Below are 46727 nucleotides of genomic sequence, written 5' to 3' on the forward strand. Positions count from 1 at the left end.
TTCAAGAATACAGGAACGATTTAACTTATTTCACAAATGGGCAGGGAGTCTGCTTGACAGAGTTAAAAGGATACCAGCCAGCTATTGGTAAATTTATTTGCCAACCCCGCCGCCCGAATAGCCGTATAGATAAGGTTCGGCATATGTTCCACAAGTTAGCTTAACAGCTTGCAAAAGTCATATAAAATGAGATTTGAAAGGAGAATGTAACTTCATGTTTGCTAAAAATTCAAAGGCATATTCTGTCTACCTGCTGTTCCGATTTGTCTGTTCCCTGGCGGTTTCTATGTCCACAGTGCTTTCCATCGTGTACCACATGGAGGTGGTGTAGCTGGATGCTTTCCAGCTTGTCCTGGTAGGGACGGTTCAGGAGACCTCCTGCTTTCTGTTCGAGATGCCCACCGGTGTGGTGGCGGATTTGTATAGCCGTCGGCGCTCGGTGCTGATTGGAATGTTCCTCTACGGCCTGGGCTTTCTGATGGAGGGTGCGCTACCGTGGTTCGCGCCGGTTCTGCTGGCCCAGGTTGTCTGGGGTTGCGGTGATACCTTCATCACCGGCGCTCTGGAGGCGTGGATTGCCTCGGAGGAAGAGGACAAACCCATAGACAAGGTGTTCCTGCGGGGCAGTCAAATGGGGCAAATCGGCGGCGTTCTGGGCGTGGTGCTGGGCACACTGCTGGGAAACATAAACCTGCAAATGCCTATCATCTTGGGGGGCAGTTTGTGCTTGTTGTTGGGGCTGGTGATGGTTCGCATCATGCCAGAAACCAACTTCTCCCCTGCTATTGAGGAACGGCAGGGCTTGCTTAAAGACTTTGTCTGCCTGTTCAAGCTCAACCTGGGCTTTGTGAAAGGCGCACCTGTGTTGCTGGCGCTCTTAGCAATCACACTATGCGGGGGACTTGCCAGTGAAGGCTTTGACCGGCTCTCCACCGCTCATTTTCTGGATGACACGGTAATACCCGTTATCGGGCCGCTGAACAGCGTCACTTGGTTCGGTGTTATCAGTCTTATCGGCAGAGGCTTAGGTATTCTGGCTTCTCAGTTGCTCATCGCCCGCATGGAGAAAAAAGGGACTGTCAGCCGAACCAGTGTGGTCATGTCCACCAGCGCCGGGTATATCCTGTGCCTGGTTCTCTTCGCGGTGGGGCGGAGCTTTTGGTTCATGTTGTTGGTGTTCCTGCTGGCGGGGCTTATGCGCACCATCAAGGAGCCTGTGCTGGCCGCCTGGATGAACGACCAAGTGGATGAGAAAATGCGCGCCACAGTCTTTTCCACCAGCGGACAGCTGGACTCTTTCGGGCAGATCATCGGCGGGCCTATTGTGGGGCTGGTAGCCCAGCAGGTGTCCATACCCTGGGGGCTGGTCTGTACCGCTTTCCTGCTGTTGCCCGCGCTGTTCTTAGTGCCGGTGGCGGGAAAGAAGCGGGATTGATATGGCATAGTTAAGTTTACTGACGAGCGGGAGATTACTTCCGCTCGTCTTCATTTAGTAGCGCAAAATTTGAGGACTCTTTATTTCCTTATTCGGTATAGCGGAGGCGGCTGTCAATTCGACATAATTTTCTTGTGATACTTTACCGTACATGAGCATTAGGAATAGGAATGTATCTTTGTGTGGTAGTTGTTACTTGCACAGGTATTATTGTTTCAAAAATCAGTTCCAAGCCAAATGAAGATACTCCTGAAGAAAAAGAAGAATGACCAATTCCAGTTTGTAGACCTAAAACAGAATACCGTTCCTTACATAGCAGTCATGCGCTTCGGTGCCTGGCTGCTAATTTTTTTGCGAAAGGAGCAGTATCGAATGAAGCTTGTATTAGCGGAAAAGCCCTCGGTTGCCATGAGTCTCTCGAAAGTGATCGGGGCAGATCAGCGCGGGGACGGTTATATGGAGGGCAATGGCTACCTTGTCAGTTGGTGTGTGGGGCATCTGGTGGAACTTTCCCAGCCGGAAGCCTATGATGAAAAGTATGCAAAGTGGAAGTATGATGATCTTCCGATTTTGCCGGGACATTGGCAGTATCAGGTGTCCGCCAGCACGAAAAAGCAGTTCGGAATCCTGAAAAAGCTCATGCAGCGGAAAGATGTGGAGAGTCTGATCTGTGCAACCGATGCAGGGCGTGAGGGCGAACTGATTTTCCGACTGGTTTACCATCAGTGCGGCTGCAAAAAACCGGTGGAACGGCTTTGGATTTCATCAATGGAGGACAGTGCTATCCGGGAAGGCTTTCAGAAGCTCAGACCGGGAACAGAATATGATGCCTTATATGAGGCGGCTTTATGCCGGGAGCGAGCCGACTGGACTGTCGGAATCAACGCCACCCGGCTTTTTTCATGTCTGTATGGGCAGACCCTGAATGTGGGGCGCGTGATGACACCAACGCTTGCGATGGTGGTTATGCGAGATGCAGCAATCCGGGCGTTCAAGCCGGAGCCGTTCTACTCGGCAGAATTAAAATTTCGGGATTTTCAAGCGGGCGGTGAGCGAATGAAAGAAAAAGCAGAAGCAGAAAAACTGGTGGCAGAGTGTTGCCAGGCAGGAAGTGCCATCATTACCAAGGTAGAGCAGAAAGAAAAATCAGAGAAGCCCCCGGCCTTGTTTGATCTGACATCGCTTCAGAGAGAAGCAAATCGGCAGCTGGGATTCACTGCCCAGCAGACCCTGGATTACACACAGGCTCTGTACGAGAAGAAACTCGTGACATATCCCCGTACCGACAGCCGGTATCTGACGGATGATATGGCACCGCTGGTGCCGGAACTTGTTTCTGTGATCCAGCAGAGCTTTCAGATTCAGGCGGATGTACCGGCACCGGTGAATGCAGCGCAGGTCATCAATTCTAAGAAAGTCACCGATCACCATGCCATTATCCCTACAAAAACAGCGGCGGGTTATGACATTTCCTCGCTTCCCAGTGGAGAACAAGCGATTCTTACTCTGCTGGCGGTGCGGCTGATTTGTGCGGTCGGAACACCCTGCCACTATGCAGAAACCATAGTAGAAGCGGAGTGCGCCGGTCAGAAGTTCCGCACGAAAGGCAAAACAGTCACGGATATGGGCTGGAGGCAATATGCAGGAAAGCCGGTTGAAGATGCTGAGAAGAATGCGGAGGCAGGTGATCTTCCGGAGCTTTCGGAAGGCATGACATTGGAACTTGCCGGTGTCGATCTGAAAGAAGGCAAGACCAGCCCACCCAAGAGGTTTACCGAAGATCTTCTGCTTTCAGCGATGGAAAGTGCCAGCTCGGATGAATTTCCAGATGGCGTAGAGCGAAAAGGCATCGGCACACCAGCTACACGCGCTGCCATCATCGAAAAACTGGTACAGAAAGGCTTTATCGAGCGCAGGGGCGATAAGAAAACGAAATACCTTTGTTCTACGGACAAGGGAAATGCGCTGGTGACGGTGGTGCCGGAACAGATTCAGTCTCCATCCATGACGGCAGACTGGGAGGAAAAACTGCTGAAAATAGAACACGGCGAGTATGACAGCGATGCCTTTATGGGAGAAATCAGCAGCATGGTCAGCGGACTTGTAAAAACCTACGAGGCTGTGAAAGGTGCCAATGTCCTGATGCAGCCGGAATGCAAAGTCATTGGTTCCTGCCCCGCCTGCGGCAGCGATGTTTGTGAAACGGCAAATGGATGGTTTTGCAGGGATAAGAGCTGTAAATTTGCGCTCTGGAAGGAAAACAGGTTCTTTCAGACACTGGGAAAGCAGATGACAGAGGAACTGGCAAAGCAACTGGTAAATCAGGGAAAAGCACGGCTTACCCACTGCTATTCCAAGAAGTCTGGACGTTACTATGACACAACCGTTCATGTAGAGACTGGCGAGGACGGTGCAGCAGCATTTAAGCTGGAGTTTGGAGGTAAAAAATGAGCATGAAAATGATGAATGCAGCTTATTTGGTGGATAATGCTGCGCTGCTTTCCTTGCAGGAAAAGCAGGACGGCGTGGAATTCCATTGCTTTGATATGGACAGCAAGGTGCAGACCACCGAGGGACACATTGGCTGGGATGTGTTGGATAAACAGCCGTCTTCTACGCTGGAAGAAAGCGCAAGGGTGGTAGCACTTCAGAAGATTCCCCAGCTTGACGGTCTTGCCGTTGCGCCGGTAGCTCCGGAGATGCTGGAGCAGGTACGCGGCGGCAGAAAGGTTCTCTGGCAGATGAAAAAGGCTGATCCTGAGCTGGAGAATGCAAAAAATATCCGGTTTATCACCAGCAACTACGAGGATCGGTTCAAAATTCCGGATGGCAGTGCAGTGGAGATCGAGTATCCGAACCGGAAGTTCTCAGCTCGCTGCGAATATATGGACGAATATCATTTGCGCCTGGGGTATGATGTTTTGCACATCTGTCAGCTGGCAGAAATGCTGGAACGCGGCGGTGGTACATGCCGCCCGGAGCCGCTGATTACGGAAGAACGCAGTGCATGGGATTTGGGAAGCAAGGGCTTTCTTGCCATTCAGACCTGTGAGGACGGTTACGACTATACCTTATATCATAAGGACTTTACGGAAATTGACGGTGGACAGATCGACAACCCGGAAATCAGCATGAATGCAGCCAGAGACCAGATTCTTTCGGATTATGGGTTCGGTGGCCGCACCATGACGCGGATTGACTATGATGAACTTTGTGATCGTGCAGAGGAAGCGGAAATCAGCAGACGGGAATCTGTGCTGGGTAAACTCTCGGATTTGTCTTCCAGAACGGATACGCCGGTGAAAGCTGCCAAGGCGAAGGAGGCAGAGCGATGAAATACAAGCTTACGAAGGCAGAGCAGGAAACCGTCATCAATTTTGATAATGAACTGGATACCGCCAGCATTTATACCCATGACAGCCGCCTGATTAAGAAGCTTCGGGAACTGCGAAAACAGTATCCGGAGCAGTTTATTTTGGAGCACCGGGAGCATGGGTCGGTCACTTATACGATTCCGAAACGCTGCGTCGGTATCCGACCGCCTTATAGTGAAAAGCGGCGGGAACAGCAGCGGCAGGAAGCAAAGGAAAACGGCCTGCCGTTTATGGAGAAGGGAGAAATGAACGATGGCAAGAATTGAAAAATGGGATGAAGTGCATGGAACGCAGGCACCGGACGAAAGAATGATGGCATTTCTCGACAGTACTACCGACCAGTATGCGATTTTGCAGCTTCGCCGCAGCGAGGATACGGTATATGAACGCTTTTCGTCTATGCGCGAACTGGAACGGATGGGGCTGGAACCGGATATTGACCATTATGAGGTGGTTTATATGGCTCCGCTTCTTCCCTACAAGGATCAGAATACGATGTTGGAGGAACTGTATGCGAAATTCAATGTTTCCCGCCCTGATGATTTTACTGGTCATAGTCTTTCTGTGTCTGACATCGTGGCTTTACGGCAGAATGGTGTTGTAAGCTGTCACTATGTGGATTCCATCGGCTTCCAGGAACTGCCCGGATTTTTGAAACCGGAGAACTACCTGAAAGCCGCAGAAATGGCGATGGAGGACGATTACGGCATGATTGACGGCGTAATCAATAACGGAAAGAAGGAAGAACCGGTGGAGAAAGCATCGGTTCTGGACCAGCTGAAGGAAAAGCAGGAGGCTGTGCCGCCTGCGCCGCCTCGCAGGTGCTGCGAAGAAAAGGAGTTATAAATGCGTTTTACGGATGACGAATGGATGCTCATGATGCTTTACAGCCCTGGCACACGGACAGGGCTGATCGAAGAGCTTCAAAAGATGCAAAAAAGTCTGACGGGCAGAGACAGAAACCTGCGCAGGTGGACGGCCTCGCTGCTTGCAAAACTGGCAGAGATGACGGATGCAGAATATGAGGCACTGGATTTGTATCCGGACGAATAAAGGAGAGGAGGAAAAAGACAGATGATGACGAAAACGGCTTATTATATGCAGATGGCGCAGGAAGCTGCGGCACAGATCACTGGCAGCAAAGAACAGTGGACAGCGTTTCTGACCACATCCGCGCGGCTTTATAAGTATCCCTTTGCGGAGCAGCTGATGATCTATAAGCAGAGGCCAGAAGCGACGGCCTGTGCAGAGTACGATCTCTGGAATGATCGGATGAACCGCTATGTGAAGCGTGGCTCCAAGGGCATTGCTCTTTTGGACATGCGCGGCGAGCAGCCGAAACTGCGGTATGTATTTGATGTGGCAGATACCGGAGAACGGAAGAATTCCCGACCGGTACAGCTCTGGAAAATGAATGCGGAGCATGAGCAGCCAATCATTCGCGCACTGGATGTAGCATTTGATGTTCCTGCCGGTGCTGGGTCTCTGGAAAATCATATCATGGAAGCGGCAGAACGCCTTGCAAGGGATTACTGGGAGGAAAATCGCAGGCAGATCAGTGACATCGTTGCAGATTCCTATCTGGAAGGATATGATGAACTCAACATCGGAGCTTCCTTTAAGAGAGCTGCCGCTGTCAGCATCGCATATTCCGTCTTTACCCGGACGGTGGGCAATGCAGATGACTATTTTGAGCACGAGGATTTTCTGGACATTTTTGATTTTAATACGCAGGCTGCCGCCAATGTGCTGGGAACTGCGGTCAGCGAAATGTCCAGCCAGATCTTCCGGGAAATTGAACGCACGATCCGAACCTATGAAAAAGACAAGCAGGCAGAAAGGAGCCAAAACTATGATGGAGCTGAATTACACGAAGAACGGCGATTACCTGATTCCGGATATCCAGTTGTCGGTGCAGGAACAGAAGCCCCTGGGCAAGTACGGGAGGATGCGCAGAGCGTTCCTGCAGGAGAACAACACGCTGCTGTACAATCACCTGATCCTGACCGAGAAGCTGTATCCGCACCTGTGGGAGATTCAGGAGACCGCGACCGCACGGATGGAGCAGATGATGGCGGAGCTTCTGAAAGCGAATCCGGCACCGGACAAGAAATCGAACCAAATGGCCTGGGTGCAGCACATGAACATGCTGAAAGCGCAGGCAGAGGAAGTCATTCTGACGGAACTTATCAACAGCTAAACTTTATGAGCCTGTTTCAGTCCGAGGCAGAGCAGATTCAGAAAATTGATGCGGCGGCAGAAAATGCAGCCAGAGAAGCGGAGAGCGAAAAGCCCTCCGCTTTTGTCATTTCTGAGAATGAAATCGACCGGATGTTGCGAGCAGGTTCTAATTTTGAGGGCGGAAAAATCCGTATTTATGCGCTGTATCAGCAGCAAGGGGACGCGAAAGAACGAGCTGCATTTCTGAAAGCGGAATACGGTCTTGGCGGTCACAGCTATACCTTTATGGATGGCAGTCGTGGTTTTGCAGATTATGACGGAAAAGGTATTCTGCTTCGCAATTATGGCCATGATCGGGAAGTGCGACTTACATGGTCGGCGGTGGATAAGCGATTAGACCGGCTTGTGGTAAATGGTCAATATCTTACCGCACTGGAAATGGAAGAGTATCGGAAGCTGGAGCAGGAATATGGTGCACCGCTTCCTATGCCGACTGCCGCCCATGTATTTCCGCCAACACCACCGGAACACTACGATACCGGAAATGAGCATGTGGACAACTTGCTGAATACGGCTGCGGATGTATATGCCCGGAGTGAACTGGCAGCACCCCAGCGGTTTACCGTGATGGAGACAGACGCTGGCTATGCGGTCTGGGATGATATTCAGGACGGCATTCATGTAGAGCCGGATGGTGTCAGCGAGGAGTTTACCAGCGAATGGGAGGCAGAGACCTACCGCCAGCAGCTGATTGAAAAAGTTCAGGAACGGGAAGCAAAAGACTGGCTCTATGTTGAACAGAGCAAGCAGAATTTGCAGCAGGACATTCCATTCCCAGATGTGGAATCCGAAGAAATACAGGAATCGGCTCACGCAGAGACAGATCCTCTGGTACTGGAAATGCAGGAACACGCCAGAGAACTTGCCAAAGAGTCTGGCTATGCGCCGGATGAACGGTTTGTAGTCACGATGACCGGCGAGAACTTCCCGGATTCTAAGGATGCGTTTGCCATCTGGGATTATGTCAAAGAAGAGTATTACGGATATTCAGACGGAAAAGTACAGACATTTGCCGATTATGTGAGTGCGTCAGAGGCGTTGCAGGAGATTCGTGGCAGGAATATGGAGGCTGAAAAAGAGCCTGCAACTGTGCAGCCAGAACCCGCAGCTCCGGTGCAGCCAGATTATCGTGTCGGCGATACGCTGTATCTGGACGGAAAGGCATTTACGATTGAAAAAGTCGGACTTTTTGATGTGGAGCTTCGGGACCCGGATTCCGTGTATCCGATCTTCCGCTCGGAAAGCAAGGAGAATCTGGCAAGACTTTTGGGGCATGAGGAAAATGTTCACCTGCACAATCTGGTGGTTGATCTGAATTCTGGAAAAGAAGAAGCGTTCCGGGCAGGGCATGAAGCAAAACATGCGGAGAACTACCGCATCAACAGCTTTCACCTCGGCGAAGGCAGTCCTAAGCAGAAATTCCGTGCCAACATGGATGCCATCTACACGCTGAAAGCCTTAGAAAATCAGCATAGGGATGCGACACCGGAAGAACAGGAAACGCTGGCCAATTATGTCGGCTGGGGTGGGCTGGCAGATGCCTTTGACGCAGAGAAAACTGCCTGGACAGGCGAATATAAGGAGCTGAAAGCAGCTCTTACGGAAGAAGAATATGCCGCAGCCAGGGCTTCGACTCTGAATGCGCATTACACCAGCCCTACCGTGATCCGTGCAATCTATGAGGCATTGGACGGTATGGGATTTGAGAAAGGCAATATTCTGGAACCGTCGATGGGTGTCGGCAACTTCTTCGGTATGCTGCCGGATTCCATGCTGGGAAGCAGACTGTATGGTGTGGAACTGGATTCCATCACCGGGCGCATTGCGCAGAAATTGTATCCGCAGGCAGAAATCAAGGTGGCAGGCTTTGAAACCACCGACCGGCGCGACTTCTATGATCTGGCCGTGGGCAATGTGCCCTTTGGCAACTACCGTGTCAGCGATAAGCCCTATGATAAACTCGGATTTTCTATCCACAACTATTTCTTTGCCAAGGCATTGGATCAGGTTCGCCCCGGTGGCATCGTGGCCTTTGTTACCAGCCGCTACACGATGGATTCCAAGAATCCGGACGCGCGAAAGTATCTGGCGCAACGGGCAGAACTGCTGGGAGCCATTCGACTTCCTAACAACGCATTCCGTGCCAATGCCGGTACAGATGTAGTGTCGGATATCATTTTTCTGCAAAAGAGAGACCATCCCATTGATATCGAACCGGATTGGGTGCATCTGGGGCTGACATCGGAGGGTATTACCCTCAACAGCTATTTTGTTGACCACCCGGAAATGGTGCTGGGTGAGATTACAACGGAAAGTACCCAGTACGGCAAGGAAGAATGTACGGTCATTCCGATTCCGGATGAGGATCTGGGAGACCAGCTGCATGAGGCTGTGCAGCATATCGGCGGTCACTATGAAGCGCAGGAGCTGGCACCGGAGGAAGAACTGTCCTTGCAGGGCGAAACCATTCCGGCAGACCCTAATGTAAAGAACTTCTCCTATGCGGTGGTGGATGGGGATGTCTACTTCCGTGAGAACAGCATCATGCGAAAGGCTGACCTTTCTGCGACAGCCACTGGCAGGATCAAGGGCATGGTGGAGCTTCGTACCATTGTGCAGGAACTGATCGACTATCAGCTGAACGATTATCCGGAGGACGCGATTGCCCAGAAACAGCGGGAACTGAATGTAGCCTATGACCGATTCGCCGATCAATACGGGCTTATCAACTCCCGTGCAAATGCGCAGGCTTTTTCGGAAGATTCGTCTTATTATCTGCTCTGCTCTCTGGAAAATGTAGATGAAAACGGCAGGCTGGAATCCAAGGCGGATATGTTCACCAAACGGACGATTCGACCGGAACGGGCTGTTACCAGCGTAGATACTCCGGCAGAGGCTCTGGCAATCTCCATCGGAGAGCGCGGCAAAGTGGATTTGCCCTATATGTCGGAGCTTTTAGGTACACCGGGAGAATTTGAAAAAATCCAGCAGGAACTGCATGGTGTCATTTTCAAAGACCCGATGACGCAGGGCGGCGAGGAAACCGGCTGGGTGACGGCTGATGAATATCTGTCCGGCAATGTCCGGGAAAAACTCCGCGTGGCAGAACTGGCTGCGGCTTCTGACCCTGCCTTTGCGGTAAACACGGAATATTTGAAGAAAGCACAGCCGAAAGACCTGGATGCGTCGGAGATTGATGTGCGCCTTGGTGCCACATGGGTCAATCGGGATTATATCCAGCAGTTTATGGAAGAAACCTTTGAACCGCCGTTCTATCTGCGCAGAAATATTGAAGTGAAATTCTCTCCCATGACGGCAGAGTGGCAGATTACCGGCAAGAGTACACCGAGCCGGAATGATGTTCATGCCTATATGACCTACGGCACCAGCCGTGCCAATGCCTACCGAATTCTGGAGGATACGCTGAATCTGCGGGATATTCGTATTTACGATACCGTGGAGGATGCAGACGGCAAGCAGAAGCGGGTTCTGAATAAAAAGGAGACCACCCTCGCCCAGCAGAAACAGCAGGCCATTAAGGATGCATTCCAGAACTGGGTGTGGAAAGACCCTTATCGCCGCGCGGAACTTGTGGAAAAGTATAACGAGCTGTTCAACAGTACCCGTCCTCGTGAGTATGATGGTTCTCATATCCGCTTTGGCGGCATGAATCCGGAAATCCGGCTGCGGGAACACCAGCAGAATGCCATTGCTCATGTGCTGTACGGCGGCAATACGCTGCTGGCCCACGAAGTGGGTGCCGGTAAGACTTTCGAGATGGCCGCTTCTGCTATGGAGGCAAAACGGCTGGGACTGTGCCAGAAATCCATGTTTGTCGTTCCGAATCATTTGACCCTTCAGTGGGCAAACGAGTTTCTGCGTCTGTATCCGAGTGCAAAATTGCTGGTGGCAAGCAAAAAGGACTTTGAAACTGCCCGCAGAAAGAAGTTCTGCGCACGAATTGCTACTGGTGATTACGATGCAGTCATCATCGGGCATTCCCAGTTTGAGAAAATTCCGGTGTCCGCAGAACGGCAGGAGCGGATTTTGACTGCCCAGATTGATGAAATCGAAAACGCCATTGCTGAGATGAAATCCCAGAATGGCGAACGTTTCTCCATCAAACAGATGGAAAAGACCCGGAAAGGATTGGAGGCGAGATTGGAGAAACTCCGGGCAACTGAGCGAAAGGACGATGTGATTACCTTTGAGCAGCTGGGCGTAGACCGGCTGTTCGTAGACGAGGCGCACGCATTCAAGAACCTGTTCCTCTACACAAAAATGCGCAATGTCGCAGGCTTATCCACATCGGAAGCGCAGAAATCTTCGGATATGTTTATGAAGTGCCAGTATATGGACGAGTTGACAGGCGGGCGCGGCATCATCTTTGCGACCGGGACCCCGGTCAGCAACAGTATGACGGAGCTTTACACCATGATGCGGTATCTCCAGTATGGCACGTTGCAGCAGAAAGGGCTGACCCATTTCGACAGCTGGGCTTCTACCTTTGGTGAGACCACCACGGCCATTGAGCTGGCACCGGAAGGAACCGGATACCGGGCAAGAACAAGATTTGCAAAGTTCTTCAACCTGCCGGAGCTGATGAATATGTTCAAGGAAGTGGCAGATATCAAGACTTCCGATCAGCTGCATCTGCCGGTGCCGGAGGCAAAATTTGAAACCGTGGTGGTGCAGCCCTCGGAGCATCAGCAGGCGATGGTGGCGGAGCTTTCGGAACGGGCGGCGGCTGTGCATTCCGGCGTGGTAGACCCGTCGGTCGATAACATGCTGAAAATCACATCGGATGGCAGAAAGCTGGGGCTGGATCAGCGGCTGATGAATCCGCTCCTGCCGGATGCCCCCAACAGTAAGCTCAACGCCTGTGTGCGGAATGTGCTTCGTATTTATGAGGAAGGACAGTCGGATAAGCTGACCCAGCTGCTGTTCTGCGACCTCAGCACACCGAAAAACGATGGAACCTTCAATGTCTATGAGGATATCCGCACTAAACTCATCCAGTCCGGCGTACCGGAAGAAGAAATCACATTTATCCATGATGCTGATACCGAGGCAAAAAAGAAAGATTTGTTTGCCAAAGTTCGTACCGGACAGGTTCGGGTGTTGTTAGGTTCGACGCAGAAGATGGGCGCAGGCACGAACGTGCAGGACAGGCTGGTGGCCGTGCATCATCTGGATGTGGGCTGGCGGCCTGCTGATATGACCCAGCGAAATGGTCGTATCATCCGTCAGGGAAATCGAAACAAAGAAGTGCAGGTTTATCAGTATGTGACGGAAGGAACTTTTGATGCCTACCTCTATCAGACACTGGAGAATAAGCAGAAGTTTATCAGTCAGATCATGACCAGCAAATCTCCGGTACGTTCCTGTGATGATGTGGATGAGCAGGCACTTTCCTATGCGGAGATCAAGGCACTTTGTGCAGGAGACCCGCAGATCAAGGAGAAAATGGATTTGGATGTAGATGTTGCAAGGCTGAAAGTGCTGAAAGCGGATCATCAGAGTCAGCAGTACCGATTGGAGGATAAGCTGATGAAATATTTTCCTGCAGAGATTGAGAAGACGCAGGGTTTCATCAAGGGCTTTCAGTCGGATATCCGGACAGTGGCGGCACATCCGTTGCCGGAAGAAGGGTTCTGCGGTATGGATGTGAAGGACACGCGATTTACTGAAAAAGCCGAGGCCGGTGAAGCAATCCTCGCAATCTGTAAAGCCAATCAGAGTCTGGAGCCGGTGCCGCTTGGCAGCTATCGAGGTTTCAAAATGGATCTGGCATTTGACAGCTTTCAGAAAGAGTATCAGGTGCTGCTGAAAGGCGAGATGACCCACCGGGTACCCATCGGCACCAGTGCTGCGGGCAATATCCAGCGTCTGGACAATGCTCTTGCCGGGATTCCTGCAAGGCTGGAAAAGGCAGAACAGCAGTTGGACAGTCTTAGAAGCCAACAGGAAGCGGCGCAGGCCGAGCTTGGCAAGCCGTTCCCGCAAGAGACGGAACTGGCAGAAAAGAGTGTAAGACTGGCAGAACTGGACGCACTTTTGAATATGGATGACCGTGGAAAGGATGACCCTGACCGTGAGAAAACAACGGAAAAGCCGTCTGTCCTGGCAGAGCTGCGTGACCGTGCAGGGCGCATTCCGCCGATGACACATCGAAATGATGAGGAGGTGGCACTATGAGTGTTCGGGAACACTGGATCAATGTCCGGGTAAATCCGGAAGAGCTGGCGAGGATTCGTGAAAAGCAGAAAGAATTGGGGATTCGGAATACCGGTGCCTATATGAGAAAAATGGCGATGGACGGGTACTGCGTAAATCTTGATTTGTCGGATGTGGCGCAGGTATCCACACTTCTTCGCCGATGCAGCAACAACCTGAACCAGTACGCAAAACGCGCCAATGAATCTGGAAGCATCTATGCGGAGGATATCCGGGATTTGCAGAAGCGACTGGATGAACTCTGGGAGATGCAAAAGCTGATCTTAAAGAGGCTTTCTGGTATTCGATGACGGCGCAAACGTGCGGAATTTCTATTGCACATGGCACAGATGAAACAGTCTGTGTCATTACATATTTTTTGCAGGTCTTCCTGTTGACATCGTGGTGTTTGACAAGCGGGTACGATAAAATGAAGATGAAAAGAAAAACGAAGGGGTGAAATCCATGAAGATCGTATGTTTTTTGTTGAAGCTGGTGCTGAAAATCCTGTTGCTGCCGGTTGCGTTTCTGCTGCGATTTCTGTGCTTTATCTGGAATCTGCTGATGCAGCTATCCCTGTGGGCACTTTCGCCGGTTATGCTTTTCGTTCTTGGCTGCGGCATTTATTCTGTGGTTCGGGCGAGCTGGACGGATGTGTTCTTGCTGACCCTGATTGAGATGGGACTGTTCGCAGCTGCGGTTGGAGCGGGCGGCATCATGGAACTAATGGAACGGCTGTGCGAGTGTGTGGAGGATGTTTTGACAATTTGAGTTCAGGAGGGATTAGATGGATATTCAGTTTATGAAAGATTATTATGATTTACGGTACGAGGAAACAGATGGAGAGAATCATTTTGTGGATGAGGCAGCTTATCAGGAAAAACAGTCTGAGCAATCGAAGATAGAAGACCAGCTGATGGAAATGGTGGGCGGCAGCGAATCTAAAGTGTGGAAGCTGTACGAAAGCATCATGTGTGTCTATTTCGATATGGAAGAAATCATCAAGCAGGCCGTTTATTTGCAGGGAGCTTATGACCGGGAACTGATGTTAAAATGAGAATAGTAGATTGGTAAGAGCTGCCTTCGGGTAGCTCTTTTTAGATGGAGGAATATGAAAATGGCGGCTACAAGACTAATTGCGCTGCATATCAATAAAGGAAAGACGGTAGCGCAGTGTCTGGCTGACCGTACTGATTATTCTGAGAATGCAGCAAAGACGGAAGATGGAAAATATATCAGCGCGTATGCCTGTGATGCAAAGACCTGTGATGAAGAATTTCTGCTTTCCAAACGGCAGTATGAGCATATTACCGGTAGAACCCAGGCGCATGATGTGATTGCATATCAGATTCGGCAATCCTTTAAGCCCGGAGAAATCACGCCGGAGGAGGCGAACAAGGTTGGGTATGAGACAGCCATGCGATTCACCAAGGGAAAACACGCATTTATCGTGGCTACCCATGTTGATCGCGCGCATATTCATAACCACATTATTTTTAATTCGACAACATTAGACTGCACCAGAAAATTCCGAGATTTTCGCTTATCCGGTCTTGCGCTGGCAAGGCTCAGTGATATCGTCTGCCTGGAACATCGGTTGTCGGTCATTATCCGGAAACCCTATGGAGAGCGGCAGAAGAGAACGGAATACCCGGAGAAAAAATCGCAGCGGGATGAAATCTGCGAGGCCATTGATGCGGCATTGGAAAGAAAACCGAGAAGTTATCGGGAACTGATTGGAATTTTGCAGGATGTAGGGTATGAGTATAAAGATGGAAAACAGCCTGCACTGCGGGGAAAAGGCCACGCCAGATTTGCTCGTTTCTGCTCTCTTGGCAAAGGATATTCGGTTGAAGAACTCTGCGAAGTGATTGCCGGAAATGCGGTTCATAAAAGCAAATTTGCAGAGAAAAACCGCACAAGCGCACGGTCTGCGCAGGTGCATCAGAAGGCGGAGCTGTCGTTCCTTGTTGATGTCCGTGCAAAAATGCAGGCGGGCAAAGGTGCGGGATATGCGCGCTGGGCGAAAGTCTTTAACCTGAAGCAGATGGCAAAAGCTATGATGTTCATGGAAGAGCATGGAATCAAGAGCTATGCAGAGCTGAAAGAAAAGGCAGATGGAATTTCTGAAAAAAGTGATGCGCTGCTGGAATCTGTAAAGGCAGATGAGGCACGGATGTCGGAAGTATCGGTGCTGCGGAAGCATCTAATCAATTATGCTAAGACAAAAGATGTTTTTGCTGCGTATAAGGCATCCGGCTACAATCGGGAGTTCTATGAAGCCCATCGGGATATGCTGGCCTTGCGCAGCGCAGCAAAAAAGGCGTTTGATGCCTATAAGAAAGAGAACGGTTCTGACAAAAAGCTTCCACGCATCAGCGAGCTGAACGCAGAGTATGCGATGCTCCTGGAACGAAAGAAAAGCTCCTATGCAGAGTACCGCAAGACCAAATCGGAAATGCAGGATTGGCTCGTGGCGCAGAAGATTGTGCAGGAAATCCTTAAAGAGGACGAACAGAAGAAAGAGCAGCTGCATGAGCAGGAAGTGCGGCAGGAAGAAGAAAATAGACAGAATAGCAGATGATGGAAAGCCCGGTGCAGTGTGAGTGTTATGCTCATGCTGCACCGGGCTTTTTTTCTTTGGCAGGAACTGCCGTTAAAGCATCCGGAACGGATGCGCAGCTCGATGCCGCAGGCAGCGTTCTATGGGGATTGGGGAGTTTCCCCAACAAGCAGAAAATCGCTTTCGTGTCACGAAAGCCCTGCTTGCAGAAGAGTGGATTCTAAAAAATCGTTCAAAATTTGGAAGAACTTTCGATTGATTTTGTTCGTTTCTTGGAGTAGAATATAAATGAGAAATTTTAACTTGCTGCGAGTGACTTTAGACATCGAAAAAGAGGTTCCGTATGGATTTCATGACGATTAAGCAGGCTTCTGAAAAATGGGGCATCTGCACAAGGAGAGTACAGACATTATGCACAGAAGGGCGAATTGATGGTGCCGAGCGTTTAGGCCATCAGTGGGTCATTCCTATTAACGCCGAAAAGCCGAAGGATGCCAGAATCAAAAGCGGCAGATACATTAAAACAAAATCCGGAAATGGAGAGAACGAAGATGGAAAGAAAACCGTATAGTGCTGGAGCCGTGAAATTTTCGTTCTGGTTCATGGAATTTCGGAAAACCGTGCAGCTTTTGAGCGAGGGTAAGAGCTTTGCAGATATTAAAAAGTTGAATGAAGAGACAAACATCTATGGTGCACCGACAAAACTACGAGCGCAGCAGATTTATTCTACCGTAACAGCCCGTATCAAGACATTAGATGAAAGCTTTTATCCAATCTTTCTGAGCAGTGATCTTGCTACACAAAAATTATTTGTGCTGACTGCGGCTCTTTTGCATGACACGCTGTTCTTTGATTTTGTGTATGAAGTAGTGCGGGAAAAAATGATTCTTGGTTCCGATGAGCTGACGGATGCAGATATCCGGATATTTTTCAAAAATAAGCAGGAACAGAGTGAGAAAGTGGCTTCTCTTCAAGACTATACGCTGCACCGTCTCGGTTCCTGCTATAAGACACAGCTTTATGAAGCAGGACTTTTAGAAAGCAACCAGGCAAACAGCACAAGAAAAATACTGAAGCCAATTCTTGATATTGCATTTGAGCATTGGCTTTATGACCATGATCTTGGCATCATGGTAAAAACACTGACGGGGGTAAGATGAAATGGATTTAAGCCAAAGACTGGATGAGATGGAGCTTGCAATCCATAAGCCATCTTTCCGAAAAGGAACAGGCCGCGCAAATGAGGTCAACTATTGGGTGTTTGATTATCCACCGGAAAAGGAACTGGAAGTTCGGGAGCGCGTAGAGTATCTGAAAAATAAGAACGACCGGGGCGATGATGATTTTGAGCTTGTGGTCTTTGACCTGTATGATATCATCATTGACTTTTTGGAAAAGAAGAACTTCATGGAGAAGTGCTATGACTTTGAAAAAAAGCGAGGAATCGAGCGTATCGTCAAGGCAGTGACCAACTCCATGAAGGTAAATGACGATGACAGCCTGATCGTGCAATATATCAAAGAACATACGCCGGAGAATGCAGTCGTGTTCCTGACCGGCATCGGCAAGTGCTATCCGATTTTGCGCTCCCACAAGGTGCTTAACAACTTGCATCAGGCATTTGTGCGCTGCCCGGTCGTGATGTTCTTTCCGGGAACCTATAATGAACAGGAGCTGATTCTGTTCAATGAGATTAAAGACGATAACTATTACCGGGCATTCCGACTGGTAAAGTAATGGATGGAGGAAACAGTTATGCAGATCAAGGACATGTTCCGAAAGAAAATTGACCGTGAGATACAGGGCGTTATCATTGTCGGTCAGGGTGAAGAAACAAATGTAGCGCAGGAGCTGGAAGAGTACGTTGTGACCCGTGAGCTTCAGCGTCATTTTGCGGATTTCTTTGCAGCATATAAAAAAGGTATTCAGGGAACTACACCGAAAATGGGTGTCTGGATTTCCGGCTTCTTTGGAAGTGGTAAATCTCATTTCCTGAAAATCTTGTCCTATCTGCTTCAGAATAAACAGGTCGGAGACAAACATGCCATCGACTACTTCATTGAGGATCAGAAGATTACCAATCAGATGGTGCTGGCAGATATGCAGCTGGCGGCAAACACCCCATCGGACGTAATTCTTTTCAACATTGATTCCAAAAGCGATTCTAATGGCAAAGAAAATAAAGATGCCATTGTGAACGTATTCCTGAAGGTCTTCAATGAGATGCAGGGCTTTTGCGGCTCCATGCCTCACCTTGCTGACCTGGAGCGCAGGCTTTCCGAGGAAGGTCGTTTTGAAGAGTTTAAGGAAAAGTTTGAAGAAGAGTATGCTGATTTAACAGTGGAGCAAAAGCAGAAAATCGTGAATAATTGGTATGATTCAATTATGGCTTCTTTGAAGGATGATGAAAGAGTATATATCGAAACCACAGATATACATGAGTGGTTCCTGAAAAATGCCGAGAGATACGATAATATTCGTATTTTGAAATCAAAAATGGAAAATGCAATTTTTGAAAAATTAACGGATCATTTTATTATTATGACAGGAAGTATGGCGGAAGGCACACAGGATCGTGTGTGAAGAGACAAGAGTACATTTCTGTTGCGCGAAAGTATGTGGATTGTTAAATGATTTTTTGGTTATATTCAGTGGCTAATTGAGTCGTGAAAGTAGTTTGGACAAGTATACGAGGGGGAATCGTCATGACCAAGAAGAAAGCCTCTATGTCACAGGTGCTGGCAGATATAAAGCCTTATATAACGAAAAAGTTCATGGCGGCACCGTGTATTAAGGAGCAAGACATTCAGGCTATCTGTCAAATCCTCCTGCCCAGATACAAGAATGTGCAGCTCATGCAAGGACTGACCAACAACAAGCCGGATTTTAGAATTCAGGTGAAAGGTCTGTTCGGGACGGAAGAAAAACGGTTTGAAGTGGTTGGTGGTGATAAGAAAAGGTCAGCAGCAAAGAAGAAATCTGACTTGGGCTGGATTGATAGGCTGGAAGAGATTGATGCTGCGCTGGATGATTTCTGACATCAATGCAGCGTGGAGAGTTATCTGAGGCAAGAATTTGTGCAACAGGTTGTTGCACAAAACCACACATAAAACAGCGGGGAAGCGATGGAGTGACACGACAAGAATTATTTACATGGATACGTCAGCAGTACGGCACAGAACCGGAATATCCCTGGCATGACTGGAATGCAGTGCTGCGGCACAACGACAATAATAAATGGTATGGTGTGGTTCTGGAAGTATCTGCTGATAAGTTGGGATTGCCGGAGGTAGGCATCATTGATGTACTTAATGTGAAAAGCGATCCGCTGCTGATCGGCTCTCTTCGCGGGCAGGACGGCTATTTTCCGGCCTATCATATGAACAAAGAAAAATGGCTCAGTATTCAGCTCGGCAAACCAGAACTGGATGATGCCATCAAAGACCTGCTTTCTTTGAGCCATGAGCTGATAGCACCGAAAAAGCGAAACAGAAAGTTACCAGCAAATAATCCGGGAGATTCCGCAAATGGCAAAGAAAAAGAAACTGACAAAGGCTGAGCGAAAGGAAGCACGCCTCCGAAAAGGCAAGCAGTGGCTGCTCACCTATACCGGCTCACCGAAAAAGATGAACAAGCATTATCGGGAACGCTTTCATGTGGATGTTGTGACTGCCGCTAAAGATTTGCAGGAGCTGGGGGTCAACTATACACAGGAGCAGCTCGACCAGATTAAACAGGCTGAAGAACAGCGGCTCCGGCAGCGGAAAATGGAGCGGGAAGCGAAAGAACGGGAACAGCTGGCAGAACGGTATGAGGACTGCGATGGTCGTTTTGCTTTTATCGCCGGATATACAGATGGCGGCGCACCGTATGGTGTGATGTGGGAAGAAGTAGGCATTGATCCGGGACTGCCTTTCGAGGAAAAAGTGAAGCTCTATCACATGCAGGTGTTAGACTGATAATTGTGCAAGCACCGCCTGCACAATTCGCAACAAAAAAAGAGGAGCCAGTCCAGGCTCCTCAAATGTACATTATTTCAAAAAGTTGCTCTTATGTTCCAGTGCGTGCAGATTATAGCCAAGTGTTGCCAGGTGCGCTACCTTCAGTGCAACCAGATTGATGTCAGTGGACATCGCACTGGCGATCTGCTCGGCTGTGTATCCATACTCATAGATGTAACGAAGGACTTCGTTGCTGTCCATCAGGATCTCCGCTGCTACGATGTTCGCTTCATATTCCGGTTTGGATTTCATGTCGTAGAGCATGAACTCATGAATCGGGGTGGTTTTCGCCATATTCCGGTGAAGCTGGTCATGCCCTAATTCATGTGCGCACACGATGCGCAGCATATTTTCATCCAGACTGTTATTCAGGAAAATAAAACGATTTCGCTTAATCACCCGGTACATTCCTTTCAGGGAACCAAAATTTTCGCAAAGCATGACATTGATACCAAGCTGCCTTGCAATTTCAAAAGGGTCTCTGGAACCGCAGCGTTTTACCAGTTTCTCACCGACCCGTGAAAGCTGTTCCGCATTCATCATACCACCTCCAGTTTACAGTATAGCGAAAAGTGTGTACGATAAATATCACTGATCGGATTTTTTACGCCTCGTTTTCGGGGCGTATTTTTTATTGTTCTCCTTGGCAATCCAGTAGGCATCGGTCAGAGCTTTATAAGCTCCTTCGATGGCATCTTCGCTTAATTCGCCGCCAGCGAACATACCGGTCACTTCGCTGACCAGTTCTTCAATATCTTTCGCTGCTTTTGCGCCGCCTTTTTCATGAGCTTCTACGACATAGGTGCCGCTGCTTCCCAGCAGGTACTCAGTAGTAGTATTCAGCGCATCCGCAATCTTCTGGATCGTGACCATATTGGATGGTTTACGGCTGCCAAGCTCATAATTCTGAATTGTGCGGGCGGTTACACCGGCCTTCTCTGCAAGTTCTACCTGAGTTAAATTGGCTTCTGTTCTTTTCTCTTTCAACCTTTCTTTGAAGACCATAGGAATACCTCTTTCTATTTTAATAATAAACACGAACACTTTTTCATAAAATCCTATTGACACGAAAAACTGTACTTGCTATAATGACGATGAAAACACGAAATACAATTCGTGTAATTATAGTATCACAAGAAATGCTGTGTGTCAATGCGTTCGTGAAAAGTTGTTCGTGCTTTCACGAACGGAGAGGAGGAATACGAGATGCAAAGAGTGATTCTTCATTGTGATATGAATAATTTCTATGCCTCTGTTGAGTGTATGCTGAACCCGGAACTGAAGAACAAGCCGGTGGCAGTGTGCGGTTCTGTGGAGGAACGGCATGGCATCGTACTTGCGAAGAACTATGCAGCAAAGGCGTTTGGCGTTTCCACGGGAGAGGCAATCTGGCAAGCAAAGCAGAAGTGCCAGGATCTTGTGATCGTGGAGCCGCACTATGAGCAATATATAAAGTTTTCAAAGCTGGCTCGTGAAATATACGGTCGCTATACCGATCAGATCGAGCCGTATGGGATGGACGAATGCTGGCTGGATGTGACCGGAAGCGGCTGCATGGGAACCGGATTTGAAATTGCAGATGAGATTCGCAGAACCGTTAAGTTTGAACTGGGTCTTACGATTTCCGCAGGAGTGAGCTTCAATAAGATTTTTGCCAAGCTTGGGTCGGATATGAAAAAGCCGGATGCGATTACCTGTATTGAAGCAGATTCGTTCCGGGAGAAGATTTGGTGTCTTCCTGCCGCTGACTTGCTTGGAGTCGGCAGAGCGACCGAGAAGGTTCTGTCCGGTTATGGGATTCATACCATTGGAGAGCTTGCTGCAACATCGGATGATTTCTTGAAGTGCCGCCTTGGAAAGAATGGACTGGCGATTAAGAAATATGCCAATGGACTGGATGATTCGCCGGTTATGCGTTCCGATTATGTCTCCCCAGTAAAGAGCATTGGGCACGGGATAACGACCATGCAGGATTTGGAAAATAACGCCGAAGTCTGGTGTGTCATGCTGGAACTGGTGCAGGAAATCGGAACTAAGCTGCGAACGCATAAAAAGAAAGCAGGCGGAATTGCGATTTCCATCCGCAACAATGAGCTTTTCACGAAGGAGTGGCAGTGCCGGATTAGCATTCCGACACAAAGCCCTACCTATCTGGCGAAAACCGCATTTTCTTTGTTTGCAAAGAATTATCAGTGGGAACACCCGATTCGTTCGGTGACGGTTCGGGCAATCAATCTGTTTGAAGAGGATTGTCCGATACAATACGACCTATTCACAGATGTGAAATCACTGGATCGCCAGGAACGGCTGGACGCAGCGATTGAGCAGATTCGATTCCGATTCGGGAAAGATGCGATAAAAAATGGGGTACTTTTTCAGAAAAGCAAGATGCCGACAGAGCGAAAAGTGGATTTGGTCATGCCGACAGGAATGATCGGTTAATACAGCACCGGCAGAATCTGGTGAGTTCTTTGCTAAAAGAAGTCAACACATTCGCCGGTTTACAGAGGAGGAGCGTAGAATATGTCGGAACAGAAATGTAGAAAAGTATATGTACCTGTGAATTTGGATGTGGATGCGGAGGGAAATATCCGTCCGCGTCTGATTCGGTGGATTGACGGACGGGTGTATGAGATCGACCGATTGAAGCATAAGTGCCGGGCTGCTTCCACGAAGGTAGGTGGCTGCGGAATCCGCTATACGGTCATGATCGGTGGGCATGAGAGTTTCCTGTACAACGAAGATGAAAAATGGTTCGTTGAAGCAAAGGAGCCGTGCCTATGATCCTTTCGCAGAAAAACATAGAAGAAATCGCTGTTGCAGTGATAAGAGATTTTCAAAAGTCCTTTTTCGGCAGCGAAGCAGATGATCCGGCAAGGTTCGCACTTCCGACACCCATTGACCAGTTTGCATCCGATTATCTGAACCTGAAGGTGTCATTTCAAAAGTTGTCCTCGGACGGAAGCATCTATGGTCTGACCGCGTATGTGGATACAGAATATCAGATAGAGGTTGATGGAAGTCAGAGGAGCATCTTCCTGAAAACCAATGATGTGGTTCTGGACAAGAGTTTCATTGAACCAGCGAATATTCGGAAACTCTGCGGAAAACGCAGATTTACGCTGGCACATGAGTGCGCTCACCAGATACTGTTTCAGCTGGATTCCGATGACCGAAAGATAGCCTGCCATAAGAGACCGGAAGTGCGAGGAAATGGCTCGCGCGTCTTGAGAACGCAGGAAGATTGGAACGAATGGCAGGCCAATACGCTGGGAGCTGCCATTCTGATGCCTCAGTCAGAAGTGGATCGGGCGATGTGGTTCATCAACAGCAGAAAGCCTCTGGCCTGTTATGGATGGCGTTTTTACGACAGTGACCAAGTGAAGATAGATACCTTCTGTGGTGTCTTTGGTGTTTCGAGATCAGCAGCAGCTATTCGATTGGAACAACTGGGCTATCTGAACCGGAAAAAGGATTATGAATATCGTGATCCATTGGAGGTGTGGCCATGAGCAGGAATATCAGAGTATCGGAACCATCTGCGGAAATGCAGATTAAAATCATCCAGGCAAAGGATGCGATTGCTTCGCAAAAGCCCAGGATTGTCAGGTGCCCTTATTGCCGACACAATTCAATCATCGTCTTTGAGGATACCAGAGGACATGTGCAGACCAAATGTAAGGCCTGCGGACGCGAGACCGTCTTCAATGTTTTGGAGATGAGAAGATTACGGAGATTGCAGCTCTACTATTCGTCTTTGAATGGTTGAGATGACAATAAATAACCCTATTAACACAATTTTATAAGTCATAGCTGTGCTGTGGAGCCGCTGACAGGCGAAGTCTTCCGAATGCCGCATGAGACAGAATTATGGGATACCCATGTTCTGTTTTATCGGCACAGGATTTTTCTTCACCGTCATGCGGCTCTTTTTTTGACCTTCCGTTGATCCGGTTCTGTACCGGCTGTGCGGAAGGAGAAACGTATGTATTTTGACGCAAAAGAGTTTGGTAAGAGACTTCACGATGTTCGCACTTCCCGTGGCATTACGCAGGAGGAACTGGCGGTTCGCCTGGGCCTGGCAAGCAAGCAGCATGTCAGCCGCATGGAGAACGGTGAACGCAGCTGCTCTATTGACTTGCTGATTGAACTGTCCTGCATCCTCCATGTCAGCACGGATTATCTTCTGATGGGCAGCGAGCCAAGCAAAGAGGAAGTCAAAAATGATCTTCTTAGTATTATTTCGGAGCTGTCTACGATTGCGAAAAAAATCTAAAAAGCATTAGGTGCAATATAACTGCTGACGGCGTAGAATCATGGTGGCTATCTTGGTGGATACCTTGATGGGTGTCATCCTCTAAGTTATCATGGGTTGCGTCATAGGACTTATCATTGGCTGTACCCATGATAGAGTGAGCATGAGTGATTTGAGCACCCTCACTGCCGTGGGCAATAAGGTGGATACAAAGATTCAAAACTGTGTGTGGGATGTCCGGCGATTTATCTTGCTCACTAACTTGGTCATTGACTAAGTTTTTCTGACTAAGTTGGTAATTTACATTTTTCAAGATGACTCTGAAATCTGTTGCCGTTGAGAAAATTTTCGGATTATATGCCGCTGTATATCCAGGCGGCTTTTCGGTTTCCCTGACGATTTTGCGTAGGCCGCTTCCATGACGCTCCATGTATTTCATGCGGTGGAACGGGTCAGCAATCACAGGGCTTGCCATATTGAACGGATACTTTTTAGTGTAAAAAACAAATCAGAAAATAAAAACGGAAAATCCGTTGATATTTTCTGATTTGCGGCGTATAATAAGATTATAAGAAAATAAAAACGAAAAAACTGTTTTTAGAGGAGGACTACCTATGAAAATACTCCGCATCACCGCACAAGGACTCCCATTATTCAAAAAAGACTTGGATATTTGCTTTTATACGCAGCAACGTGTTTGCGAAGAGGACAAAGATAGTCTTTACCGTTTGACGGATAACTACTATCTCCACTCTGCCTGTGCTTTCATTGGAATTAACGCATCTGGCAAGACCTCGGTATTAAAGGTCATTAGCTTGGCCTTAAATATTGTGAAAAATGAGCCCATCAATCATGTGGAGGCAAAAAGCATTCTTGGCGGAGCGAAGAATGTTACAATCCGCACATATTTTTATGATAAGCGTAGCTACGTCTGTTGCTTGGAAACTGTAATTGCGGCAAAGAAGTCGAAAACAGGGGAATATGTGTATTCGATTCTGTCTGAAAGCCTTTGGGAAAAACCGATTGCAACCGTTAAGTCGAAAAAGTATCTGACAGATTTTACAGGAATGAAGCCTGTAGAGCAGCGCAATAGCGATGAAGCATACCTTTCTGATGATGTCAGCTTTGTCATTGCACATAATAAAAAAGCGAATGATACAGTGGAAATATTCAGCCTGCTTTCCTATACGAATGTGAATGTGCTTCCATTTACCGAAGATATTCCATTGGAGGTAATTGCATTTCTCGATCCGACCATTGAGAAATTGTGTTTTGAGCAGACAGAGGGAAAAACATTTATCCACTTGAAGTTTAAGGATGAAGAAGAGATTATCCTGAATAATCCGGCAGACCTTGAGCAGTATCTGTCCTCTGGTACGATTAAGGGTATTATTACATTCTCGATGGTAAAGGAAGTTCTTCATTCAGGTGGTTATCTTCTGGTAGATGAAATAGAGAATCATTTCAACAAGGAAATTGTAACGACCTTAATGCGCTTCTTTATGGACAGCCGACTGAACAAAAATGGCGGAACGCTTATTTTCACTACGCATTATCCGGAACTGCTGGACGAATATGACCGAAATGACGGAATTTGTATCGTTAGAAACCGTAATGGCATTACAGCAGAAAATTTGAGCTATATATTGAAACGTAATGATATTAAAAAGAGTGATGCTTACCAGAGCGGCTTCCTTGAGGGAACAACGCCAGCATATGAAGCGTATATGCGCTTGAAGAAAAGCCTGGCTGCTTCAATCAATTAAGGAGGCGGCAGAATGGAATTAGCAAAATACAAGGCGTGTATATGTGAAGGCTCTGCCGAAGAAGCTATTATCGACATACTGGTTGATAATGATCTTCTGATTTTCAACAGAGAAGAAATGTTGGAAGAACGTGTTATCCGTTGCAGAAGTGCTAAACGATTCGAGGAGCGATACTTACGGAAAGGATTCGATGAGCAGATTTCGGTGATACGGATTTTGGATTCTCGTAGAGAGGAATTTCGATTGAGTAAAGCATATGAGCAGAAAATTGACGTGGTAAATGTCATTACTGCTCCAGAAATTGAAATGCTGATTATTCATGCGGAAGGAGCATATGATCAGTTTAAGCGTTCTGGAAAAAAACCAAGCGAATTTTGTAAAACAAATCTTCGGATGCATGATGTGAAGTCGTATGATTTTGTGAAGCAGTATTTCAGTAATCCTCAGCTCTTGGTGAAAGCCATAAAAGAGTATCGCAGAACAGCCAATATCCCCAAAGGAGAATACAGCTTGTCTGATTTGCTGAGATGAGCGTTGCTTTTTTGATACATTAGCCGTGACTCAAATGGTCACCAGGAGATAAACGGGTACCAGTTTACAGAAAACAGAATAGAATCGTCTTTGATGCCTCGTTGGGAAACCAACGGGGTATTTTTTTGCCTCAATCTGGCTGTATAGAACACTGAAAAAGTCAAAACGAACCGTATGTAGTCCTGCAAGGACAACCAAAGTGCGCCTACGAGGCCAACGCGAAACCGGAGGATTCTTGTTAAACTTACTTTGTAAGGACGAAAGTCCGGATGTCCCTTGAAAACTGAATACTCATTCTTCAGGTACATTCCTGTTTGGTCGAGCCTTCGACTGCACGCCATGAAGCCCATCGGGGCGATAGCGGTTTCGCAGAAGCAAATGCCGGATTGCAACCGGCGGCGGTGTTAAAGCCGGACAGGGACAATGATACTTCCGTAATTCGCGGTCCGGCCATAAGGAAGGCGGGATGGTTAAATTCCAATGGAGCAGTGAAGCACACTGCCGCCTGTGAGAAATCCTACATCTCTGGGGTGATAAGAAAAAGTACAGAGAAACCATATTTTCAGAAAGCGCTGCCGGGTGCTGTATCAGCATGATACCTGGCAGGCTTTATCCATATCAGTGTATGGAGATTGGAGACAACAGCATATGAAAGAAAACTGGGTTTATCGGCGAGGTGATTTATATCTCGCCAATCTCGGTGTTCCGGTCGGATCAAAGCAGGGCGGTGTTCGTCCTGTTGTGGTTCTTCAGAATGATGTCGGCAATTATTATGCGCCGACGATCACGATTGCTCCGCTGACATCGAAAATTGAGAAGAAGCGAAAACAGCCAACGCATTTCTTTCTCCGTAAAGCAAAGGGACTGGCAAAACCGTCTATGGTATTGGCAGAACAGCTCGACACCTGCGACAAGATATGCGTGATTCGCTATCTTGGGCGGGTAAGTAAGGGGCAGATGCGTGGGATTGATGAAGCTGTAAGGATTCAACTTGGATATTACATTCCGGAACAAGCAGAGAAAAAAAGACAGGGCAAATGCCGAAAGGATGGCGAAGAAGGCGATGGATAAACTGATTACAAGGAAAGAAGCAGCCAGTATACTGGGAATCAGCGTAAAAACACTGGATGCTGCAAGAACAGACGGTTTGATCTCCTATGTTCAGTATGTGGAAAACGGCTGCGTTTATTTCACGGAAGTGGGGATTCAGGAGTACATTGCAAAATGTACGCACCGTGCAAAACCGATGGAACGTGCTGCGACATATCGCAAACCTCGAAGCTTTCGGCGGTGAAAATCGACATCGTTGAGTATGGACGATGAATCCGCAATAATGAAAGCATCAACAGGATTGGAGGTAATGATATGGCGGCAAGAAGAATGATGCTTCCCGATTATGGTACGGTGAGTATGAAGGGAACGCAATATTATCGAACCCGTGTAACAGATCAGCAGGGACGGCGGGTTTCCTTATATGCAAGAACGAGAGAGGAACTGTACCAGAAGGAACAGGAAGCGATCCAGCAGATTGAGAACAAGACGTATTGCCGCAGTACACCTACAGTGGAGGAGTATTGCGAGAAATGGCTGCTGATGCAGTCGGCACAGATCAGGATGACAACGCTGATTGACTATACATCGAAAGTGAAGAACTACATCATCAAGCCATTGGGCGATATGCATATGGGAGATGTAACAGCAGATGACATTCGCCTGGCACTGTTGGCGGCATCGAAAAAGTCGGCATCCGTGTACAAATCAGTGAATGTTCTATATAAGTGTATTTTCACGGCAGCAATGGAGAGTAAGATCATTGATGAGAATCCGACCATCTATCTGAAGAAGAATGTGGGCGGGATTCCCCAGAAGGACCGCCTCCCGCTTACGGATGAGCAGGTGGATAAGCTGCTGGATGCCATTTACGGCTTACCGCCGTATGTGTTCGTGATGCTGGGGCTGTACGCAGGATTGCGGAGAGAAGAAATCCTCGGACTTCAATGGGATTCGGTGTATCTTGATTGCGAGGCTCCGTACCTTACCGTTCGGAGAGCCTGGCATACGGAGCATAATCGTCCGGTGATTCTGACAGAGCTGAAAACAAAGGCAGCGCATCGGAATGTCCCTCTGCCGGACAATCTTCTGGAATGTCTGAAAGAGGCGAAGAAGACATCGACATCGGATTTTGTGGTTGCAAACCGGGATGGAGACCCGTTGTCCTATACGCAGTTCAAGAGATTATGGCAGTATATCGTAACTCGTACCACCAAGGAACGCTGCTATTACCGCTATGAAGATGGCAAGAGGGTGAAGCATACGGTGAAGCCGGTTCTGGGGCAAAAGGCAGCACACAATGGAAATGTGGTTTACAGTCTGGACTTTGAGGTGACTCCGCATCAGCTGCGGCACACCTACATTACGAATCTGATTCATGCTTCGGTTGACCCGAAGACGGTTCAGTATCTTGCCGGTCATGAAAGCAGCAAGATCACCATGGATATTTACGCCAAGGTGAAATATAATCGCCCAGAGCAGCTCGCAGGAGTGCTGGAAGATGCTTTTGCATCGTGGGATTAAGAGTAAATCAGAAAGAAATTAGGGCAGGGATGGTCAAAAATCCCTGCCTTTTTACATACATTCGACATCCTTGAAGGAAGTGCTGTACGCCATGATAATAAAAGTGACAACACGCAATGTATGAAGATAGATAGGAGGAGAACACATGGCTAAAGGGAAAAAGCGTCCTGCTGAACTTCCGGAATACGGAACAGTGATGATGAAAGGGGTACAGTATTACCGCACCCGGATTACAGATGCAGACGGAAAGAGAGTGGCGATTTACGGGCTGACACGCGAAGAATTGTATGACCGGGTGGAAAATGCCCAGAAGAAAATCGCGGAAGTGGTTTTCCATAGAGAGAATCCGACCGTGGAAGAGTACTGTGAAAAATGGTTGCTGATGCGGTCTGGAACGGTAAGAACTAATACGTTGGAAGGATACGCACGGATGGTGAATCGGTACATCGTGGGTCCGATTGGACAGATGTATATGGACGAGGTGACCACAGATGACCTGCGGCTGCTGATGGTTCCGTTATCAAAAGGTTCTTCCGGAATGTATGGCCAGCTCAATATGCTGATTAAGAACATTTTTAATTCAGCAGAAGAGAGCAAGGTGATTAAAGAGAATCCATCCAAAACGATTTGCGCAAGAGGCGGAAAGCCAGCGAAACGGCGCGAGGCTTTGACGGATGAACAGACTGCCATTTTGCTGGATAGCATTCGTGAGCTTCCACCGTATGTCTTCGTGATGATCGGTTTGTACGCGGGATTGCGTAGAGAAGAGATCCTTGGATTAAAATGGGACTGCGTATTCCTGGATGAAAAAACGCCGTACATTTCGGTAAGGCGTGCATGGCATGTGGAAGGCGGTGAGCCGGTAGTCAACACGCTATTGAAGACACCGGCAGCAAAACGAGATGTTCCGATTCCAAAATGCCTGGTAGCCTGTCTCAAGGAAGAAAGGGAAAAATCAGAATCGGAATATGTGATCTCGAATTCGAAGGGAACTGTTTTGACGGAAACACAGTTTGTGAGAGTCTGGAAGTACATAACAGTCCGTTCTACTGCAGAACGCTGTTATTACACTTATGTAAATGGACAGTCCATCAAGCATAGAATAAAGCCAAGGCTTGGTGAGCATCAGCCGAATAATCCCAAACTGGTGTATACGATGGACTTCAAGGTGACTCCGCACATGCTGCGGCACACCTACATCACCAATCTGATTTACAAAGGTGTTGATCCTAAGACGGTGCAGTATCTGGCAGGCCATGAGAACAGCAAAACGACTATGGACATCTATGCGAAAGTCAAGTACAATAAACCTGAGGAATTAAGCAGCGTTGTGAATGCTGCATTCGGGCTGCGTTAAACTGCACCAAAAATTTCGCGATTTCGTGGGTTTACCTATGGGTTTACTGAGAGAGGAAAGCCCGAAAAACCGCATGAATACTGGTCTTTTTGGATCAAGGTCAGGTAATACGGTCTCAAAGCAGCTCGTAGAGCACCTCAGTTCAGCAAGCGTTAGGAAATTGTATATCTTATTGCATGGTAGACCCACAAACATTGTGTTTGTGGGTTTTTTTAGGTGATAACTGTGGTAAACTTATATTGTCAAGTATATATAGTCAACTATATATACTATAGAATGAAATGAGGAGGTAATGCCATGGAAATTAGAGTGCTTCGTTATTTTCTCGCGGTTGTCCGGGAAGAAGGAATCAATCGGGCGGCAGAGGCCTTACATATTACACAGCCGACACTCAGCCGCCAGTTATCACAGTTGGAAGAAGAAGTCGGCGTCAAACTGTTTCACAGAGGTGCGAAAAAAATCACATTGACAAACGAGGGAATCTTGCTGCGGAGGCGGGCAGAAGAAATTTTGTCTTTGGTTGATCGGACACAGCGGGAGTTGACCTGGCAGGATGAACTTGTGGAAGGCAGAATTGTGATTGGCGGCGGAGAATTGGCGGCTATGCAGGTTTTGCCGGAAATCATTGAAAGATTTCGTGAGAAATATCCGCTTGTTACATTCGATATTTTCACAGGAAACGCCGACCTGGTAAAAGAGCAGATGGAAAAAGGCCTAATTGACATTGGTGTATTGTTGGAGCCGGTCGATATAGAAAAGTTTGAATTTATCCGCTTACAGGGAAAGGAACGGTGGGTTGTCTTAATGCGCCCGGATGATCCGCTTGCGGAGAAAGAAGCGGTAAATGCAAAAGATCTGGATAATATGCCGCTCATCCTTCCGAGAAGGACAAATGTACAGAATGAATTATCCAACTGGCTGGGAGATTTTTTTCAGGAGCAGCAGGTTCTCTTTACCAGTAATTTAACGACGAACAGCGCCATTATGGTTCAGAGAGGCCTGGCATATTCCCTTGTTATTGAGGGGGCGATTCCGTTCTGGGATAAAGAGAAAATTGCATACCGGCCATTGTCTCCGGAGCTTACCGCAAACAGCGTGCTGGCTTGGAAAAGGCAGCAGCCGTTTAGTCTGGCAGCGACGAAATTCATAGAATACATGAAATACTTTTTAGGCATAACAAAGGTGTAGAAAAAAGTTAAAGGCAAAGATTCCATTTATTTGGTATAACAGCATTTTGACGGTTCGCTGCTGTGTGCAGTATTTGCCAGATTATTATATAAAGGATATCACAAAGTTGGAAAGTTCAATATGGTCTGCTTGCTTTTGTTCGTATATCCGCATATAATAAAAGCGACGGGGTACAGCGTTTCGGACGTTCATGAATGATACCAAAAACGGCGGAAAAGCCGAAAGATTTAAGAAAGAGAAGAGGTGATATTGGTGTATAATCCTCAACTTGAAACTTTTATCCGCGTAGCGGATGCCGGTAGTTTTAATAAGGCCGCTGAGCAATCCTATATCACGCCTACGGCAGTTATTAAACAGATTAATCTGCTGGAGGCGAATTTAGACGTGAAGCTCTTTGAGCGTACCCATCGTGGACTGACGCTGACAAAGGCTGGTATGTCATTATATAATGATGCGAAGTATGTGGTCCAGTACTGCAAGGATTCTGTCATCAGAGCAAAGAATGCCATGCAGGAGGGGGATAACGTAATCCGCATCGGAACTTCTCCTATGACGCCTGCCGGGGTTTTAGTGGAACTTTGGCCGAAGATCCATGAGCTTTGCCCGGAAATCAAATTTCAGCTTATTCCCTATGAAAATACACCGGAGAATGCCAGAGAGATTCTGAAGAACCTTGGACAACATATTGATGTGGTCGCGGGGATTTTTGATGACACAATGCTGAATTTGCGAAACTGTGCGGGTTTTGAAATTTCCAGGCAGCCGATCTGTTGTGCGGTTTCCATCCACCATCGTCTTGCCGGTAAAAACCGTCTGACCATTCAGGATTTGTATGGAGAGCAGCTGATGTTGATGCACCGGAACTGGAGCCACTATGTGGATGTGCTTCGGGATGATATTTGGCAGAATCACAGCCAGATTCAGATTGTGGATTTTGACTTTTACAGCGTAGATGTGTTTAACCGTTGTGAAAACAGTAATGACGTGCTGATGGCAGTCCAGGCATGGGACAATGTCCATCCTTTGTTAAAGGTCATCCCGGTGGAATGGAACCATTCCATTCCTTATGGCCTGCTTTATTCCCATACGCCATCGGAGACGGTAAAGCATTTCCTGTCGGCAATTCAGACGGTACTGCGTCAATAGAGAATTTCACATATAACCTTTAGGTATAAACTGATGAACGAATCGAGACTTCTGCGGAGGCCTCGATTTTTTTATACTGTAGATAGAAAAAACATGGAAAAGGTTTGTTAAGGAGGGATACGCAGATGAAGCAGGCGATTATAATGGGAATCATGGCTGTCCTTTTTATGACGGTTCTGACTGCCTGTGGAAATTCAGCCGAAGCGGATCATTCCCAGGAGGTGCAGGACATGGTATCAAACACAATGGATGCGGAATATGCGCAAAAGGATACAGAGGATGATATATTGACGGGCAGCTTTTATACCACCGATACCCCTATATCTGACGTCATGCATGATCCTGCTTTCGGGGATTACGGCAGGCTGATCTTTCCGGTGGATGACTGGTACTATAGCGGAGACACACTGGGAAACCTGCATCTGACCTATTACAGCAATATTGATCCGGATATGACCGTGGAGATTACAAATTACATGAAAGAGCATGCCACCTCGGGTGACACCATCTTTTATGACATTTACACCGATGAGGAAAAGGCGGCTGACCCGGAAAAAGAGGACACAGGGCTGTTTTTCTTTAAGGGAAATCCCGGTGAGCGCTTTGCGGTCTGTAACGCGGGCGGAGCATTTGCCTATGTAGGAGCAATGCACGATAGCTTTCCCCACGCCTTAGAGCTTTCCAAACAAGGGTATAACGCCTTTGCCCTGATCTATCGTCCCGGCGCGCAAACGGCTTGTGAGGATCTGGCCCGTGCCATTCAATTTATTTTTGAACACGCGGATGAATTGGAAGTGAACACAGACGGATACTCTTTGTGGGGCGGCAGTGCCGGGGCAAGAATGGCGGCATGGGTTGGATCCTATGGAACGGCAGCTTTTGGAGCGGATGACCTTCCACAGCCTGCGGCGGTTATCATGCAGTACACGGGTCTTAGTGAATACAGTAAAAGCGATCCGGCAACCTTCGTGGCAGTCGGGGAAAGCGACGGCATTGCCAACTGGCGGACGATGAAACGGCGGCTTGAAGGCATGAGCGCCCTGGGAATCGACACGGAATTTCATTCCTATCCGGGGCTATCCCATGGCTTCGGGCTGGGAACCGGCACGGTGGCGGAGGGGTGGATTGATGAAGCAATAGCATTCTGGCAGAGGCAAGTGTAATAGGAAGATATGAGTTACTAATTTATAAAGGAGAACGAAAATGAATAACTTTATTTTTGAAAATGCAACGAAAGTCTATTTTGGGAAGGGCTGCGTGAAAGAATATCTGGCCTGCCTTTCCGGCCGTTACGGACAGACCGTTATGCTTTGCTATGGCGGCGGGTCTGTTAAGAAGAACGGTATCTATGATGAGGTAACGGCCTGCCTGCGAAAAGCCGGTCAATCCATCGTGGAATTCTCCGGCATCGGGGCAAATCCCACCTATGCCAAGGTGTTGGAGGGAGCGAGGCTGGCAAAGGAAAATCAGGTAGATATGATTCTCGCCGTAGGCGGCGGCAGCGTGATGGACTGCTGCAAGGCTGTTTCCGTGGCGGCAGTGTATGACGGAGACATCTGGACGGACTTCTGGGCAAGGCCAGGTGTTATTGATTTTGAACCGCTTCCTTTGGGCGTTATCGTCACGGTAGCCGGAACCGGCAGTGAAATGAACGGCGGAGCGGTCATTACCAATGAGGAACTGAAAATCAAGACCGGGCGGGACTATCCCAAATGTAATGCCAGGTTTGCCCTGATGGACTCCACCTATACTTACAGCGTACCAAAATTCCAGATGGTGTCTGGTGGGTTCGATATTCTCTCTCATATCATGGAGACCTATTTCAGTGAGCCGGATGAGGACAATGTTTCCGATGACATTTCCGAAGCGCTCATGCGGGGCGTCATCCGCGACCTGCGGGCGGCGATTCAAAACCCGGAGGATTACACTGCCCGGAGCAACCTGATGTGGGAGTCCACCATGGCGGAAAACCGCATCATCAAGCTGGGCAAACGGATGGACTTCCAGTGCCACCAGATGGAACATCAGTTGGGAGCCTACACCAACTGCAACCACGGCGCGGGTCTAGCAGTGCTGCATCCGGTCTATTACCGGCATATCTACAAGGATGGGCTGTCAAAATTCCCAAAATTCGCCGTGAATGTATGGGGAATTTCTCCGGAGGGCAAAACCAGGGAGGAACTGGCCCGCACCGGTGTGGAGGAACTGGCTGATTTTATCCGGGAGATCGGCTTACCCACTACCTTGCGGGAACTGGGCGTGACCGAATCCACTGATCTCAAGGCGATTGCGGATTCCTGCAATCTCGTCTTTGGCAGCTATAGGAAGATGACACATGAGGAAATCCTGAAGATCTTTCAGGAATGCTACTAAAAAATACAAGAAATAGAAAGGACGATTACCATGAAAAAATTAGTTTCGTTGTTTTTGGGTCTATCCATGATTTTGGCTTTGACTGCCTGCAGCAGTAACAGCAACACAAACAGTACCGCGGACACGCAGTCTGAAAGCGAAAGTACCGAGGCTGTTACCGAAACGCCTACTGAGGAGCCAACAGAATCGACTACCGAGACAGACACAGAAGAACCTTCGGAGGATACGGAACCCAAAGAAGGAAAAACACTGGTTGTCTACTATTCGGCAACGGGAAATACGGAAGAAGCCGCGAGTTATATTGCAGCGGCAACAGGAGCGGATACACTGGAACTGGTGCCGGTGGAGCCATATACGGATGAGGATCTGAACTATAATGATGACAGCAGCCGGGTGGTATATGAGCATGACAATCCTGACGCGAGAACAGTAGAACTTGTAGAATCTACTGTTTCTGACTGGGAGTCTTATGATACCGTGTTTATCGGTTATCCCATCTGGTGGGGAATTGCGGCATGGCCGGTAGATGGATTTATCGCAGCCAATGATTTTACCGGAAAAACAGTAATCCCCTTCTGCACTTCTGCATCTTCCGGGTTGGGAGAAAGCGGAGAACTTTTGGCGGAAGCAGCCGGAACCGGAAACTGGCTGGAAGGTATTAGATTCTCGTCCAATGTTTCAGAAACGGATGTTCAGACATGGCTGGAAGGTTTGGAACTGTAAAGAAAATAAGGAAAGGTTTCTGTAGAAACAGTGGAAGGAATCAACATTGCCACTCTGCTTTCGGCAGATGAGGTTACGGATATTGTGAAGGAATGCATCCGCTGAACGAAGCCATCAGAAAAGAGAGGAAGAATTTTATGAACACGAGAATTTTGGGAAAAGATTTGAAAGTTTCTGCTGTCGGATTAGGCTGCATGGGTATGACTCATGCCTACGGAGCGCCGGCAGACAAACGGGAGATGACAGAACTGATCGAACAGGCCGTGGCTCGGGGCTGCACCTTTTTTGACACAGCGGAAACCTATGGGACGCAGGAGTATCCTCATGATAATGAGGAACTGGTGGGAGCGGCCCTGAAGCCTTACCGGAATAAGGTGGTGATTGCCACTAAGTTTGGCATTCATTTTGATTGGAACAGCAAGGCGGTCAATCTGCCTGTTGTGACGGATTCTCGCCCGGAAGTGATTCGAGCTTCGGTAGAGGGTTCCTTGAAACGGCTGTAGACAGATCACATTGACCTGTATTACCAGCACCGACTTGATCCGCAGATTCCCATTGAGGAAGTGGCCGGGGTTATGTCAGAATTGATTCAAGAGGGAAAAATTACCCATTGGGGGCTGTCGGAAGCAACGGAGGAAACCATCCGGCGCGCCCATGCCGTTTGCCCTGTAACGGCGATTCAGAACCGTTATTCCATGATGGCAAGGTGGTATGAAGCTCTGTTCCCGGTACTTGAAGAACTGGGGATTGGTTATGTGGCCTTTTCCCCTATGGCCAATGGTTTTTTGAGCGGTAAGTACGGAAAGGACACGATGTTCGGCGGTCATGAGGATTACCGTAGCGTGATGCCCCAGTATCAGCCGGAAAATATCGAACGCAATCGGGAACTTTTGGAATTGCTGCAGAACACGGCAAAAGAGAAGAACGCTACATCTGCTCAGATTTCGCTGGCGTGGATGCTGTGCAAAAAGCCCTATCTTGTGCCGATTCCCGGTACCCGCAGACCGGAGCGCCTGTGATTCAGAAGTAAGCGTTATCACAAGTAAAAATTTAAATAGGAGGAATTTCATTATGCGTAAAAATTTTGGAACAAAACCCTGGTTTTATCCCCTGCCGGTGCTGATTATCGGCAGCTATGATGAGGACGGTACCCCGGATGCCATGAATGCTGCATGGGGCGGTCTGTACGATGCTGACAAAGTTGTTCTCTGCCTGAGCGAGGGACACAAGACCACCGCAAATATTAAGTCGAAAGGTGCTTTTACCGTCAGCTTTGCTGATGCTGCCCATGTAACGGAAGCTGATTATGTGGGGCTGGAGTCTGCCAATCAGGTAAAGGATAAGATTGTAAAGGCTGGCCTTCATGTCAGTAAGAGCGAATATGTGGATGCCCCTGTCATTGATGAGTTTCCTTTGACCTTGGACTGCGAATTGCTGAAGGTGAGCGAGGATGGGAACATCATCGGCAAGATCGTCAATGTCAGCGCAGACGAGAGTATTCTGGGAGAGGATGGAAAGATCGATTCCGCCAAGCTTCAGGCCATTTCCTTCGATCCGGTGCATAATGCCTATCTGAAGCTGAGTGAAAAGGTGGGCAATGCTTTTCAGGACGGAGCAAAGCTCAAATAACGCTTAAAAATATCAGCCCGCAATGAGTGAAGGTTCATTGCGGGCTGATGTTATTTCTTTCTATTGTAGCACGCTCCTGAAAAAGCAGAAGTCCTAAAAAGTTACGCGGTTTATACCTTTGACTTATAACTGCATAACGAACGGAGACTTCTGCTCTGGGTCGGAAATAGGTAAAATGGAATCAGAAAATAAAAGCACTGCAAGAATGAAAGGATTAACATGAAAAAAAGAAAAAAGATGATAATTTCTGGAGTGATACTTGTTGTGTTTCTTGGAATCGGGTGGTGGTATCTGTTCATGGGCAGTCATATTACCGATGGCAGCAGCGAGCAGACGGAACCGAAAGAGATAGAAATCAGCACCCAACCGGAAGAAAGCACTCTTGGCTCTGTTACAGAAGGGACTGAAGAATACCGGGGCTTTGTTATCGACAATGTGTTCCATTCCGTCAGTGAGGGCGATATCCATTACAATGTCTACATTCCTGAAAGCTATGACGGTAGCGAACCCTATGGCTTTGATGGGATTGGGCATTAAGGGCGGTGACACAGTGACCATCACCGTGGAGGGCGGCAATGAGGATGCCAGTCTGAAGTCTATGGAGCAGTTCTTTCAGGAGAATCTGTGATTCTGAAAGGAGGAATATTCCATGCAAGTTGCAACCGGAAAATCGATTCTAAACGGAATTGCAATCGGCCCTTTGCGGATTTATCACAAAGCTGCGCGGCAGACTGTAGTTTCTTCTTCGCTGACTCCTGCAGAAGAATGGGAGCGCTTTGACGCAGCACGGAAAAAAGCACAGGAGCAGCTTGGCATGCTCTATGAAAAGGCCCTGAATGAAGTGGGCGAGGATCATGCAGCCATTTTCGAGATTCACCAGATGATGCTGGACGATGAAGATTATCTGGAAGCGGTCAAAGGCATCATCGAAACACAGCTGGCATCTGCGGAACATGCCGTAAGCACAACAGGAGAAAATTTTGCAGCAGCCTTTGCCGCCATGGATGACACTTATATGCAGGCAAGAGCTGCTGATGTGAAAGATATTTCCAATCGGGTGGTCAATATCCTGTCCGGGCAGGAAGATGGCGGATTTTCGGATGATACGCCAGCCATTCTGGTGGCAGATGACCTGACCCCAAGCGAAACGGTCCAACTGGATAAGAGCAAGCTCCTCGGATTCATTACACGGCATGGTTCCGTCAACAGCCACACCGCTATTTTGGCTCGGACGATGAACATTCCTGCTTTGATCGGAGTGGACTTTGACGAGAGCTGGGACGGCAAACCTGCTGTACTGGACGGCTATAACCATTGCGTCTATATCGATCCCGCTGCAGAATTGCTTTCCACTATGGAGCAGAAACAAAACAATGACTTAAAACAGGAGGCGCTGCTACAGGGACTAAAGAAAAAGCCCAATGTGACGCTGGATGGCCGGGAAGTAAATGTTTACGCCAATATTGGTAATGTAGGTGACATTGGCGCGGTACTTCAAAATGACGCCGGAGGCATCGGTCTGTTCCGCAGTGAGTTTATCTATTTGGACGCTCAGGATTTTCCCAGTGAGGACCAGCAGTTTGCAATCTACAAGCGTGTGGCGGAAACAATGGCTGGGAAGAAGGTCATCATTCGGACGTTGGATATCGGCGCTGACAAACAAGTGGAATATTTTAATCTGGACAAAGAGGAAAATCCCGCGCTGGGCTACCGGGCGATTCGCATTTGTCTGACTCGGAAGGAAATATTTAAGCAGCAGCTGCGGGCCATTCTTCGGGCCAGCGCTTATGGCACCGTGGCCGTCATGTTTCCTATGATTATTTCCGTCCGGGAGGTTCGGGACGCAAAGGAGTTGCTGTAATGATGGCGGAAGAATTGGCCCAGGAGGTTGACTTTTTCTCACTGGGTACCAATGATCTCACGCAGTATACGTTGGCGATTGACCGTCAGAACCCGAAGCTGGACGCTTTCTATGACCCTCATCATCCGGCAGTGCTTCGCATGATTCGGCAGACAGTGGAGGCCGGACACCGCCATGGTTGCTGGGTTGGCATCTTCCTGACCTGCACCGGCTCGGAACCGGAGGAAATGAAACGGCTCGTGACCGGGAAGATTATCTGGATCGGGCAAAAGAAATTGTCCGCTGGGCAGCCGGAGCATAAGAAATGCCGGATATTTCACGGGTGCAGGAGATTTAGCATATAAGAAAGAAGTGATTGAAGGGTGGATGAAGTATCAGAAAAGGAATTATTTGAAACTGTGCCGGCTCATAAGGCGGTGGCGGCATTAGCAATTCCCTCTATTATCAGTCAGGTGGTCAGCATTATTTATAATCTGGCAGATACCTTTTTCATTGGACAGTTTGGCAATCCATATATGGTGGCAGGCGTCACATTGGTATCGCCCTGGTTCAATCTTCTGACTGCGCTGGGGAATCTGTTTGGAATCGGCGGGAGCAGCCTGATTTCGCGCCAGCTTGGTTCCGGACAGCACAGGGAAGTGAAACAGGTTGCAGCGTTCAGTCTTTACGGCGGCATGGGGATGACTTTCCTCTTTTCCATGCTGACATTGTGCTTCCGTGCACCGCTGCTGCGTTTTTTGGGCGCAAGCGATGAGAACTTTGCCTATGCCCAAACCTATCTGCTGTGGGTTGTGGTAATTGGAGGAATTCCTACCATGCTGAGCATGACGCTGGCTCATCTGCTCCGAAGCGAGGGGCATGCAAAGCACGCCAGCGCTGGTATGATGTTTGGCGGGATTTTGAATCTCATACTGGACCCGCTTTTGATGTTCGTTGCAGGGATGGGTTTTGTAGGAAGTGCTATCGCAACGGCCTGCTCCAACCTTGCCTCTGTGTTGTTCTTCTTAGTGATTTTTTACAGATTGCAAGGGAAAACGATGTTATCGCTGTCCATTCACAATGTCTCCATAAAATTTGCCAGGCCGATATTTTCGGTGGGAATTGCTTCTGCAATGATGACGGTACTGGCGAATGCCTCTAACATGGTTATTGTAAAACTGGCATCCGGATACGGAGATATTCCGGTGGCTGCTTATGGAATCGTTAAGAGGATTGATCTGTTCCCACTGGGAATCTGTATGGGCCTTTGTCAGGGATTTATGCCTTTGGTGGGTTATAATTACGCTGCAAAAAATTATAAAAGAATGCGGCAGATCTCCGTTTTCTCATGGAAGACAGCGATGGCGATTGCCGCCTGCTTTGTTGTCTGTTTCTTCAGCTTCGCTCCATGGATTATGCAGGCGTTTATTCAGGAAGCGCAAACAAGCGTCCTGGGAGCTTCTTTTCTCAGAATCGCGTGTTTGGCTGTGCCGCTGACAGCGGTAAATGCTTTGATTATCTATACCATGCAGGCGATGGGAAAAGGATCGCAGGCTACATTTATGACGGTGTGCCGTCAGGGGCTTTTGAATATCCCCTGTCTTCTTCTTATGAACTGGAGCGTAGGCTTGTATGGAATGATCTGGACACAGTTGATCATTGAGACATTGATGCTGCCTGTTACCATCGGCATGTATGCCGTAACATGGAGAAGACTTACAAACCGAGAATTGAGTAAGGGAGGAAAAACTGTATGAACAGACCCTATGTAATTTGCCACATTTTAAGCTCCCTGGACGGGAAGATCAATGGCCCCTTTATGGCGACAGAAACAACAAGGTCGCTTGGAGGGGAATATGGAAAAATCCGCACAGAGATGAATGCGGACGCATGGCTGTATGGAACAACGACCGTAAAGGAATTTTTGAATTTCCGGGAGCCGGTTTTAGAAGAAGATGCCCATGTTCCGGAGGGAGATTTCGTCGCCGGAGATAAAGCGAAACCCTATTTTGTTGCTCTGGATACGAAAGGCGAACTTGGCTGGGAATCCGGACGGTTTTCCAATAAGGGACGTGCCGAAGCCCATGTCATTGAAATTTTGACCGAAAATGCTCCTGTAGCCTACCGTGCTTATCTGAGAGCACGCGGTGTATCTTACATTCTTGCAGGAAAAACAGAACTGAACTGCGAAATAGCGATGGAGAAGCTGCATCGGCTGTTTCACATGGAAAAGCTGCTGATCTGCGGAGGCGGCGCGGCGGACTGGACGTTCCTGCAAGCTGGAATGGTGGATGAACTGAGCCTTGTGCTGTCCCCTGTGACGGATGGGAGCAGTGGTACAGCTTCCGTATTTACCCGGATTCCGGCATTAAGCGCAGGAGAGTCTGTGGAATTTGAATTGAGAACTGTGGAGCGGCTCGGCAGCGGAGGGCTGCATTTGAACTATTTGGCAAAGAATGCAAAATAGGCTGGTTGAGGCAAGCATCTGCGGCTATAACCTAAAGGTGTACACTGAAAAACAAATAGGAACTTCTGCTGGTGTGTGTATGGATTTATAATAGAGATGTAAACAAAACGTAAAGGAGATGTCAGACATGAACAATCAGAAATATATCAAATTGAATAACGGTGTGGAAATGCCTATGTGAATGAAAAAGCGGTGGGCCGTGCGATTAAGAAGTCCGGCGTCCCCCGCAAGGAAATCTTCCTGGAAACCAAGCTGTGGCCATCCTTTTATGAGCAGACGGATGCAGTGGAAAAGACACTGAAGCGGTTGGATACCGATTACATCGATTTGCTGTTGATCCATCAGCCTGCCGGAAACTATATCGCCGGATACCGCCTGATGGAGCGGGCATACAAGGAGGGCAAAGTACGGGCCATCGGTCTGTCCAACTTCACAGCCACTCAGATTCAGGAGATTCTGGACATCTGCGAAATGAAACCTGCTATTTTGCAGACGGAGGTACATCCGTATTCTCAGGAGCAGAAGCTGAAAGAATTCCTGGCAAAAGAAAATATGGTCATTCAGGCATGGTATCCACTGGGACATGGGGACAAGGTGCTGATTCAGGAGCCAGTATTTTCCAGACTGGCGGAGAAATATGGAAAGAGCAATGTCCAGATTATCCTGCGCTGGCACATTCAGGCCGGAAACGTGGTCATTCCCGGTTCCAAGAATCCGGATCATATCCATGCAAACTTTAACCTGTTTGATTTCAGCCTGAGTGACGAGGAAATGGCGGAGATCGCAGCACTCAATAAAGACAAACGGTATTATACCAGTACTCCGGAACTGCTGGAAAGATATGTCACAATGGTGCCGCCTGTAGACGAGCAAAAATAGAATGGAGGAATCACGATGGAATATGTAACCTTATCAAACGGAGTAAAAATGCCGATTCTCGGATACGGCGTTTATCAGGTAACGAAGGACGAATGTGAACGGTGCGTATTGGATGCCCTGGAGGTAGGATATCGCAGCATTGATACCGCACAGTCTTACTTCAACGAGGAGGAAGTAGGCTCTGCCATGAAAAAGAGCGGTATTCCGAGAGAGGAGATTTTCCTGACCTCTAAGGTATGGGTGGAGCATTACGGATATGAGGAAACCAGAAAATCCGTAGAAGAATCCTTGCGGAAGCTCCAGACAGACTATCTGGACCTGATGCTGCTCCATCAGCCTTTCAACGATTACTATGGCGCATACCGGGCGTTGGAGGATTTGTATGACGAAGGAAAGCTGCGTGCCATCGGCGTATCTAACTTCTATCCGGATAGGCTGGTGGATCTTGCTTCCTTTACGAGAATCCCGCCGATGGTCAATCAGATTGAGACGCATGTGCTGAACCAGCGCACAGAAGATTATGAGTGGATGAGCAAATATCATGTTGCTCACGAAGCATGGGCGCCCTTTGGAGAGGGCCGTGGAGGTCTTTTTGACAACGAGGCATTAAAGCAGATTGGCGAAAAATATGGTAAGACCACTGCGCAGGTGATGCTCCGCTGGAATATTCAGAGAGGTGTGATCGTGCTTCCGAAGTCAACTCATAAGGAAAGAATGATTCAGAATTTGGATGTCTTTGACTTCACGCTTACCGATGAGGATATGAGCGCCATCGCTGGGCTGGATACGAAAACCAGCGCCTTCTTCTCTCACTATGACCCGAACATGGTAGAGTGGTTCGTAAAGATGGTGGAAGAGCGGAAGAAACAGCATGACAGCAGCAAGGAAAAGAAAAACTGGTAAAGCAGTCACTCACCATTAGATATAACCTTTAGGTATCAACTGAACAACAAATCGAGACTTCTGACGAGGTCTCGATTTTTTTATAATAAGGATACAGGAATAACCTGAAAAATATTCTGGAGGTAAACACTCATGATGAAACGTGAACTTATAGCTCGTATCCTGTCCTGTCTTCTGGTAGTTACTATGATTGTAACGCTTGCGGCATGTGACCGGGCAGATGATACAAAGAACGCACAAACGGAAGAAAAGCAGGAGAGCGGCAAGATTCTGATTGCCTATTTTACCGCTGCGGAGAACAGCGGTGTGGACGCGGTTTCCTCAGCAAGCTATACCACGATAGGTGGAACTGCGGTTGGGCGGCTCCGTGCAGTGGCGGATATGATTCAGGAGAATACAGACGGAGACCTGTTTTCCATTCAGACCGCTGTAGTTTATCCGTCAGACGGTGGGGAATTGATTGACTATGCGGCAGAAGAACAGGACGAAAACGCACGTCCGGAATTAACCAGCCATATTGAGGACTTGGATCAGTATGGTACGATCTTTGTCGGCTTCCCTACTTGGTGGTACGACATGCCCCAGGCGCTTTACAGCTTTTTTGATGAATATGACTTCTCCGGCAAGACGATCATTCCGTTTAATGTCCACAACGGGAGCCGTTTCTCCGGAACCATTGATACAATCAAGGAGTTGGAGCTGGACGCAACAGTGGTTGAAGATGGATTTACGGTCAGCGAGAGAGATGTAGCGGAAGCATCAGAGGATGTTGCCGAATGGCTGAACGGACTTGGTTATTAAGGAGGCAGTTTAAATGAAACCCAAAATGATTGCGAAGATATGTGTGGATATCGGCATGACGATTGCTCTGCTGCTGCTTATGCCCTATGAGCTGGTTGGACAGGCGGCTCATGAGTGGATCGGGATTGGAATTTTCATTCTTTTTATCGTTCACCATATCTTAAACTGGAAATGGAGTCGAAATTCACTCAAAGGGAAATATACGCCGCTGAGAATCTGGCAGACTATATTGGTAATTTTTGCGCTGGTCTCCATGATTGGTTCCATGGTCAGCGGAGCCATTCTTTCCCGCCATGCTCTTTCTTTTCTGCCGATCAGCGGTGGACGTTCTTTTGGAAGAAGCCTGCACATGCTTGCATCTTATTGGGGCTTTGTTCTGTTGTCCTTACATCTGGGTCTGCATTGGAGCATGATGATAGGAATGGCGAAAAAAGCGGTAAAGAAACCATCTGCTGTCCGTACATGGATACTGCGTATCCTGTCATTGGCGATTGCCGGGTATGGTGTGTTCGCCTTTGTAAAACGGGAAATAGGGAGCTATATGCTTCTGAGAATACAGTTTGTATTCTTCAATTTTGAAGAGCCGTTGATTTTCTTCCTGTTGGATTATGCAGCGGTTATGGGACTGTTCGTATTCATTGGGCATTATCTTACGGAGATTTTGAAATATTGCAGCCGAAAGAGGCAGATGCAGCCGGCAGACAACAAAAGATTCCCAGATTAATCCGATTTTTCATTTTCGTGTCCCTGATTTTTTTTCGTTTTTTTAAAAATAGAGTTGTTTTTTTCGTCTAAAAACAACTTCGCACGCTCGGACATGATCGTGAGCTCTTCTTGAGAAAGCTCTGGAAGCCGTTGCAATTTATCGACAAATGCTGCAAGCGTTTCCTTTTGCTGGATCTGTATGAGCTGGTTATAGTAATTAACGATGACACCAGTTACAAGCGCGATTACGATTAAAGAATAGATTGTCAGTAGTACAGAAGCGGTTTTTGCGATCAGTGTTGTGACGACGATATCTCCAAATCCGGCAGTAGAAACCACAGCATAACAGTACCACAAGGCATCCCGGTATGTATTGATGTGAGGGTCGGCCAGTTGGATGACCAGAGCGTCCGCCAGGAGAAACAACAGATAAGAAAGAAGTATCTGTGTTGTGTGTGTTCGGATCAGTATGGATTTTAAGAGGCGTAATTTTTTCATAGTCAGCTCCTTTAGGTGAGTTTCTTCTTGAGTTCCAGAAAATAATGGTTTTGCTATTATACATGAAAAAGAATAGAAAAGCAAGAGGAAGGCAATTGTAAAAATGGCAGTGCTGACGATGATTTCCTTTTTATTTTGATCAATTGACCAATAAGTTCTGATGCGGTATAATACTTTAAAATTGGAGGTATAGCATGGAACTGATTAATTTAGAAAAAGCCTTTAAAAATCATACATTTAGAACAGAAGAGGATGTGAAAATACATTTTCACGCAGATATTGTTGAGCCTTTATTAAAGGAATTAAATCCTGCCCGTGCAAATCAATATAGAAGTGAAGATACACTTCTTGCCGGAGGCAGAACGGATGCCACATTTCAGAATATATCTTTTGAATTAAAGAAATTAAAATATTTCAAAACGAAAAATGGCGTGAAAGAAGCTCTTTATGGCAGAGATGCAAACGATCATGGTTTATATGATTACATTATCGGCAATGCAGGCATTTATGAGACAGATTCAAGCGACGTTATAACGGTGAAATTGTTAAACGGTATTGGCGTCGGGTTTGATGGAAATAATTTTATTTTTGCCCGATTTGTACCTTCTCCGGTTGGCAGTCCCGTAAACACAAGCAAACTGAAAATAAACATCAAATATGATTTGTCAATTACCTTTGTTTATGAAGTTAAAGACTTTTCATCAGGACTTAAGAAATTGGCGTTCCTTTTGAAGCAGCAGGATAAAATCGCACTGAATAAGAAGAATCTCATTTCTATTATTAATCCCAAAAGTTCTTTTGTTCAAAAAAATATTAAGATAATTTATGATGAGTTATATTTTAATCTTAATGATTTAAATGGCAGCAATCGTGTACGTACTTTGTATAAAGAGTGGGATAGGGTATTTGGCACAATGTACGGAGAAGACGATGAGGCAACTTCTTTCACCGAAGTTTCATCAGTGATAAAAGAAATTTATGGTTTCGGTGATGAGGTTATAATTGACAGTAAAGTATATTTATTTGCGCTTCAAACATTTTTTAATATGTTTTTGAAGCTGCTTATATATTCATTCTTAGCTCAGCTTGTTAGTCCAACCTTTAAGGTTGAAACGCTTACAAAGCCGCAAATTGATAAATTGTTTGACGGTGAACTAAATAAGTACGAATCATTGGTGATGATGTGGTATAAAAAAAGTTGACACCCCATTCTCAAGGATTTGAGATATAATCTAGAGAATAAGGAGTGAACAAAATGGCAG

Annotated in this window: 46 protein-coding genes and 6 pseudogenes; 48 read left to right on the forward strand and 4 right to left on the reverse strand. The window is 47.7% G+C overall.

All coding sequences use genetic code 11. The annotated features are described in order from the left end of the window. From OCV99_RS14865 to OCV99_RS14960, 20 genes and pseudogenes are all read left to right on the forward strand, one after another. Window positions 1-164 (forward strand): annotated as a pseudogene (locus tag OCV99_RS14865) (elongation factor G); the annotation flags it as partial. A gap of 50 nt (window positions 165-214) precedes the next feature. Beyond that, window positions 215-1435 (forward strand): annotated as a pseudogene (gene tet(40), locus OCV99_RS14870) (tetracycline efflux MFS transporter Tet(40)). Window positions 1436-1807: 372 nt separating this feature from the next. Continuing rightward, window positions 1808-3886 carry a DNA topoisomerase 3 gene (locus OCV99_RS14875; RefSeq protein WP_129872479.1) on the forward strand — a complete coding sequence of 693 codons (2079 nt, stop codon included), beginning with the start codon at window positions 1808-1810 and terminating at the stop codon, window positions 3884-3886. Further along, window positions 3883-4770, forward strand: coding sequence for an LPD16 domain-containing protein (locus OCV99_RS14880; RefSeq protein ID WP_129872480.1), 888 nt, complete (start codon window positions 3883-3885; stop codon window positions 4768-4770). The genes OCV99_RS14875 and OCV99_RS14880 overlap by 4 nt, the downstream gene beginning before the upstream one ends. Continuing rightward, window positions 4767-5075 carry a hypothetical protein gene (locus OCV99_RS14885; protein ID WP_008396497.1) on the forward strand — a complete coding sequence of 103 codons (309 nt, stop codon included), beginning with the start codon at window positions 4767-4769 and terminating at the stop codon, window positions 5073-5075. Before OCV99_RS14880 ends, OCV99_RS14885 begins: the two co-directional genes overlap by 4 nt. Continuing rightward, on the forward strand, window positions 5062-5655 hold the full coding sequence (locus tag OCV99_RS14890; RefSeq protein ID WP_129872481.1) for a YodL domain-containing protein: 594 nt from the start codon (window positions 5062-5064) through the stop codon (window positions 5653-5655). The genes OCV99_RS14885 and OCV99_RS14890 overlap by 14 nt, the downstream gene beginning before the upstream one ends. Continuing rightward, window positions 5656-5862 carry a transposon-transfer assisting family protein gene (locus tag OCV99_RS14895; RefSeq protein WP_005929883.1) on the forward strand — a complete coding sequence of 69 codons (207 nt, stop codon included), beginning with the start codon at window positions 5656-5658 and terminating at the stop codon, window positions 5860-5862. Between the two features lie 802 nt (window positions 5863-6664). Next, window positions 6665-7009 (forward strand): TnpV protein, encoded by a 345-nt coding sequence (locus OCV99_RS14900; protein ID WP_227970575.1) that lies wholly within the window; start codon window positions 6665-6667, stop codon window positions 7007-7009. A 131-nt stretch (window positions 7010-7140) separates the two neighbouring features. Next, window positions 7141-13248 carry an SNF2-related protein gene (locus tag OCV99_RS18295; RefSeq protein WP_416810598.1) on the forward strand — a complete coding sequence of 2036 codons (6108 nt, stop codon included), beginning with the start codon at window positions 7141-7143 and terminating at the stop codon, window positions 13246-13248. Then, on the forward strand, window positions 13245-13577 hold the full coding sequence (locus OCV99_RS14910) for a plasmid mobilization protein (protein WP_002576391.1): 333 nt from the start codon (window positions 13245-13247) through the stop codon (window positions 13575-13577). Before OCV99_RS18295 ends, OCV99_RS14910 begins: the two co-directional genes overlap by 4 nt. A gap of 154 nt (window positions 13578-13731) precedes the next feature. Continuing rightward, entirely contained in the window at window positions 13732-14037 is a 306-nt protein-coding gene (locus OCV99_RS14915) for a hypothetical protein (protein ID WP_129872535.1), read from the forward strand. Between the two features lie 16 nt (window positions 14038-14053). After that, window positions 14054-14323, forward strand: coding sequence for a protein BART-1 (locus tag OCV99_RS14920; RefSeq protein WP_129872483.1), 270 nt, complete (start codon window positions 14054-14056; stop codon window positions 14321-14323). A gap of 60 nt (window positions 14324-14383) precedes the next feature. Beyond that, complete coding sequence (locus tag OCV99_RS14925; protein WP_243114906.1) at window positions 14384-15850, forward strand: relaxase/mobilization nuclease domain-containing protein; 1467 nt, start codon at window positions 14384-14386, stop codon at window positions 15848-15850. Window positions 15851-16172: 322 nt separating this feature from the next. Beyond that, a complete protein-coding gene (locus tag OCV99_RS14930; RefSeq protein ID WP_002576387.1) occupies window positions 16173-16400 on the forward strand; it encodes a helix-turn-helix domain-containing protein in 228 nt (75 codons plus the stop codon). Next, on the forward strand, window positions 16381-16989 hold the full coding sequence (locus OCV99_RS14935) for a DUF1819 family protein (RefSeq protein WP_138340628.1): 609 nt from the start codon (window positions 16381-16383) through the stop codon (window positions 16987-16989). Before OCV99_RS14930 ends, OCV99_RS14935 begins: the two co-directional genes overlap by 20 nt. Before the next feature lies 1 nt (window position 16990). Then, complete coding sequence (locus OCV99_RS14940) at window positions 16991-17566, forward strand: DUF1788 domain-containing protein (RefSeq protein ID WP_005929853.1); 576 nt, start codon at window positions 16991-16993, stop codon at window positions 17564-17566. An 18-nt stretch (window positions 17567-17584) separates the two neighbouring features. After that, window positions 17585-18167 (forward strand): annotated as a pseudogene (locus OCV99_RS14945) (BREX system P-loop protein BrxC); the annotation flags it as partial. A 367-nt stretch (window positions 18168-18534) separates the two neighbouring features. After that, window positions 18535-18867 carry a hypothetical protein gene (locus tag OCV99_RS14950; RefSeq protein ID WP_243130890.1) on the forward strand — a complete coding sequence of 111 codons (333 nt, stop codon included), beginning with the start codon at window positions 18535-18537 and terminating at the stop codon, window positions 18865-18867. Window positions 18868-18959: 92 nt separating this feature from the next. Further along, window positions 18960-19388: an MmcQ/YjbR family DNA-binding protein gene (locus OCV99_RS14955; protein ID WP_138340638.1), complete on the forward strand. Its 429-nt coding sequence runs from the start codon at window positions 18960-18962 to the stop codon at window positions 19386-19388. After that, window positions 19357-19788, forward strand: a complete 432-nt coding sequence (locus OCV99_RS14960; RefSeq protein WP_129872485.1) for a hypothetical protein — start codon at window positions 19357-19359, stop codon at window positions 19786-19788. The genes OCV99_RS14955 and OCV99_RS14960 overlap by 32 nt, the downstream gene beginning before the upstream one ends. Window positions 19789-19860: 72 nt before the next feature. Here the strand turns inward: OCV99_RS14960 and OCV99_RS14965 are convergent, their stop codons facing one another. Together OCV99_RS14965 and OCV99_RS14970 are read right to left on the reverse strand one after the other, a co-directional pair. After that, window positions 19861-20373: an ImmA/IrrE family metallo-endopeptidase gene (locus OCV99_RS14965; protein ID WP_257360077.1), complete on the reverse strand. Its 513-nt coding sequence runs from the start codon at window positions 20371-20373 to the stop codon at window positions 19861-19863. Between the two features lie 45 nt (window positions 20374-20418). After that, window positions 20419-20835: a helix-turn-helix domain-containing protein gene (locus OCV99_RS14970; RefSeq protein WP_002576372.1), complete on the reverse strand. Its 417-nt coding sequence runs from the start codon at window positions 20833-20835 to the stop codon at window positions 20419-20421. A gap of 201 nt (window positions 20836-21036) precedes the next feature. On the opposite strand from OCV99_RS14970, the gene OCV99_RS14975 reads away from it, so the two are divergent. The 5 genes from OCV99_RS14975 (at window position 21037) to OCV99_RS14995 (ending at window position 24106) form a co-directional block, all read left to right on the forward strand. Beyond that, on the forward strand, window positions 21037-22272 hold the full coding sequence (locus OCV99_RS14975; protein ID WP_129872487.1) for a DNA polymerase Y family protein: 1236 nt from the start codon (window positions 21037-21039) through the stop codon (window positions 22270-22272). Window positions 22273-22353: 81 nt separating this feature from the next. Beyond that, window positions 22354-22614 carry a hypothetical protein gene (locus OCV99_RS14980; protein WP_013274265.1) on the forward strand — a complete coding sequence of 87 codons (261 nt, stop codon included), beginning with the start codon at window positions 22354-22356 and terminating at the stop codon, window positions 22612-22614. After that, window positions 22611-23342 (forward strand): ImmA/IrrE family metallo-endopeptidase, encoded by a 732-nt coding sequence (locus OCV99_RS14985; protein ID WP_129872488.1) that lies wholly within the window; start codon window positions 22611-22613, stop codon window positions 23340-23342. Before OCV99_RS14980 ends, OCV99_RS14985 begins: the two co-directional genes overlap by 4 nt. Next, window positions 23339-23599 (forward strand): hypothetical protein, encoded by a 261-nt coding sequence (locus tag OCV99_RS14990; RefSeq protein WP_129872489.1) that lies wholly within the window; start codon window positions 23339-23341, stop codon window positions 23597-23599. Before OCV99_RS14985 ends, OCV99_RS14990 begins: the two co-directional genes overlap by 4 nt. 216 nt (window positions 23600-23815) lie before the next feature. Next, on the forward strand, window positions 23816-24106 hold the full coding sequence (locus OCV99_RS14995; RefSeq protein ID WP_002576367.1) for a helix-turn-helix domain-containing protein: 291 nt from the start codon (window positions 23816-23818) through the stop codon (window positions 24104-24106). A gap of 265 nt (window positions 24107-24371) precedes the next feature. Here OCV99_RS14995 and OCV99_RS18300 read toward each other — a convergent pair. Beyond that, a pseudogene (locus OCV99_RS18300) lies at window positions 24372-24554 on the reverse strand (ATP-binding protein); the annotation flags it as partial. Window positions 24555-24699: 145 nt separating this feature from the next. Here OCV99_RS18300 and OCV99_RS15005 point away from each other — a divergent pair. From OCV99_RS15005 to OCV99_RS15110, 22 genes and pseudogenes are all read left to right on the forward strand, one after another. Then, window positions 24700-25851: an AAA family ATPase gene (locus tag OCV99_RS15005; protein WP_022272668.1), complete on the forward strand. Its 1152-nt coding sequence runs from the start codon at window positions 24700-24702 to the stop codon at window positions 25849-25851. Window positions 25852-25863: 12 nt separating this feature from the next. Beyond that, a complete protein-coding gene (locus OCV99_RS15010; protein WP_022272667.1) occupies window positions 25864-26382 on the forward strand; it encodes a hypothetical protein in 519 nt (172 codons plus the stop codon). Between the two features lie 648 nt (window positions 26383-27030). Then, the gene (locus OCV99_RS15015; RefSeq protein ID WP_002576364.1) at window positions 27031-27453 is read left to right on the forward strand and encodes a type II toxin-antitoxin system PemK/MazF family toxin; all 423 of its coding nucleotides are present in this window, start codon (window positions 27031-27033) and stop codon (window positions 27451-27453) included. Then, the gene (locus OCV99_RS15020) at window positions 27446-27676 is read left to right on the forward strand and encodes a MerR family transcriptional regulator (RefSeq protein ID WP_002576363.1); all 231 of its coding nucleotides are present in this window, start codon (window positions 27446-27448) and stop codon (window positions 27674-27676) included. Before OCV99_RS15015 ends, OCV99_RS15020 begins: the two co-directional genes overlap by 8 nt. Before the next feature lie 71 nt (window positions 27677-27747). Continuing rightward, window positions 27748-28956: a tyrosine-type recombinase/integrase gene (locus tag OCV99_RS15025; RefSeq protein WP_098923435.1), complete on the forward strand. Its 1209-nt coding sequence runs from the start codon at window positions 27748-27750 to the stop codon at window positions 28954-28956. 145 nt (window positions 28957-29101) lie between these two features. Next, window positions 29102-30313, forward strand: a complete 1212-nt coding sequence (locus OCV99_RS15030; RefSeq protein WP_129872491.1) for a tyrosine-type recombinase/integrase — start codon at window positions 29102-29104, stop codon at window positions 30311-30313. A 297-nt stretch (window positions 30314-30610) separates the two neighbouring features. Then, window positions 30611-31501 (forward strand): LysR family transcriptional regulator, encoded by an 891-nt coding sequence (locus tag OCV99_RS15035; RefSeq protein WP_158371635.1) that lies wholly within the window; start codon window positions 30611-30613, stop codon window positions 31499-31501. 252 nt (window positions 31502-31753) lie between these two features. Beyond that, on the forward strand, window positions 31754-32647 hold the full coding sequence (locus OCV99_RS15040; protein ID WP_158371637.1) for a LysR family transcriptional regulator: 894 nt from the start codon (window positions 31754-31756) through the stop codon (window positions 32645-32647). Between the two features lie 125 nt (window positions 32648-32772). Then, window positions 32773-33810 (forward strand): alpha/beta hydrolase, encoded by a 1038-nt coding sequence (locus OCV99_RS15045; RefSeq protein ID WP_158371639.1) that lies wholly within the window; start codon window positions 32773-32775, stop codon window positions 33808-33810. Between the two features lie 40 nt (window positions 33811-33850). After that, window positions 33851-35020, forward strand: coding sequence for an iron-containing alcohol dehydrogenase (locus tag OCV99_RS15050; protein ID WP_158371641.1), 1170 nt, complete (start codon window positions 33851-33853; stop codon window positions 35018-35020). Window positions 35021-35050: 30 nt separating this feature from the next. Next, window positions 35051-35743 carry a flavodoxin gene (locus OCV99_RS15055; protein ID WP_158371643.1) on the forward strand — a complete coding sequence of 231 codons (693 nt, stop codon included), beginning with the start codon at window positions 35051-35053 and terminating at the stop codon, window positions 35741-35743. A gap of 137 nt (window positions 35744-35880) precedes the next feature. Beyond that, a pseudogene (locus OCV99_RS15060) lies at window positions 35881-36762 on the forward strand (aldo/keto reductase). Window positions 36763-36814: 52 nt separating this feature from the next. After that, window positions 36815-37372, forward strand: a complete 558-nt coding sequence (locus OCV99_RS15065) for a flavin reductase family protein (RefSeq protein WP_158371645.1) — start codon at window positions 36815-36817, stop codon at window positions 37370-37372. A 219-nt stretch (window positions 37373-37591) separates the two neighbouring features. Beyond that, window positions 37592-37909 (forward strand): hypothetical protein, encoded by a 318-nt coding sequence (locus OCV99_RS15070; RefSeq protein ID WP_262575862.1) that lies wholly within the window; start codon window positions 37592-37594, stop codon window positions 37907-37909. Beyond that, a complete protein-coding gene (locus tag OCV99_RS18420) occupies window positions 37893-38000 on the forward strand; it encodes an HPr family phosphocarrier protein (RefSeq protein ID WP_262575869.1) in 108 nt (35 codons plus the stop codon). The genes OCV99_RS15070 and OCV99_RS18420 overlap by 17 nt, the downstream gene beginning before the upstream one ends. Before the next feature lie 21 nt (window positions 38001-38021). Beyond that, a pseudogene (gene ptsP / locus OCV99_RS15080) lies at window positions 38022-39427 on the forward strand (phosphoenolpyruvate--protein phosphotransferase); the annotation flags it as partial. Window positions 39428-39595: 168 nt separating this feature from the next. Further along, complete coding sequence (locus tag OCV99_RS15085) at window positions 39596-40969, forward strand: MATE family efflux transporter (protein WP_158371649.1); 1374 nt, start codon at window positions 39596-39598, stop codon at window positions 40967-40969. Further along, window positions 40966-41679, forward strand: a complete 714-nt coding sequence (locus tag OCV99_RS15090) for a RibD family protein (protein WP_158371651.1) — start codon at window positions 40966-40968, stop codon at window positions 41677-41679. Before OCV99_RS15085 ends, OCV99_RS15090 begins: the two co-directional genes overlap by 4 nt. 177 nt (window positions 41680-41856) lie before the next feature. Further along, on the forward strand, window positions 41857-42558 hold the full coding sequence (locus OCV99_RS15095) for an aldo/keto reductase (protein ID WP_158371653.1): 702 nt from the start codon (window positions 41857-41859) through the stop codon (window positions 42556-42558). A 15-nt stretch (window positions 42559-42573) separates the two neighbouring features. After that, the gene (locus OCV99_RS15100) at window positions 42574-43461 is read left to right on the forward strand and encodes an aldo/keto reductase (RefSeq protein ID WP_158371655.1); all 888 of its coding nucleotides are present in this window, start codon (window positions 42574-42576) and stop codon (window positions 43459-43461) included. Window positions 43462-43593: 132 nt separating this feature from the next. Beyond that, window positions 43594-44262 (forward strand): flavodoxin, encoded by a 669-nt coding sequence (locus OCV99_RS15105; RefSeq protein ID WP_262575865.1) that lies wholly within the window; start codon window positions 43594-43596, stop codon window positions 44260-44262. A 13-nt stretch (window positions 44263-44275) separates the two neighbouring features. Next, the gene (locus OCV99_RS15110; RefSeq protein ID WP_158371657.1) at window positions 44276-44986 is read left to right on the forward strand and encodes a DUF4405 domain-containing protein; all 711 of its coding nucleotides are present in this window, start codon (window positions 44276-44278) and stop codon (window positions 44984-44986) included. Here OCV99_RS15110 and OCV99_RS15115 read toward each other — a convergent pair. Continuing rightward, window positions 44983-45465, reverse strand: coding sequence for a potassium channel family protein (locus tag OCV99_RS15115; protein ID WP_158371659.1), 483 nt, complete (start codon window positions 45463-45465; stop codon window positions 44983-44985). The two genes, OCV99_RS15110 and OCV99_RS15115, sit on opposite strands and share 4 nt — an antisense overlap. 194 nt (window positions 45466-45659) lie before the next feature. Here OCV99_RS15115 and OCV99_RS15120 point away from each other — a divergent pair, with 194 nt between their 5' ends. Then, window positions 45660-46667, forward strand: coding sequence for a hypothetical protein (locus OCV99_RS15120; RefSeq protein WP_158371661.1), 1008 nt, complete (start codon window positions 45660-45662; stop codon window positions 46665-46667). Window positions 46668-46727 lie beyond the last annotated feature (60 nt).

The sequence above is a fragment of the Dorea acetigenes genome, from assembly GCF_025567385.1.
GTDB lineage: Bacteria > Bacillota > Clostridia > Lachnospirales > Lachnospiraceae > Claveliimonas > Claveliimonas acetigenes.

Coding starts and splice junctions, on each gene's coding strand:
- OCV99_RS14885 (WP_008396497.1), top strand. CDS start 4,767: ATGAAATACAAGCTTACGAAGGCAGAGCAGGAAACCGTCATCAATTTT.
- OCV99_RS14895 (WP_005929883.1), top strand. CDS start 5,656: ATGCGTTTTACGGATGACGAATGGATGCTCATGATGCTTTACAGCCCT.
- OCV99_RS14920 (WP_129872483.1), top strand. CDS start 14,054: ATGGATATTCAGTTTATGAAAGATTATTATGATTTACGGTACGAGGAA.
- OCV99_RS15115 (WP_158371659.1), bottom strand. CDS start 45,465: ATGAAAAAATTACGCCTCTTAAAATCCATACTGATCCGAACACACACA.
- OCV99_RS14940 (WP_005929853.1), top strand. CDS start 16,991: ATGGATTTAAGCCAAAGACTGGATGAGATGGAGCTTGCAATCCATAAG.
- OCV99_RS14930 (WP_002576387.1), top strand. CDS start 16,173: ATGGATTTCATGACGATTAAGCAGGCTTCTGAAAAATGGGGCATCTGC.
- OCV99_RS15020 (WP_002576363.1), top strand. CDS start 27,446: ATGGATAAACTGATTACAAGGAAAGAAGCAGCCAGTATACTGGGAATC.
- OCV99_RS14965 (WP_257360077.1), bottom strand. CDS start 20,373: ATGATGAATGCGGAACAGCTTTCACGGGTCGGTGAGAAACTGGTAAAA.
- OCV99_RS14950 (WP_243130890.1), top strand. CDS start 18,535: ATGACCAAGAAGAAAGCCTCTATGTCACAGGTGCTGGCAGATATAAAG.
- OCV99_RS15110 (WP_158371657.1), top strand. CDS start 44,276: ATGAAACCCAAAATGATTGCGAAGATATGTGTGGATATCGGCATGACG.
- OCV99_RS14890 (WP_129872481.1), top strand. CDS start 5,062: ATGGCAAGAATTGAAAAATGGGATGAAGTGCATGGAACGCAGGCACCG.
- OCV99_RS14960 (WP_129872485.1), top strand. CDS start 19,357: ATGGCAAAGAAAAAGAAACTGACAAAGGCTGAGCGAAAGGAAGCACGC.
- OCV99_RS15035 (WP_158371635.1), top strand. CDS start 30,611: ATGGAAATTAGAGTGCTTCGTTATTTTCTCGCGGTTGTCCGGGAAGAA.
- OCV99_RS14880 (WP_129872480.1), top strand. CDS start 3,883: ATGAGCATGAAAATGATGAATGCAGCTTATTTGGTGGATAATGCTGCG.
- OCV99_RS15005 (WP_022272668.1), top strand. CDS start 24,700: ATGAAAATACTCCGCATCACCGCACAAGGACTCCCATTATTCAAAAAA.
- OCV99_RS14995 (WP_002576367.1), top strand. CDS start 23,816: ATGTATTTTGACGCAAAAGAGTTTGGTAAGAGACTTCACGATGTTCGC.
- OCV99_RS18420 (WP_262575869.1), top strand. CDS start 37,893: ATGGGATTGGGCATTAAGGGCGGTGACACAGTGACCATCACCGTGGAG.
- OCV99_RS14985 (WP_129872488.1), top strand. CDS start 22,611: ATGATCCTTTCGCAGAAAAACATAGAAGAAATCGCTGTTGCAGTGATA.
- OCV99_RS14900 (WP_227970575.1), top strand. CDS start 6,665: ATGGAGCTGAATTACACGAAGAACGGCGATTACCTGATTCCGGATATC.
- OCV99_RS14875 (WP_129872479.1), top strand. CDS start 1,808: ATGAAGCTTGTATTAGCGGAAAAGCCCTCGGTTGCCATGAGTCTCTCG.
- OCV99_RS14925 (WP_243114906.1), top strand. CDS start 14,384: ATGGCGGCTACAAGACTAATTGCGCTGCATATCAATAAAGGAAAGACG.
- OCV99_RS15065 (WP_158371645.1), top strand. CDS start 36,815: ATGCGTAAAAATTTTGGAACAAAACCCTGGTTTTATCCCCTGCCGGTG.
- OCV99_RS15070 (WP_262575862.1), top strand. CDS start 37,592: ATGAAAAAAAGAAAAAAGATGATAATTTCTGGAGTGATACTTGTTGTG.
- OCV99_RS15090 (WP_158371651.1), top strand. CDS start 40,966: ATGAACAGACCCTATGTAATTTGCCACATTTTAAGCTCCCTGGACGGG.
- OCV99_RS15030 (WP_129872491.1), top strand. CDS start 29,102: ATGGCTAAAGGGAAAAAGCGTCCTGCTGAACTTCCGGAATACGGAACA.
- OCV99_RS15010 (WP_022272667.1), top strand. CDS start 25,864: ATGGAATTAGCAAAATACAAGGCGTGTATATGTGAAGGCTCTGCCGAA.
- OCV99_RS14970 (WP_002576372.1), bottom strand. CDS start 20,835: ATGGTCTTCAAAGAAAGGTTGAAAGAGAAAAGAACAGAAGCCAATTTA.
- OCV99_RS15015 (WP_002576364.1), top strand. CDS start 27,031: ATGAAAGAAAACTGGGTTTATCGGCGAGGTGATTTATATCTCGCCAAT.
- OCV99_RS14910 (WP_002576391.1), top strand. CDS start 13,245: ATGAGTGTTCGGGAACACTGGATCAATGTCCGGGTAAATCCGGAAGAG.
- OCV99_RS15050 (WP_158371641.1), top strand. CDS start 33,851: ATGAATAACTTTATTTTTGAAAATGCAACGAAAGTCTATTTTGGGAAG.
- OCV99_RS15045 (WP_158371639.1), top strand. CDS start 32,773: ATGAAGCAGGCGATTATAATGGGAATCATGGCTGTCCTTTTTATGACG.
- OCV99_RS18295 (WP_416810598.1), top strand. CDS start 7,141: ATGTTGCGAGCAGGTTCTAATTTTGAGGGCGGAAAAATCCGTATTTAT.
- OCV99_RS15025 (WP_098923435.1), top strand. CDS start 27,748: ATGGCGGCAAGAAGAATGATGCTTCCCGATTATGGTACGGTGAGTATG.
- OCV99_RS14975 (WP_129872487.1), top strand. CDS start 21,037: ATGCAAAGAGTGATTCTTCATTGTGATATGAATAATTTCTATGCCTCT.
- OCV99_RS15055 (WP_158371643.1), top strand. CDS start 35,051: ATGAAAAAATTAGTTTCGTTGTTTTTGGGTCTATCCATGATTTTGGCT.
- OCV99_RS14915 (WP_129872535.1), top strand. CDS start 13,732: ATGAAGATCGTATGTTTTTTGTTGAAGCTGGTGCTGAAAATCCTGTTG.
- OCV99_RS14935 (WP_138340628.1), top strand. CDS start 16,381: ATGGAAAGAAAACCGTATAGTGCTGGAGCCGTGAAATTTTCGTTCTGG.
- OCV99_RS14980 (WP_013274265.1), top strand. CDS start 22,354: ATGTCGGAACAGAAATGTAGAAAAGTATATGTACCTGTGAATTTGGAT.
- OCV99_RS15120 (WP_158371661.1), top strand. CDS start 45,660: ATGGAACTGATTAATTTAGAAAAAGCCTTTAAAAATCATACATTTAGA.
- OCV99_RS15100 (WP_158371655.1), top strand. CDS start 42,574: ATGGAATATGTAACCTTATCAAACGGAGTAAAAATGCCGATTCTCGGA.
- OCV99_RS15105 (WP_262575865.1), top strand. CDS start 43,594: ATGATGAAACGTGAACTTATAGCTCGTATCCTGTCCTGTCTTCTGGTA.
- OCV99_RS14990 (WP_129872489.1), top strand. CDS start 23,339: ATGAGCAGGAATATCAGAGTATCGGAACCATCTGCGGAAATGCAGATT.